This window comes from Pseudomonas cuatrocienegasensis (assembly GCF_900110925.1).
GTDB classification, from domain to species: Bacteria; Pseudomonadota; Gammaproteobacteria; order Pseudomonadales; family Pseudomonadaceae; genus Aquipseudomonas; species Aquipseudomonas cuatrocienegasensis.
In genome coordinates, this window is sequence record NZ_FOFP01000024.1 from 1 (window position 1) to 53,156 (window position 53,156).

At 63.9% G+C, this 53,156-nt stretch carries 57 protein-coding genes and 1 pseudogene; 30 read left to right on the forward strand and 28 right to left on the reverse strand.

The window, feature by feature from the left end:
- A partial coding sequence (locus tag BMW49_RS22270; RefSeq protein ID WP_139205713.1) for an integrase core domain-containing protein occupies nt 1-335 on the forward strand: 335 nt, incomplete at its 5' end.
- A 330-nt stretch (nt 336-665) separates the two neighbouring features.
- On the opposite strand, the gene ppa is transcribed toward BMW49_RS22270, so the two are convergent.
- Together ppa and BMW49_RS22280 are read right to left on the reverse strand one after the other, a co-directional pair.
- Nucleotides 666-1,193, reverse strand: a complete 528-nt coding sequence (ppa, locus tag BMW49_RS22275; protein ID WP_069521219.1) for an inorganic diphosphatase — start codon at nt 1,191-1,193, stop codon at nt 666-668.
- Nucleotides 1,194-1,259: 66 nt separating this feature from the next.
- Nucleotides 1,260-2,099, reverse strand: a complete 840-nt coding sequence (locus BMW49_RS22280) for a M90 family metallopeptidase (RefSeq protein WP_069521217.1) — start codon at nt 2,097-2,099, stop codon at nt 1,260-1,262.
- Nucleotides 2,100-2,219: 120 nt separating this feature from the next.
- Between BMW49_RS22280 and BMW49_RS22285 the strand changes: the two genes are divergently transcribed.
- Nucleotides 2,220-3,803 (forward strand): protein kinase, encoded by a 1,584-nt coding sequence (locus BMW49_RS22285; protein WP_069521216.1) that lies wholly within the window; start codon nt 2,220-2,222, stop codon nt 3,801-3,803.
- A 6-nt stretch (nt 3,804-3,809) separates the two neighbouring features.
- On the opposite strand, the gene BMW49_RS22290 is transcribed toward BMW49_RS22285, so the two are convergent.
- Complete coding sequence (locus tag BMW49_RS22290; RefSeq protein ID WP_069521214.1) at nt 3,810-4,265, reverse strand: GNAT family N-acetyltransferase; 456 nt, start codon at nt 4,263-4,265, stop codon at nt 3,810-3,812.
- Nucleotides 4,266-4,496: 231 nt separating this feature from the next.
- Between BMW49_RS22290 and mpl the strand changes: the two genes are divergently transcribed.
- From mpl to BMW49_RS22310, 4 genes are all read left to right on the forward strand, one after another.
- Nucleotides 4,497-5,852, forward strand: coding sequence for a UDP-N-acetylmuramate:L-alanyl-gamma-D-glutamyl-meso-diaminopimelate ligase (gene mpl / locus BMW49_RS22295; protein ID WP_069521212.1), 1,356 nt, complete (start codon nt 4,497-4,499; stop codon nt 5,850-5,852).
- A 28-nt stretch (nt 5,853-5,880) separates the two neighbouring features.
- Nucleotides 5,881-6,513: a flavin prenyltransferase UbiX gene (gene ubiX / locus BMW49_RS22300; RefSeq protein ID WP_069521210.1), complete on the forward strand. Its 633-nt coding sequence runs from the start codon at nt 5,881-5,883 to the stop codon at nt 6,511-6,513.
- A complete protein-coding gene (locus BMW49_RS22305) occupies nt 6,506-6,799 on the forward strand; it encodes a YceK/YidQ family lipoprotein (protein ID WP_069521225.1) in 294 nt (97 codons plus the stop codon). Before ubiX ends, BMW49_RS22305 begins: the two co-directional genes overlap by 8 nt.
- Before the next feature lie 396 nt (nt 6,800-7,195).
- Complete coding sequence (locus BMW49_RS22310; RefSeq protein ID WP_069521208.1) at nt 7,196-8,155, forward strand: stealth family protein; 960 nt, start codon at nt 7,196-7,198, stop codon at nt 8,153-8,155.
- Between the two features lie 5 nt (nt 8,156-8,160).
- Here BMW49_RS22310 and BMW49_RS22315 read toward each other — a convergent pair whose 3' ends face one another.
- From BMW49_RS22315 to BMW49_RS22330, 4 genes are all read right to left on the reverse strand, one after another.
- Nucleotides 8,161-8,511 (reverse strand): DUF5629 family protein, encoded by a 351-nt coding sequence (locus BMW49_RS22315; protein WP_069521206.1) that lies wholly within the window; start codon nt 8,509-8,511, stop codon nt 8,161-8,163.
- A 26-nt stretch (nt 8,512-8,537) separates the two neighbouring features.
- The gene (locus tag BMW49_RS22320) at nt 8,538-9,179 is read right to left on the reverse strand and encodes an oxidoreductase (RefSeq protein WP_069521205.1); all 642 of its coding nucleotides are present in this window, start codon (nt 9,177-9,179) and stop codon (nt 8,538-8,540) included.
- Nucleotides 9,180-9,211: 32 nt separating this feature from the next.
- The gene (locus tag BMW49_RS22325) at nt 9,212-10,765 is read right to left on the reverse strand and encodes a C13 family peptidase (RefSeq protein ID WP_069521204.1); all 1,554 of its coding nucleotides are present in this window, start codon (nt 10,763-10,765) and stop codon (nt 9,212-9,214) included.
- 105 nt (nt 10,766-10,870) lie between these two features.
- The gene (locus BMW49_RS22330; RefSeq protein WP_069521202.1) at nt 10,871-11,326 is read right to left on the reverse strand and encodes a MaoC family dehydratase; all 456 of its coding nucleotides are present in this window, start codon (nt 11,324-11,326) and stop codon (nt 10,871-10,873) included.
- 246 nt (nt 11,327-11,572) lie between these two features.
- On the opposite strand from BMW49_RS22330, the gene BMW49_RS22335 reads away from it, so the two are divergent.
- The 3 genes from BMW49_RS22335 to BMW49_RS22345 all read left to right on the forward strand — a co-directional run bounded on the left by BMW49_RS22335 (nt 11,573) and on the right by BMW49_RS22345 (nt 13,336).
- The gene (locus BMW49_RS22335; protein ID WP_069521200.1) at nt 11,573-11,935 is read left to right on the forward strand and encodes a CidA/LrgA family protein; all 363 of its coding nucleotides are present in this window, start codon (nt 11,573-11,575) and stop codon (nt 11,933-11,935) included.
- On the forward strand, nt 11,932-12,648 hold the full coding sequence (locus BMW49_RS22340) for an LrgB family protein (protein ID WP_069521198.1): 717 nt from the start codon (nt 11,932-11,934) through the stop codon (nt 12,646-12,648). The genes BMW49_RS22335 and BMW49_RS22340 overlap by 4 nt, the downstream gene beginning before the upstream one ends.
- Before the next feature lie 91 nt (nt 12,649-12,739).
- A complete protein-coding gene (locus tag BMW49_RS22345; protein ID WP_069521196.1) occupies nt 12,740-13,336 on the forward strand; it encodes an LON peptidase substrate-binding domain-containing protein in 597 nt (198 codons plus the stop codon).
- A gap of 137 nt (nt 13,337-13,473) precedes the next feature.
- Here the strand turns inward: BMW49_RS22345 and BMW49_RS22350 are convergent, their stop codons facing one another.
- A complete protein-coding gene (locus BMW49_RS22350; protein ID WP_069521194.1) occupies nt 13,474-14,790 on the reverse strand; it encodes a bifunctional DedA family/phosphatase PAP2 family protein in 1,317 nt (438 codons plus the stop codon).
- Nucleotides 14,787-15,494: a DNA-3-methyladenine glycosylase gene (locus BMW49_RS22355; protein ID WP_069521192.1), complete on the reverse strand. Its 708-nt coding sequence runs from the start codon at nt 15,492-15,494 to the stop codon at nt 14,787-14,789. Before BMW49_RS22355 ends, BMW49_RS22350 begins: the two co-directional genes overlap by 4 nt.
- Nucleotides 15,495-15,663: 169 nt before the next feature.
- Between BMW49_RS22355 and BMW49_RS22360 the strand changes: the two genes are divergently transcribed.
- The 11 genes from BMW49_RS22360 (at nt 15,664) to lipB (ending at nt 25,780) form a co-directional block, all read left to right on the forward strand.
- Nucleotides 15,664-16,929, forward strand: coding sequence for a glutamate-5-semialdehyde dehydrogenase (locus tag BMW49_RS22360; RefSeq protein ID WP_069521190.1), 1,266 nt, complete (start codon nt 15,664-15,666; stop codon nt 16,927-16,929).
- Nucleotides 16,929-17,573: a nicotinate-nucleotide adenylyltransferase gene (gene nadD / locus BMW49_RS22365; RefSeq protein WP_069521188.1), complete on the forward strand. Its 645-nt coding sequence runs from the start codon at nt 16,929-16,931 to the stop codon at nt 17,571-17,573. Before BMW49_RS22360 ends, nadD begins: the two co-directional genes overlap by 1 nt.
- 37 nt (nt 17,574-17,610) lie before the next feature.
- Entirely contained in the window at nt 17,611-17,982 is a 372-nt protein-coding gene (rsfS, locus tag BMW49_RS22370; protein ID WP_069521223.1) for a ribosome silencing factor, read from the forward strand.
- A 12-nt stretch (nt 17,983-17,994) separates the two neighbouring features.
- Entirely contained in the window at nt 17,995-18,462 is a 468-nt protein-coding gene (rlmH, locus tag BMW49_RS22375) for a 23S rRNA (pseudouridine(1915)-N(3))-methyltransferase RlmH (RefSeq protein WP_069521186.1), read from the forward strand.
- Between the two features lie 12 nt (nt 18,463-18,474).
- Nucleotides 18,475-20,370, forward strand: a complete 1,896-nt coding sequence (gene mrdA / locus BMW49_RS22380) for a penicillin-binding protein 2 (RefSeq protein WP_069521184.1) — start codon at nt 18,475-18,477, stop codon at nt 20,368-20,370.
- A gap of 31 nt (nt 20,371-20,401) precedes the next feature.
- Nucleotides 20,402-21,505, forward strand: a complete 1,104-nt coding sequence (rodA, locus tag BMW49_RS22385) for a rod shape-determining protein RodA (RefSeq protein ID WP_170829067.1) — start codon at nt 20,402-20,404, stop codon at nt 21,503-21,505.
- A gap of 18 nt (nt 21,506-21,523) precedes the next feature.
- The gene (gene mltB / locus BMW49_RS22390; protein WP_069521180.1) at nt 21,524-22,534 is read left to right on the forward strand and encodes a lytic murein transglycosylase B; all 1,011 of its coding nucleotides are present in this window, start codon (nt 21,524-21,526) and stop codon (nt 22,532-22,534) included.
- Nucleotides 22,534-23,541, forward strand: coding sequence for a septal ring lytic transglycosylase RlpA family protein (locus BMW49_RS22395; protein ID WP_069521177.1), 1,008 nt, complete (start codon nt 22,534-22,536; stop codon nt 23,539-23,541). The genes mltB and BMW49_RS22395 overlap by 1 nt, the downstream gene beginning before the upstream one ends.
- Nucleotides 23,542-23,662: 121 nt before the next feature.
- Entirely contained in the window at nt 23,663-24,823 is a 1,161-nt protein-coding gene (locus tag BMW49_RS22400; protein WP_069521175.1) for a D-alanyl-D-alanine carboxypeptidase family protein, read from the forward strand.
- Between the two features lie 61 nt (nt 24,824-24,884).
- Entirely contained in the window at nt 24,885-25,163 is a 279-nt protein-coding gene (locus tag BMW49_RS22405; RefSeq protein WP_069521173.1) for a DUF493 domain-containing protein, read from the forward strand.
- Complete coding sequence (gene lipB, locus BMW49_RS22410; RefSeq protein ID WP_069521171.1) at nt 25,163-25,780, forward strand: lipoyl(octanoyl) transferase LipB; 618 nt, start codon at nt 25,163-25,165, stop codon at nt 25,778-25,780. The genes BMW49_RS22405 and lipB overlap by 1 nt, the downstream gene beginning before the upstream one ends.
- A gap of 243 nt (nt 25,781-26,023) precedes the next feature.
- Here lipB and lipA read toward each other — a convergent pair whose 3' ends face one another.
- The 6 genes from lipA to leuS all read right to left on the reverse strand — a co-directional run bounded on the left by lipA (nt 26,024) and on the right by leuS (nt 33,205).
- Complete coding sequence (gene lipA / locus BMW49_RS22415; protein WP_069521169.1) at nt 26,024-27,076, reverse strand: lipoyl synthase; 1,053 nt, start codon at nt 27,074-27,076, stop codon at nt 26,024-26,026.
- A gap of 170 nt (nt 27,077-27,246) precedes the next feature.
- On the reverse strand, nt 27,247-28,551 hold the full coding sequence (locus BMW49_RS22420) for a lytic murein transglycosylase (RefSeq protein WP_069521167.1): 1,305 nt from the start codon (nt 28,549-28,551) through the stop codon (nt 27,247-27,249).
- A gap of 72 nt (nt 28,552-28,623) precedes the next feature.
- Nucleotides 28,624-28,779 carry an alternative ribosome rescue factor ArfA gene (gene arfA / locus BMW49_RS22425; RefSeq protein ID WP_069521165.1) on the reverse strand — a complete coding sequence of 52 codons (156 nt, stop codon included), beginning with the start codon at nt 28,777-28,779 and terminating at the stop codon, nt 28,624-28,626.
- Nucleotides 28,780-28,844: 65 nt separating this feature from the next.
- Entirely contained in the window at nt 28,845-29,891 is a 1,047-nt protein-coding gene (holA, locus tag BMW49_RS22430) for a DNA polymerase III subunit delta (RefSeq protein WP_069521163.1), read from the reverse strand.
- 43 nt (nt 29,892-29,934) lie between these two features.
- The gene (locus BMW49_RS22435) at nt 29,935-30,540 is read right to left on the reverse strand and encodes an LPS-assembly lipoprotein LptE (RefSeq protein WP_069521161.1); all 606 of its coding nucleotides are present in this window, start codon (nt 30,538-30,540) and stop codon (nt 29,935-29,937) included.
- A 58-nt stretch (nt 30,541-30,598) separates the two neighbouring features.
- Nucleotides 30,599-33,205: a leucine--tRNA ligase gene (gene leuS, locus BMW49_RS22440; protein ID WP_069521159.1), complete on the reverse strand. Its 2,607-nt coding sequence runs from the start codon at nt 33,203-33,205 to the stop codon at nt 30,599-30,601.
- Between the two features lie 326 nt (nt 33,206-33,531).
- On the opposite strand from leuS, the gene BMW49_RS22445 reads away from it, so the two are divergent.
- A complete protein-coding gene (locus tag BMW49_RS22445; RefSeq protein WP_069521157.1) occupies nt 33,532-33,939 on the forward strand; it encodes a hypothetical protein in 408 nt (135 codons plus the stop codon).
- 38 nt (nt 33,940-33,977) lie between these two features.
- The gene (locus BMW49_RS22450; RefSeq protein ID WP_069521155.1) at nt 33,978-34,745 is read left to right on the forward strand and encodes a YdcF family protein; all 768 of its coding nucleotides are present in this window, start codon (nt 33,978-33,980) and stop codon (nt 34,743-34,745) included.
- Nucleotides 34,746-34,801: 56 nt separating this feature from the next.
- On the opposite strand, the gene lnt is transcribed toward BMW49_RS22450, so the two are convergent.
- The 5 genes from lnt to miaB form a co-directional block, all read right to left on the reverse strand.
- Nucleotides 34,802-36,322: an apolipoprotein N-acyltransferase gene (lnt, locus tag BMW49_RS22455; protein ID WP_069521153.1), complete on the reverse strand. Its 1,521-nt coding sequence runs from the start codon at nt 36,320-36,322 to the stop codon at nt 34,802-34,804.
- A 77-nt stretch (nt 36,323-36,399) separates the two neighbouring features.
- Nucleotides 36,400-37,239 carry an HlyC/CorC family transporter gene (locus BMW49_RS22460; protein WP_069521152.1) on the reverse strand — a complete coding sequence of 280 codons (840 nt, stop codon included), beginning with the start codon at nt 37,237-37,239 and terminating at the stop codon, nt 36,400-36,402.
- 33 nt (nt 37,240-37,272) lie between these two features.
- Complete coding sequence (gene ybeY, locus BMW49_RS22465) at nt 37,273-37,722, reverse strand: rRNA maturation RNase YbeY (RefSeq protein ID WP_069521150.1); 450 nt, start codon at nt 37,720-37,722, stop codon at nt 37,273-37,275.
- Nucleotides 37,715-38,737, reverse strand: a complete 1,023-nt coding sequence (locus BMW49_RS22470; RefSeq protein ID WP_069521148.1) for a PhoH family protein — start codon at nt 38,735-38,737, stop codon at nt 37,715-37,717. The genes ybeY and BMW49_RS22470 overlap by 8 nt, the downstream gene beginning before the upstream one ends.
- 87 nt (nt 38,738-38,824) lie before the next feature.
- On the reverse strand, nt 38,825-40,168 hold the full coding sequence (miaB, locus tag BMW49_RS22475) for a tRNA (N6-isopentenyl adenosine(37)-C2)-methylthiotransferase MiaB (RefSeq protein WP_069521146.1): 1,344 nt from the start codon (nt 40,166-40,168) through the stop codon (nt 38,825-38,827).
- Nucleotides 40,169-40,303: 135 nt separating this feature from the next.
- Here miaB and BMW49_RS22480 point away from each other — a divergent pair, with 135 nt between their 5' ends.
- The gene (locus BMW49_RS22480) at nt 40,304-40,627 is read left to right on the forward strand and encodes a DUF1820 family protein (protein WP_069521143.1); all 324 of its coding nucleotides are present in this window, start codon (nt 40,304-40,306) and stop codon (nt 40,625-40,627) included.
- 30 nt (nt 40,628-40,657) lie between these two features.
- Here the strand turns inward: BMW49_RS22480 and BMW49_RS22485 are convergent, their stop codons facing one another.
- From BMW49_RS22485 to BMW49_RS22505, 5 genes are all read right to left on the reverse strand, one after another.
- Nucleotides 40,658-41,206, reverse strand: a complete 549-nt coding sequence (locus tag BMW49_RS22485) for a tetratricopeptide repeat protein (RefSeq protein ID WP_069521141.1) — start codon at nt 41,204-41,206, stop codon at nt 40,658-40,660.
- Nucleotides 41,207-41,297: 91 nt separating this feature from the next.
- Entirely contained in the window at nt 41,298-41,939 is a 642-nt protein-coding gene (locus BMW49_RS22490) for a hypothetical protein (protein WP_069521139.1), read from the reverse strand.
- On the reverse strand, nt 41,939-43,228 hold the full coding sequence (gene hemL, locus BMW49_RS22495; protein WP_069521137.1) for a glutamate-1-semialdehyde 2,1-aminomutase: 1,290 nt from the start codon (nt 43,226-43,228) through the stop codon (nt 41,939-41,941). The genes BMW49_RS22490 and hemL overlap by 1 nt, the downstream gene beginning before the upstream one ends.
- A gap of 55 nt (nt 43,229-43,283) precedes the next feature.
- Nucleotides 43,284-43,907 (reverse strand): thiamine phosphate synthase, encoded by a 624-nt coding sequence (thiE, locus tag BMW49_RS22500; RefSeq protein ID WP_069521135.1) that lies wholly within the window; start codon nt 43,905-43,907, stop codon nt 43,284-43,286.
- Nucleotides 43,908-43,935: 28 nt separating this feature from the next.
- Complete coding sequence (locus BMW49_RS22505) at nt 43,936-44,730, reverse strand: hydroxymethylpyrimidine/phosphomethylpyrimidine kinase (RefSeq protein WP_069521133.1); 795 nt, start codon at nt 44,728-44,730, stop codon at nt 43,936-43,938.
- Between the two features lie 354 nt (nt 44,731-45,084).
- On the opposite strand from BMW49_RS22505, the gene BMW49_RS22510 reads away from it, so the two are divergent.
- From BMW49_RS22510 to BMW49_RS22530, 5 genes are all read left to right on the forward strand, one after another.
- Nucleotides 45,085-47,472 (forward strand): hybrid sensor histidine kinase/response regulator, encoded by a 2,388-nt coding sequence (locus BMW49_RS22510; protein WP_069521131.1) that lies wholly within the window; start codon nt 45,085-45,087, stop codon nt 47,470-47,472.
- A gap of 86 nt (nt 47,473-47,558) precedes the next feature.
- Nucleotides 47,559-48,197 (forward strand): TetR/AcrR family transcriptional regulator, encoded by a 639-nt coding sequence (locus BMW49_RS22515; protein WP_069521129.1) that lies wholly within the window; start codon nt 47,559-47,561, stop codon nt 48,195-48,197.
- Nucleotides 48,197-49,846 (forward strand): acyl-CoA dehydrogenase family protein, encoded by a 1,650-nt coding sequence (locus BMW49_RS22520; RefSeq protein WP_069521127.1) that lies wholly within the window; start codon nt 48,197-48,199, stop codon nt 49,844-49,846. The genes BMW49_RS22515 and BMW49_RS22520 overlap by 1 nt, the downstream gene beginning before the upstream one ends.
- A gap of 607 nt (nt 49,847-50,453) precedes the next feature.
- Nucleotides 50,454-50,705, forward strand: a complete 252-nt coding sequence (locus tag BMW49_RS22525; protein WP_069521125.1) for a type II toxin-antitoxin system Phd/YefM family antitoxin — start codon at nt 50,454-50,456, stop codon at nt 50,703-50,705.
- Nucleotides 50,705-51,130 (forward strand): type II toxin-antitoxin system VapC family toxin, encoded by a 426-nt coding sequence (locus BMW49_RS22530; RefSeq protein WP_170829066.1) that lies wholly within the window; start codon nt 50,705-50,707, stop codon nt 51,128-51,130. The genes BMW49_RS22525 and BMW49_RS22530 overlap by 1 nt, the downstream gene beginning before the upstream one ends.
- Nucleotides 51,131-51,161: 31 nt before the next feature.
- On the opposite strand, the gene BMW49_RS22535 is transcribed toward BMW49_RS22530, so the two are convergent.
- Both BMW49_RS22535 and BMW49_RS22540 read right to left on the reverse strand, forming a co-directional pair.
- Nucleotides 51,162-51,494 (reverse strand): type II toxin-antitoxin system HicB family antitoxin, encoded by a 333-nt coding sequence (locus BMW49_RS22535; RefSeq protein WP_069521121.1) that lies wholly within the window; start codon nt 51,492-51,494, stop codon nt 51,162-51,164.
- Nucleotides 51,491-51,745, reverse strand: coding sequence for a type II toxin-antitoxin system HicA family toxin (locus BMW49_RS22540; RefSeq protein ID WP_069521221.1), 255 nt, complete (start codon nt 51,743-51,745; stop codon nt 51,491-51,493). Before BMW49_RS22540 ends, BMW49_RS22535 begins: the two co-directional genes overlap by 4 nt.
- Nucleotides 51,746-51,999: 254 nt before the next feature.
- Here BMW49_RS22540 and BMW49_RS25235 point away from each other — a divergent pair, with 254 nt between their 5' ends.
- Complete coding sequence (locus BMW49_RS25235) at nt 52,000-52,161, forward strand: hypothetical protein (protein ID WP_244168397.1); 162 nt, start codon at nt 52,000-52,002, stop codon at nt 52,159-52,161.
- A gap of 122 nt (nt 52,162-52,283) precedes the next feature.
- Here BMW49_RS25235 and BMW49_RS22550 read toward each other — a convergent pair whose 3' ends face one another.
- Nucleotides 52,284-52,574, reverse strand: coding sequence for a CopG family ribbon-helix-helix protein (locus BMW49_RS22550; protein WP_069521119.1), 291 nt, complete (start codon nt 52,572-52,574; stop codon nt 52,284-52,286).
- 291 nt (nt 52,575-52,865) lie between these two features.
- Here BMW49_RS22550 and BMW49_RS22555 point away from each other — a divergent pair.
- Nucleotides 52,866-53,156 (forward strand): annotated as a pseudogene (locus BMW49_RS22555) (transposase); the annotation flags it as partial.

Here is a 53,156-nt window from a genome sequence, read left to right on the forward strand (position 1 = left end):
CGGGTCTGATCGCTCACTCGGATCGCGGCAGCCAATACGCCAGCGCGAGCTATAGAGCACTGTTGGCCAGAAACGATATGCAGCAGAGCATGAGTCGTAAAGGTAACTGCTGGGATAACTCAGTGATGGAGCGCTTCTTCCTGAGCTTGAAAATGGAGCGGGTATGGCGGCGCGATTATGCCAACCATGCCGAAGCGACACGCGACATCACTGAATATATCGTTGGGTTTTACAATAACGAGCGACTGCATTCGAAACTGGGATATCTGCCACCGACCGTTTACGAACAAACGATGGCGTCGGAACGACCTATCGAGGTGTCCGGGATTAGTTGACCACTACACTGATCAAAACTGTCCATTTTCCTTAATCCATTCCTAAAGTTGGTGGAGCGGCTCGCAGCGCGGTCAGATAACTGGCTAGTTGGCGTTCCGAAAAGAGTGAGTGTGCCGCGTATGGCTTACACCTGCACTCCTCACTACATCACTTTTCCGCTTATCCCCCCCACTTTATCTTCGGATGAGGTTGGGTTGGAACGCATCGGCTAGGGAGTTAGCTGAAGCCCTTGATTTGCCTAGGCTAGCAAGAGGAAGCGCGGATTGGATAGGATTATTTCAGGCATAAAAAAACCGGCTTGTGGCCGGTTTTTAGGGGGATGCCTCAGCTTATTTTTGGTAAGCCGCGGCTGCCTTATTAATCAGGTTGCGGGCCTCATCGGCGCCGGCCCAACCTTCAACTTTGACCCACTTACCCTTTTCGAGGTCTTTGTAGTTCTCGAAGAAGTGCTTGATCTGCTCGATCAGCAGCGGCGGCAGGTCGGTGTATTCCTGTACGTCTTTGTACAGCACGCTCAGTTTGTCGTGCGGTACAGCAACCAGCTTGGCGTCGCCGCCGGCTTCGTCGCTCATCAGCAGTACACCGACCGGGCGGGCACGGATGACCGAGCCAGGGGCGACCGGGTAGGGGGTCACGACCAGCACGTCGAGGGGGTCGCCGTCGTCCGCCAGGGTGTGCGGGATAAAGCCGTAGTTGGCCGGGTAGAACATGGGGGTGGCCATAAACCGGTCGACCATCAGGCAATCGGTGTCGTGATCGATCTCGTATTTGATCGGCGCGTGGTTGGCCGGGATTTCGATGGCGACGTAGATGTCGTTCGGCAGATCTTTGCCGGCTGGAATCTTGCTGTAGCTCATGGGGCGACTCCCTGGTGGGCCAAAAAAGTGGCGCGATTATAGGCACATTCCCCAGGCTTTACCATGCTAGCCATTGGTCGCGGATTGCCCGTCATTCGGTGGTGTGCGGTAGTCAGGGTGGGCCGCGAGCAGGCCTTGCAGTCGCGTGTGCGGGTCCTGGCGGTAGAACAGCGCGAGCTGCGCGTACACCGCGGGGAAGGCTTCGGCCAGCAGGTCCGGGGCGCTGAAGAAGTATTCGCTGGTCACGGCAAAGAACTCGGCCGGGTTTTCTGCGGCATAAGGGTCGATGGCGGTTTCGGCGTCGGGGTTGGCATCCAGGGTGGCGTTGAGCTGATCAAAGGCGCTCTGCATGGCTTGCGCCCAGTCGCCGACGCGCATGTTGTTGTGCAGCGGCGGCAGGCCGTTGGCGTCGCCATTGAGCATATCGAGCTTGTGCGCCAGTTCATGGATCACCAGGTTGTAACCGTCCCAGCCGCCACTGGCACGTACGCCTGGCCAGGCGAGAATCACCGGGCCTTGCTGCCAGGCCTCGCCGCTGTGTTCGCCGTCCCATTCGTGTTCCACGCCGCTGGCGTCGCGGTGGCGCTGTGGGCTGATGAAGTCATCGGGGTAGAGGATGAGTTCATGAAAGCCCTGGTACCAGTTGAGTTCGTCGAGTTGCAGCAGTGGCAGTTCGGCCTGGACCGCGAGGATCAAACGCTCGCTGAAGTCGAGTTCGACACCGGGCAGGGCGCTGATGTGCTTGGCGTGCACAAACAGTTGGGCGCGCTCGCGCAGGCGCTGCAGATCCGCTTCGGCAAGACCGTCAAGAATCGGCAGGGCCTGGCGGACCGCCTGCCAGGTGGCGGCGTCGACAGGATGGCGAGCGAGGATGCGCTGGCGGCGCCAGGCATGAAACGACCACATGGGGCAGGGACTCGGGCGGTTGGGCAGGCCACCATAAGGGCAGCTGTCGGGCCGGGCAAGATCAGGAGTAGGCATAAAGGCTGCAACGAGGCAGGTATCTGCTTTTACGAGGGGCTGCTTATGTCGACCGACCGCCTATCCCGGTTGTCCGCCTGTCTGGCCCACGGACAGGGCCTCGACCTGCCCGGCCAGGCTGCACGGGTGCGGGTGCAGTGGCTGCCTGGGCGCGAGGGACGCGGCCCGTTGTTGCTGGTTGCGCTCTTGTGGGCCCGGGAATGCGCTGATGTGGTGCGGGTTGTCGAGCGGCACCTGGATGCACTGTTTGCCGATTTCGCCTGCACCCCCTCGAACTGGAGCGAGGCGCAGGCCGCCCGTCAGGTGCTGGCCGCGCTCAACCAGCAGCTCCATGCCCAGGGTGAAGCGGGACGTGGATCACCGTTGGTGGGCGCCGGGCTGCTGCTGGTGCAGGAGGGCGAAGCGCAGTTTCTCCAGGCTGGCGCGATTGGCCTGTTGCGCTATCACGGCGGCAGCTTGCAGAGCCTTGCCGGGCGCGAAGACCTGGCCCTCGGGCAGCAGGCCGAACTGGCGCTGGTGCAGCACAGCCTGCCGCTGAGTGCCGGGCAGGTGCTGGTGATGGCGCCACAGCCGTTGTTTGGCGTGGTCGACCTGACACAGTTGGGCAGTGCCTGTCAGGTGGTAACCGAAGAGGGGCTGGATGCGCTGCTCGCCCCCTTGCTGCGCGCGCCCGGTGCGGTGGCAGCGTTGCTGCTGCAGATGGAGGCGCAGGCATTACCCTTGTCGCCACTCACCTGGCCGCCTGTAGAGGCGCCGATAGTAGGACAAGTGCTCGATGGCTGGACCCTGACCGCCGCGTGCGGCTTCGGCCCTCCGGGGCGGGTATTTCGTGCGCAGGATGCTGGGGGCCGTGAGGCCTTGTTGTGGCTGAGCGAAAAACCGGCGGATGACGCCTTCTGGCAACACGAGTGGGCGATGCGTCGCAGCCGTGCACGCGCCCTTGCGCCAGTGCTCTCCAGCAGCCAGCCGCGCTGCCATGCCATGCACCTGTTCCAGGCGCCGCCAGCGGGCGTGCGTAGCCTGGCGAGCTGGCGCGCCGCCCGTGAGACAGTGGATGCCGCGCGGGTGCTGGCGCTGCTGGATCAGGCCATCGAGGCCGTGCGTGCGCTGCAACGACGTGGCATGCAAGGCTTGCTGCTGGCGCCGCGCAGCCTGTTGGTCAGCGAGACCGGGCAGCTGTGGCTGTTCCCTGAGCAGGCGCTGCTGTTGCCTGGCGTGCCGCCGCAAACGGCAGTGGCCGAGCTATTGCCACTGGCGCCTGAGGCGCGCGAGGGACGCCTGGTGGATGGCCGCGCCGACCAGTTCGCCCTGGCTGCGCTGGTGTACTGGCTGCTGTGTGGGCAATGGCCGGAAATCGCCCGGCCCGAGGGCGGGCGTGCCAGTCGCTATGTGCCGCTGAGCAACTTTACCCGGCGCCTGCCGCCGGGCTGGGATGGCGTATTGGCGCGGGCCCTGGCGCCGCAGCCAGAGGCACGCTTTGCCGCACTCTCGGAGTTTCGCCTGGCTTTGCAGAGCCCGGCACCGCGCACCCTGCAGCCGAGCGTGCGACGCGAACCCTGGCGGCTGGCACTGCTCGGTGTGCTGATGGTGCAGTTGGGGGTTGGGTTGCTCCTTAGTTTGGGGAGCTGAACCGGCTTAATCGCTATTGATTGGCAGCACGTAGTTCTTGAACTGGTCGTCTTCGACGAAGCCGATCGACTCATAGACCTTCTGCGCCACCTCGTTGTCGCGGCTGGTGGCCACGCGCATGCGCACGGCATTGGTCTCCTTGGCCATCTTCTTCGCGGTCTGCAGCAGGCGGTCGGCGACCAACTGGCGGCGGGCATCCTCGGCCACGTAGATGTCATTGAGGATCCACACGCGCTTGAGCGACAGCGACGAGTAGCTGGGGTAGAGCTGGCAGAAGCCCATCAGCTTGTCCTCGTCGTCGGCCAGGGCCAGATAGATCACTGACTCCTTGCGGCGCAGGCGCTTTTCCAGAAACTTGCGCGACGACTCGGGGAAGGGCAGCTCGCCGTAGAATTCGCGGTATTTAACGAACAGCGGGGTCAACAGGTCCAGGTGTTCCAGGGTGGCTGGGACGATACGCATGGCGAGCCTCGACGTCGAAGGATGGCGGCAATGGCAATGCAGGTGCTATGCCAGTGGTAGGCCGATGCTGCCTCAAAGCGATTGGAAAGTGCAATCTAGGCGCGCGTTTGATAATGCCTTCTACGGCTGGCCGCGTGCCACGGCAGCGCCGCCGCGGGGCGCTGTGGTAATCTGCGGCGAGTTTCAGCGGCCTTGTCACACGGCCCCTCCAGCCTGTTTGCGGAATTGTTCATGCACATTCATATCCTCGGCATTTGCGGCACCTTTATGGGCTCGCTGGCGGTTCTCGCCAAGGCCCTCGGTCACCGGGTCACCGGCTCCGATGCCAACGTCTACCCCCCCATGAGCACCCAGCTCGAAGCCCAGGGCATCGAGTTGCTGCAAGGCTATGAGCCGGCGCACCTGCAGCCGGCGCCCGACCTTGTGGTGGTCGGCAATGCCATGAGCCGCGGCAACCCGGCTGTGGAGTACGTGCTCAACCAGGGGTTGCCCTATGTCAGCGGGCCGCAGTGGCTGGCCGACCATGTGCTGCAGGGCCGTTGGGTGTTGGCCGTGGCCGGCACCCATGGCAAGACCAGCAGCTCGAGCATGCTCGCCTGGGTGCTGGAGCACGCGGGCATGAGCCCGGGGTTTCTGATCGGTGGTGTGCCGCAGAATTTCGGTATTTCCGCGCGTCTGGGTGAGACGCCGTTTTTCGTGGTCGAGGCGGATGAGTACGACAGCGCGTTTTTCGACAAGCGCAGCAAGTTCGTCCACTACCGCCCGCGCACCGCGATTTTGAATAACCTGGAGTTCGATCACGCGGATATTTTCCCGGATCTGGCGGCCATTGAGCGACAGTTCCACCATCTGGTGCGAACCGTGCCAGGTGACGGCCTGATTATCCATCCGGCACGCGAAGCCGCGCTGGTGCGGGTGATCGAGATGGGCTGCTGGACGCCGGTGCAGACCACCGGTGCCGACGGCCAGTGGCAGGCGCGCCTGCTCAGCGCCGATGGCTCGCGCTTCGAGGTGAGCTTTGCCGGCAAGGTCGAGGGCGTGGTGGCCTGGGAGCTGACCGGCCAGCACAACGTCGCCAATGCCCTGGCCGTGCTGGCCGCGGCGCGGCACGTTGGGGTGGTGCCGGCGCTGGGCATCGAAGCGCTGGGCCGCTTTATCAATGCCAAACGTCGAATGGAGAAGGTCGCCGAGGTGCGTGGAGTGACGCTGTATGACGACTTCGCCCACCACCCGACCGCCATCGCCACCACACTCGACGGCCTGCGCCAGCGCATCGGTGCGCATACCCGGCTGATTGCCATCGTCGAGCCGCGCTCCAACTCCATGAAGCTCGGTGCACACCGCGATGGCCTGGCCGAGTCGGTGCGCCAGGCTGATTCGGTGTACTGGTACGCGCCGCCGAACCTGGGCTGGGATCTGGCGGCCTGCGTCGCAGCCTCGCCGGTGCAGACCCAGGTCTGTGACTCCCTGGAGGCAATCATCGCCGGCGTCACCGCCGAGGCACAGCCCGGTACCCAGGTGGTGGTGATGAGCAACGGCGGCTTTGGCGGCTTGCACGGCAAGCTCGCGGCCGCACTGAACAACTGAGCCTAATCAGCGGCTGCAAGGAGTAGCAATGAACGGTCCCGAACGCATTACCCTGGCCATGACCGGTGCCTCTGGCGCGCAATACGGCCTGCGCCTGCTCGATTGCCTGGTGCGCGAGGACCGCGAGGTGCATTTTCTGATCTCCAAGGCCGCGCAGCTGGTGCTGGCCACCGAGACAGACGTGACCCTGCCGGCCAAGCCGCAGGCCATGCAGGCGTTTCTCAGCGAGTACACCGGCGCCGCGCCGGGGCAGATACGTGTGTACGGCAAGGAGGACTGGATGTCGCCGGTGGCCTCCGGCTCCGGCGCGCCCAGCGCCATGGTGGTGGTGCCGTGCAGCACCGGCAGCCTGTCGGCGATTGCCAGCGGTGCCTGCAACAACCTGATCGAGCGCGCCGCTGACGTCACGCTCAAGGAGCGCCGGCAGTTGATTCTGGTGCCGCGCGAGGCGCCGTTCTCCAGCATTCACCTGGAGAACATGCTCAAGCTGTCAAACATGGGCGCGATCATCCTGCCGGCGGCGCCGGGCTTTTACCATCAGCCGCAAACCATCGATGACCTGATCGACTTCGTCGTCGCGCGCATCCTCAATTGCCTGGGCGTGCCCCAGGACATGCTGCCGCGCTGGGGCGAGCATCACCGGGTCAGTGGCGATGAATAAGCCGCTGTGCTGGCTGGCCGTGCTGGCGCCGCTGCTGCTGGTCGGCTGCGCCAGCGTGCGCACCCTGGATGCCGCCAAACCCGGCGCCCCGGTGATCTACGCCGGCACCCGGCTGGACTGGTACAGCCTGCAGGGCGGCTGTTGCCCGCTGGAGCGCTTCGGCGCCGAGGCCCCGGCGTATCCCGCGCTGGACCTGCCGGCCAGTGCCCTGCTCGATACCCTGCTGTTGCCCTTCGCTCTGGCGGTCGAGCTGGGCGTGAGCCTGGGTGTCAGCGGCGGTCTTTAAGGCTATGTCCCCGTTCTGTGTGTTTCTCTTAGGCGCCACGCCTCGCGGCGAATAGCAGCCATTCAGCGGTCTATCTGATAGCCCCAAAAGCTTCGCGCCGGGGCGGCGCTCCTACCTGAGTCGCGTTTATAGCCGTCTTTAAATGCTGATTGGTGCGGGTAAAGCCACTGCCATGCTGCTATGCTGCGCGCCGCATTTTTCCCTCCCTCCGCATGCCCGGCGCCTCCAGCCGGGTGTGCTCGGGCATGAGCCGCGGCCCTGGGGCGCGGTCCCGCAGGCTGGCGTGGTCAAGGCGACACCCTTATCGGTCCTGCACACATCCGGCGGTTTGTCGGGTCGTTGGCCAGCGTTCTGGAGCAGACGCGACCGTTCTTCTCTGCACACGAGTACGGTCACATGGCTGCATACCTGAACGCCACGGCTGCGTCTTTCGACGTGGTCATCACCTGGGTCGATGGCGCCGACCCGCTCTGGCGCGCCCGCCGCGCTGCGCACTGTGGCGAGATCGCCGCAGGTGTCACCCTGGCCACGGCCAATGTCGAAGGGCGCTTTCGCGATAACGGCGAACTGCACTACCTGCTGTGTTCGTTGCGGCGCTTCTGCCGCGATCTGCGCCGGGTGTTTCTGGTGACTGACGGCCAACGGCCCAGTTGGCTGGGGGACTTTCCCGAGGTAAGCGTGGTCGATCACAGCGATTTTATTCCGGCCGAGCTGCTGCCGACGTTTTCTTCGCGCGCAATCGAGGCCTCCCTGCACCTTATTCCGGGCCTGAGCGAGCACTTTGTCGCGTTCAACGACGATGTGTTTCTGATGCGCGAGGCCGGTTTTGCCGACTTCTTTGGCGTGCGCGGTTGCGTGGTCCACCTCACCGATGAGCCGCTGCCGCTGCAGGGCGATGTGCAGAGCCTGTCCGGGCATAACGATGCCTTCAACGCCCGGCAGTGGATGCGCCGCCACTACGGTCGTTCGACGGTCGAACGGGTGCTCGCCCACGCTCCGCGCGGGGTGCGGCGCAGTTGGATGAATGAGCTGGAGGCGGCGCATCCGGCGATCTTTCGCGAGGTGCGTGAAGAGAAGTTCCGCCGGGTGAGCGGCCAGAGCATTCTGGCCAACCTGTACGGCGACTGGTGCCTGACCCTGGGTCGTGGCGAGGTGCGCGCTGACGAGTGCGCCTACCTGATGACCGATGATTTCGACACCGATGCCGAGCAGGTCGGCGCCTTTATCGAGCAGCAGGTACTGGGGCGCAAGCTCAGCCTGTGCATCAATGACCAGGGTGACGACCGTGAGATCAGTGCCACCCAGCGCATCATGCAGCGGGTCATGGACCAGGTGTTTGTGCGCCGCGTGGCCTAAGCCTCTTACTCGGTGATAGGCGCTTCGCCGTCGTCTTCGTTGTCGCCGCTAATGGCATCGAAGCAGCGTAGCTGGTGCCCCTCTTCGCCGGCCTTGAGCTGCCAGCAGGCATCTTCACTCTGGTACTGCGCCGCGCGCACTTCGCCGAGGCTGAAGCGCCAGCTGCGGTGTGTGCGGCCGTCGATGCACTCGATTCCCAGCAAGGGCCGCGCTGTGCTGTCCGCATCGGCCGAGCCCGAGGCGACCTGGGCGAGCAGTTCCTTGTCGAGGCTGAACTGCCAGGCATGCAGGCCGTCGATTTCCAGCATGTCGGCGGCTTCCAGCGCCTCGATCAGGCTGTTGTGGGATGAGGTCATGGGCATTCTCTTGTCGGTGGATGGGCTCAGCGGCCCAGGCGGCGTAAGTGGTCGGACTCTATCACGCGCACGCCCTGGTCTTCCTCCAGGGCCAGGCGCCACAGGGCGCGGGCCAGCACGGCGACCTCGATGCCGCGGTAGCGACCGGGCAGCCAGCGCATCAAGGGGGCGGCCAGGCGTTCGCCGAGGCGGAAGTCGTTGCGTGGGCCGAGCAGCAGCGAGGGCCTGGCCAGGGTCAATTGCGGCCAGTTCTGGGCGATCAGCGCCTGTTCGGTCTCACCTTTGACCCGGTTGTAGAACACCGAGGAGGCCGGGTCGGCGCCCAGCGCGCTGATTACCAGCAGGTGGCGGGCACCGAGCGCTCGGGCGCGTTCGGCAAAGGCCACCACCAGGTCATGGTCGACGGCGCGAAACGCGGCCTGGGAGCCAGCCTGTTTGAGGGTCGTGCCCAGGCAGCAGAAGGCGGTGTCCACCGGCCCTTGCAACTGCGGCAGCAGGTCGCTCAGTTCACCGATCGGGTTGTCCAGGTGCTGGTGTTCGGCCAGTGGCCGGCGGCTGGGGGCCAGCACGCGGCTGACGGTTGGCTCGCTGAGCAGGCGGTCGAGCAGGTGCTCGCCGGTGAGACCGGTCGCGCCGGCGAGAAGAATATGCTGCGGGGTCAAATACATAAGGCTGGTGGTCTCCGCTCGTGGCCCTGCAATTAGTCGTGTGGCGCCGACTGGGCATCACGTACCCGGCGCCATTGGTTGAGAACCGCAGGCGGTGCCCAGAGTTGCGGTTGTGAGGCTTCGAAGCCGTCGGCCTGCTCGCGTTCGGCAACATGCGCGGCGGCCAGGTCGAAGGCCTTTTGCAGGTCATCGGTCTGGCTCAGGGCGTCGGCGAACAGGGCGCGGCCGAAGTAGGTGAAGTCGGCCTCTTCCGAGCAACCGAAGGACACCCGGTCGGCGCGGGCGGCGGTCATGATCAGGGTCTTGTCGTCCTTGAGTGGCGGGATGAAACCGCCGGAGTAGCAGGCCGAAATCACCACCACCTTGTGCCGGTCCGCCAGGGGCTGCAGCAGGGTCGCCAGGTCGCGCGCGGCGAGGTCGGCCAGTTGCAGGCGCGGCTGGTCGAGATTCAGGGCGTGGCTCGCCGAGCCGTGGCTGGTCAGGTAAAGGAACACGACATCTTCCGGGCCGCTGCGCTCGGCCAGAGTCTGTACCGCCCGCGTGAGGTTCTCGCGGGTAGCCAGCGGGCGGTCGGCGAGGTGGTCGCGGTGGTTGACCAGGGTGACGCTGCCGTGGGCGGCGAAGCGCTCGGTTAGCAGGTTGGTGACATAGTCGGCTTCGCGCAGGAATACGCTCTGCTTGCCATCGCCGGCCAGGGTCAGTGTATAGAGTTCCGGCGCGGGGCTTGAGGCCGGCACGGCGGCCAGTGCCTCATCCAGCAGGCGGCCTTGATCGAGCAGGGCGATCTCCAGCGGGTCAGGCAGCAGGCGCTCGGCGTCATCGCGTATGCGGCGCCCGGCCGCCCAGGTACCGGCCTCGACCTGGCCGTCGGCGTGGGTCAGCACGCCTTGTCCATGGAGCTCATCGCGTACGAACTGGCCGATATAGATACTGCCGTCGGCTTGGCTCAGTTGCCCCTTGCCGTGGTATCGCCAGTCGCGGAACTGACCCTGGTAACTGCTGCCATCCGTGCCGAGGTACTGGCCTTCGCCCGTCAGGCTGCCATTGTTGAATTGGCCGCTCCAGACCGCGCCGTCAGTGCCCTGGTAACGGCCTTGGCCATGAAACTGGTCAGCCTCGAAACCGCCGCTGTACAGGTCGCCCTCGGCGCCTCGGTAACTGCCGGGGCCTTGCAGTACGCCGGCGACAAACAGTCCACTGAACTGATTGCCCTGGGCGTCGGTGCGCATACCCTGGCCGCTCGCCTGGCCGGCGCTGAACTGTCCCTGGTATTGGCTGCCGTCGGCATACAGATAAAGCCCCAGGCCGTCGAACAAACCGTCCTTGAACTGGCCCTGATAAATCTCGCCCTGACGCTCCAGACGGCCTTCGCCAGCGAAACGTCCTGCCACGAAGCTGCCGCGATAGGTGCTGCCGTCCGGGTAATCCAGGCGACCTTCACCCTGCAGGCGGCCGTCCACCAGGCTGCCGTAATAGCGCGTACCGTCGGGCAGCACGGCATCGGCCGGGAGTAGAGATTCGCCCTCGCCGCAGGCGGCAAGCAGCAGGCTGAGGCTCAAGGGGGCCAGGGCTGTTAAGCGGGGCATGGCGACGTTCCGGGGTGGGTATGACGCGAGTATGCCGCAAAGTGTGGGGAGGCGGGCAGCGGTGCCGGTGCGGCAGGGCATGCCGCGCACCGGTGCTGTCGGGTGTCAGACGAAGCAGAGGGTCAGCGGTTCGGCGATATAGGCCGGCTTTTCCTGGCCCTCGATTTCCAGCACAGCACGCGCCTTGAGCAGCCATTGGCTGGGGTTCTTCTCGTTGGCATCGGTCAGGGTCACGACCAGGCGTACGCGCGAATCGACTTTCACCGGCTGGATAAAGCGCACGCTATCGAGCCCGTAGTTGACGGCCATTTTCAGGCCTTCGGGCATAAGCATGATGTCTTCCATCAACATCGGAATCAGCGACAACGAGAGGAAACCGTGGGCAATGGTGCCGCCGAACGGCGTGCGTTTGGCTTTCTCCGGGTCGACATGGATGAACTGGTGATCGCCTGTGCAGTCGGCGAACTGGTTGATCCGCGCCTGGTCGATGGTCAGCCAGTCGGAGCGGCCGAGTTCTTTGCCCACGTAGTCTTGCAGTTGTGCAACAGGTACTGACGGCATATTTCCTCCTGGAGAAGACGGGTGTTGTTTTATTCCTTGAACCCTTAGGGGCTGTTGCCGTTTCGTTCGCGACGAAACGGCAGCAGACCCTAGATCAGCATGCTCGCTGCCGGCGGTCAACCCTGGCGACGCATGCTGAATGGCGGGTTATAGACCAGCCACGTTGCTGCCTATAATGGCCACTTATTGCCCGCTGGTTGCATCCTCGCGCTGCCAGTGCCGGGCTGATCGATACGGAGACTTTCCATGCTGTTACGCGGCCTATCCTGGCTGGTGCTGTGCCAATTGCTGGGCACGGCCCTGAACGTGTTGCTGATGCCGATGCTGCCGGGGCCGATCATCGGCATGCTGCTGTTGTTCATCTTTCTGCTGCTGCGCGGCGAGGTCAGTGAGCCGTTGCAGCAGGCGGCCGGCAGCCTGCTGCGCTACTTGCCGCTGTTGCTGGTGCCGCCGGCAGTGGGGGTGATGGCCTATGCCGCCGACATCGTGGCGGACTTCTGGGCCGTGGTTGGTGCGCTGGTGCTGTCGCTGGTGTTCTCGCTGGTGTTTGCCGGTTGGCTGATGCAGAAACTCATCGAACGCCAGCAGCGTCGTCGGGGTCAGGTATGAGTCTGGATTGGTATGGCGCCTGGCAGGCGGTCACCCACCACCCACTGTTTGGCGCCGGGGTGACCCTGGGCGCCTATCAGGTGGCGATTGCCGCATACGAGCGCACCCGTTGGGTGTTTTTGCAGCCGGTGCTGGTGTCGATGCTGATCGTGATCGGCGTGCTACTGGTGTGCGGCCTGAGCTTTGCCGAGTACCGCGTCAGTGCCGAGGCCCTGACGCTGTTTCTGGGGCCGACCACCGTTGCGTTGGCGGTGCCGCTGTTTCTCAATCTGCGGCGTATTCGCCAGCTGTTTTGGCCGACGCTACTGACCCTGTTTATCGGTGGCGGCGTCGCCACCGTGCTGGGCGTGGCCTTTGCCTGGTTGCTGGGCGCCGAGCACCTGATGCTGATGAGCATGGCGCCCAAGTCGGTGACCTCGCCTATCGCCATGCTGGTGGCGGAGCAGATTGGTGGGATCGCAGCGCTGGCGGCGGTCTTCGTGATGATCACCGGGGTGGTCGGGGCGATTGTCGGCCCCTCGCTGCTGCGTCTGTTTGGCGTCTGTCACCCGGCGGCGATGGGTATGGCCCTGGGTATCACCGCCCACGCAGTCGGCACCGCCAGGGCGATGCAGGAAGGCGAGGAGTGCGGCGCCTTTGCGGCGTTGGCCATGAGCCTGATGGGCATGATCACCGCGGTGTTGCTGCCATTGGCCGTTGTGCTGTTGCGCTGAGGCGAGTGGTTAGCTGGCCCGCGCTTGGCCGCGAATACTTGAGGCGCCCTGGACGGGCGTTGGATATTTCACCGTTTTCGAGGATATGGCGATGAACCTGCCCCTGTTTCCCCTCAACACTGTGCTGTTTCCCGGTTGTCCGCTGGATTTGCAGATTTTCGAGGCGCGTTACCTGGACATGATCAGCCGCTGCATGAAGCAGGGCGAAGGCTTCGGCGTGGTGGCCATTGTTGAAGGTGATGAGGTGGGTGAAGCCGCTGGGCAGTTTGCCGCGATTGGTTGTGAGGCGCGCATCTGTGATTTTCAGCAGCGGCCCAATGGCCTGCTCGGCATCCGCGTCGAGGGTGCGCGGCGCTTCAAGGTCAACCGCGCTCAGGTATTGCCGGATCAACTGACCCTGGCCGACGTGGATTGGCTGGATGACACCGAAGCCCTACCGCTGCAAGCGGGCGATGCCGATCTGCTGGCCCTGCTCGGCGCCTTGGTCGACCACCCGATGGTCAGCGGCCTGGGTATTGGCAGCGAGGTGGATGACCAGGCCGTGTTGGCCAATCGCCTGGCCTACCTGCTGCCCCTGCCTCCCGAGCAGAAGGTGCAATTGCTGACCCTGGATGACCCGCAGGAACGCCTTGGCCGTCTGCAAGTGCTGCTCGAAGCGCTGCAGCGCGAGATGAATGGCGAAGGGTAGGAGCGAAGGGTGGGCGCCTAGCCTTTATTCGCGATTGATCGTGGAGAGGCTTTAGCCGCGATGCTTTCAGCGCTTTCAAGGATTATCGCGAATAAATTCGCTCCTACGGATAGCGACCAATTATGTGTGTCGCGACATTAGTAGCGGTACAGCAGCACCCCTTCTCCCAGGCGCCACAGCGCCATACTGCCGAGCAGTCCCAGGCATGCCGGTAGCACCAGCCACCAGATCCGCGCCGATAAGGCATGCAGCGGCGTGCGCCACTGGCACAGGTACAGGCTGATGGCGCACAGGCTGCTGGCCAACAAGGCGCCGGCGATCACGTCGCTGGGCCAATGCACGCCCAGATAGACCCGCGAGCCGGCGATGGCGGCAGCCGGCAGGCAGGCCAGGACCAGCCAGGTCAGACGCATACGCACCGGCTGGTCGCGGCCCGCCAACACCCCCAACACCAGAAAAAAGGCGAACGCTGCCGAGCTGTGGCCGCTGGGGAAGCTGTAGCTGCTTAACGGCTCCAGCAATACGTCAGGGCGCTGTCGGGCGAACAGTGCTTTGAGTGCACCATTGGCCAGCGCCGTGCCTAGCAGTGTGGCGACGCTGAAAATCAGCGCGCGCCACTGCCGCGTGGCCAGCAACAGCAGGCAGAGCAGCACGGCGGCGAGCAGTTGTACGCTGAAGTCGCCCAGGTGGGTGATGAAAATCACCAGTGGGTCGAGCAGGGCGCTGCGTTGCTCCTGTACCAGCGCCAGCAGCCCCTGGTCGAGTTGTATCAGCTGGGGCCAACCGATAAATAGCCCGAGCAGAACCAGCAGGCTCAGTCCGGCAGTGATAGCGCTGGCATGACGTTGGCCATGGGCGCTGCTATGAACGCTGATCAGCACCAGCAGCGCCAGGCCCGCGGCTACTACCGCTGCTTGCGGCCAGAAACCAGGCGGCAGCGGCAGGCGCAAGGCTGCGCCTGTGGCCCAGCCCGGCAGCAGGTAGGCCACCGCCCAGCCGGCTGCCGCCAGCAGACTCACCGCCACAAAGCGGCCAAACGGCATATTGCACATGCCGGCGACCATCGGCAGCATCGGGCGCAACGGGCCGATATAGCGGCCGACCAGCAAGCTGGCGACGCCGTAGCGTTGGAAATACTGCTCGGCCCCGGCCAGCCATTGCGGGTGATGCCGCAGGCCCGGCAAGCGCCGGATGTCCTGATGAAAGTAACGGCCCAGGCCATAGGACAATGCATCGCCAAGCAGGCCGCCGGTGTAGGCCAGCAGCAGGGTTTCGCCCAGTGACAGGCTGCCGCTGCCAGCCAGCACGGCCACGGCGAACAGCAATACGGTGCCAGGGACGACGATGCCGGCAATCGCCAGGCACTCGATGCAGGCAATCACGAAGATTGCCAGGCCCAGCCATTGCGGGTGGGCGCCTAGCCAGGCGGTCAGACTGGCGAGCCATTCGCTCATTTGCTGCTCTCCGAAGGTGTAATCCAGTGATAGTCGCGGCCTTCGACCTGGCCACGGCGCAAAGGGTTTCGCGTGCACTGGCGCGCGTAGGCCGGGTCGACGAAGCGATACAGCAGGTGCTCATCGCGGCCCACCGGGATGCCCAGGCGAGTGGTTTGCAGTGCGCGGGGCAGGGTGCTGCCCACATCCTCGACGAACAACCGCTGCGGGTCGAAGGGGCGTGCGTCCCAGTCGGGTACGCGCAGGCCAAGAGCCTTGCACAGCAGGGTCTGGCCGGCGCACAGGCGCTCGCTGGGACGCTGCAGTCCCAGGCGGTCGGGGTTATTGGCCTGCATGCGCGCCAGGCTCTCCGGGCCGGATACGGCGTCCAGCCAGGGCGCCGCAGATTTGATCAGTACCGCGTTGCCAGGGCCTTTGGCGCTGAAATTCAGTGAATCGCCGCCGCGGGCGTAATACATGTAGATGTGCCCGCCATCGAGAAACAGCGCGCGGCGTTTCTCGGTATAGCCAAGAGAGGCATGGCTGCCTTTCTCTTCCAGGTAGTAGGCCTCGGTTTCGATAATGCGCGCCGACAGCCAGAGATCGCCCTGCCGGTGGCGGATCACCTTGCCGAGCAGGTCGCAGGCCAGTGCGCAGGCATCGCGGTTGAAAAAGGCGGCGGGCAGGGGGCGGGCATTGTGCCAGGGCGGCGATACGGGCGGCATGACGGCTCTATGATCGGGCGATGCGGCGAATCATAACAACCGCGCCTTAACCCTGCCTGAATCCCTGCAAACGCGACGGTCGGGCAGCAATGGCCAGGCGGCGCTGGGCGTGGGGCGGCGGGCCAGCTATAATCAGCGACTTTTTCCAACTGCCAGACTTGCGCCGCCCATGACAGAGTCCGTGCTCGACTACATGACCCGCCTCGGCGAAGCCGCCCGCCGCGCTTCGCGTGTGATCGCCCGTGCCAGCACCGCGCAGAAGAACCATGCGCTGCAGGCTGCTGCCGACGCCCTGGATGGCGCCCGCCGTGAGCTGGTCGCCGCCAATGAGCTGGACCTGGCCGCGGCCCGCGCCAATGGCCTGGAACCGGCCATGGTCGACCGCCTGGCGCTGACCCCGGCAGTCATCGACAGCATGATCGAGGGCCTGCGCCAGGTCGCGACCCTGCCTGACCCCATCGGCGAGATTCAGGGCATGCGCTACCTGCCCTCGGGTATTCAGGTCGGCAAGATGCGCGTGCCGCTGGGTGTGATCGGCATCATCTACGAGTCGCGGCCCAATGTGACCATAGATGCCGCCAGCCTGTGCCTGAAATCCGGCAACGCAACTATCCTGCGCGGTGGCTCCGAGGCCATTCATTCCAATCAGGCGATTGCCCAGTGCATCCAGCAGGGCCTGGCCGCCGCTGGCCTGCCGGCTGAGGCGGTGCAGGTGGTGGAAACCACCGACCGCGCTGCGGTCGGCGCGTTGATCACCATGCCCGAGTTTGTCGATGTCATCGTGCCGCGTGGTGGCAAGGGCCTGATCGAGCGCATCAGCCGTGACGCCAAGGTGCCGGTGATCAAGCACCTGGACGGCGTCTGCCATGTCTACATCGACGTAGCGGCCGATATCGACAAGGCCATCCGCGTCGCCGACAACGCCAAGACCCAGCGTTACTCGCCCTGCAATACCATGGAAACCCTGCTGGTGCATGCCGCCATTGCGGCGCGCGTGCTGCCGCCGCTGGCCGCCATCTACCGCGACAAGGGCGTTGAGCTGCGTGGCGACGCCGCGACCCGCGCACTGCTGGGCAGCGATGTGCTGGAAGCGAGCGAGGACGACTGGTTTGCCGAGTACAACGCGCCGATCCTGGCGATTCGCATTGTCGATTCCCTGGATGCGGCCATCGAGCACATCAATCACTACGGCTCGCAGCACACCGATGCGATCATCACCGAGCACTTCAGTGATGCCCGCCGCTTCCTCACCGAAGTGGATTCCGCCTCGGTGATGGTCAATGCCTCGACCCGTTTCGCTGATGGCTTCGAGTATGGCCTGGGCGCCGAAATCGGCATTTCTACCGATAAGCTGCATGCCCGCGGGCCGGTGGGGCTGCTTGGCCTGACCAGCGAGAAGTACGTGGTGTTCGGCGACGGACATATCCGCACCTGATGGCCCGACGCATAGGCCTGCTCGGCGGGACCTTCAACCCGGTGCATATCGCCCATCTGCGCGCGGCACTGGAAGTGGTGGATTTCATGGGGCTGGACGAGTTGCGTCTGGTCCCCAGTGCCCGCCCGCCGCACCGTGAGGCGCCGCAGGTGAGCGCCGAGCAGCGCCTGGCGATGGTCGAACTGGCCGTGGCAGACGAACCGCGCTTGTGCGTCGATGACCGCGAGCTGCGCCGGGACAAACCGTCCTACAGCATCGACACCCTGGAGTCGTTGCGCGGCGAACTGGCCGCCGACGATCAGCTATTTTTGATTCTTGGCTGGGACGCCTTTTGTGGGCTGCCCGGCTGGCACCGCTGGCAGGACCTGTTACTGCATGCGCACATTCTGGTGCTGCAGCGGCCGGATGCTGACAGTGATGCGCCGCAGGCGCTGCGTGACCTGCTGGCGGCGCGCAGCGTGAGTGACCCCCTGACCCTGAAAGGGCCGGGGGGGCAGATTTCCTTCATCTGGCAGGCACCGCTCGCGGTGTCGGCCACCCAGATCCGCACCCTGCTGGGGCGCGGAACGTCGGTACGGTTTCTCGTGCCCGATGCGGTGCTGGCCTATATCCATGCGCACGGACTGTACCGTGCGTCGAACTGAACATGAGGCACACGAGTTAGTCATGACAACCCCGAAAATGCTCAGCGAAGACCTGGTCAAACTGGCCATCGCTGCCCTGGAAGAAATCAAGGCGCAAGACATCGTCACCATCGATGTACGCGAAAAAACCAGCATCACCGACTTCATGCTGATCGCCAGCGGCACCTCCAGCCGCCACGTCAAGTCGCTGGTCGACAACGTGCTGGAGAAGGTCAAGGAGCAGGGCGTGCGCCCGCTCGGCAGTGAAGGTCTGGACACCGGCGAATGGGCACTGCTCGACCTGGGCGATATCGTCGTCCACGTCATGCTGCCGACCGCTCGTCAGTTCTATGACCTCGAACGCCTGTGGCAAGGCGCTGAGCAGAGCCGTGCGCAGTTCAGTGCCGAGCCGGGCGCCGAGCAGGAATAAGGACCGCCCGCCGTGCGCATCAAACTGATCGCCGTGGGCTCGCGCATGCCGCGCTGGGTCGAGGAAGGCTGGCAGGAGTACGCCAAGCGTATGCCGGCCGAGCTGAGCCTGGAACTGGTGGAGATCCCCCTGACCACGCGCGGCAAGAATGCCGACGTGGCGCGGATGATCCGCCAGGAAGGCGAGGCCATGCTGGCCAAGGTGCTGCCCGGCGAGCGCATCGTTACCCTCGAGGTGCAGGGCCGCCCCTGGAGCACCGAGCAGTTGGCTGTGGAACTGGATAAATGGCGCTTGGATGCGCGCACCGTCAACCTTATGGTAGGCGGGCCAGAGGGCCTGGCGCCCGAGGTTCAGGCACGCAGCGAACAACGCTGGTCGCTGTCGCCGCTGACCCTGCCGCACCCGCTGGTACGGATACTCATCGGCGAGCAGATGTACCGGGCCTGGACAGTCTTGTCCGGCCATCCTTACCACAAATAACAGCAGTCGCCGATGCCGCAGCCGATTCGCCTCAAAGACCACGAGAAAGATGCCCGCATGGTGCGCAAGCGCGCCCTGGTGGGCGGTATCGTGTTCCTCTTGCTGACGGCGGTACTGATTGCGCGCATGTACTACCTGCAGGTGGTGCAGTTCGAGTACCACAGTACCTTGGCGGAAAATAACCGTATCCATGTGCAGCCGGTGCCGCCTACCCGTGGGCTGATCTTCGACCGCAATGGGGTGATCGTCGCCGACAACCGGCCGAGCTTCAGCCTGACCCTGACCCGTGAGCGGGCCGGCGACTGGCGCCAGGTGCTGGACGTGATTGTCGAGGTGCTGGGCCTCAGCGAGGAGGATCGGGCGCTGTTCGAGCGGCGTGTACGCCAGGGACGTCGGCCATTCGAGCCGGTGCCCGTGCTGTTCGAGCTGAGCGAAGAGCAGATCGCGCGCATTGCCATCAACCAGTTCCGCCTGCCGGGCGTGGAAGTGGCGGCGCAGCTGGTGCGGCATTATCCGTTGGGTGACCACTTCGCCCACTCGGTCGGCTATGTGGGGCGGATCAACGAGAAGGAACTCAGTGACCTCGATCCGGTGGCCTACAGCGGTACTCATCACATTGGCAAGACCGGCATCGAGCGCTTCTACGAAGCACAGTTGCATGGCGAAGTGGGCTACGAAGAGGTCGAGACCAATGCCCGTGGGCGCGTGCTGCGGGTGCTCAAGCGCACCGACCCGCTGCCGGGCAGGGACATTGTGCTGACCCTCGATTCGCGCCTGCAGGAGGCGGCTGAAGCTGCGCTGGGCGGGCGCCGTGGTGCGGTGGTGGCGCTGCAGCCGCAAACCGGCGAGGTGCTGGCCATGGTCAGTCAGCCAAGCTTCGATCCCAACCCCTTTGTCACCGGCATCGGCTTCAAGGCCTATGCCGATTTGCGCGACTCGATCGACCGGCCACTGTTCAACCGCGTGCTACGCGGGCTCTACCCGCCGGGCTCGACGATCAAGCCGATGGTCGCCGTAGCCGGGCTGGATGCTGGAGTGATCACCCCGCAAACCCGGGTGTTCGACCCCGGCTTCTATCAATTGCCCAACCACAGCCACAAGTACCGCAACTGGAACCGTAACGGCGATGGTTGGGTCGATCTGGAGCTGGCCATCTCGCGCTCCAATGACACCTACTTCTACGACCTGGCACACAAGATGGGCGTGGACCGCATGCACGACTACATGACCCGCTTCGGCCTCGGCCAGCGCGTGTCGCTGGATATGTTCGAGGAAACCGCAGGTCTGATGCCGTCGCGCGACTGGAAGCGGGCTCGTTACCGTCAGCCCTGGTACCCCGGCGAAACCCTGATCCTCGGGATTGGCCAGGGCTACATGCAGACCACGCCGCTGCAGCTGGCTCAGGCCACAGCGCTGATGGCTACCCGCGGCAAGTGGATCCGCCCGCACCTGGCCAAGACCATCGAAGGCCTGCCGGCCGTCGACAGTGACCCGGTGCCGGACATCCAGCTGCGTGATCCCAAGTTCTGGGACTACGGCCGTTTCGGCATGGAGCAAGTGGTGCACGGCCCGCGCGGCACGGCGCGCAAGATCGGTGATGGCTCGCCCTACCGGATCGCCGGCAAGAGTGGTACGGCCCAGGTGGTGGCGATCAAACAGGGCGAGAAATACGACCGCGAGAAGATTCAGGAGCGCCACCGTGACCACGCCCTGTTTGTCGCCTTTGCCCCGGCGGACAACCCGCAGATCGTGGTCTCGGTGATGGTCGAAAACGGCGAGTCCGGTTCCGGCGTCGCCGCACCGGTGGTCAAGCAGGTGATGGATGCCTGGCTGCTCGACGAGAATGGTCAGCTCAAGGCTGAATTTGCTCCACCAGTCAAAGCCGAGGTTGTCCAGCGTGAGCAATAACTTCGACCGTAATCTGTCCAGCGAGGACGTGCTGCGTCGTCGCGCGTCGCTGCTGCAGCGCGTGCACATCGACGGCATCCTGTTGCTGCTGCTGTTGATCCTCGGTGCCGCGAGCCTGTTTATCCTGTACTCGGCCAGCGGCAAGAATATCGACCTGCTGATGAAGCAGGCCAGCTCCTTCGGTCTTGGCCTGATCGGTATGCTGGTCATCGCCCAGTTCGAGCCGCGCTTTATGGCGCGCTGGGTACCCTTGGCCTATGTGGGCGGGGTTGGTTTGCTGGTAGTGGTCGATGTCATGGGCCACAACGCCATGGGCGCGACCCGCTGGATCAATATTCCCGGGGTGATTCGCTTCCAGCCGTCGGAGTTCATGAAGATCATCATGCCGGCGTCGATTGCCTGGTACCTGGCAAAGCGCAGCCTGCCACCGCGTTTCAAGCATATCTGTGTGGCCATGGCGATGATCGCTACGCCCTTCGTGCTGATTCTGCTGCAGCCAGACCTGGGCACCTCGCTGTTGGTGCTGGCCGCCGGTTGTTTCGTGCTGTTTATTGCCGGGCTGCAATGGCGCTGGATTCTCGGTGCCGCAGCGGCGGTGGTGCCGATAGCCGTCGGTATGTGGTTTTTCGTGCTGCGCGAATACCAGAAGCAGCGGGTGCTGACCTTCCTCAACCCGGAGAGTGACCCGCTGGGCTCGGGCTGGAACATCATCCAGTCCAAGGCCGCCATCGGCTCCGGCGGCGTGCTGGGCAAGGGCTGGTTGCTGGGCACCCAATCGCACCTGGATTTTCTGCCCGAGAGCCACACCGACTTCATTATCGCTGTACTTGCCGAAGAGTTCGGCTTGGTGGGCGTGTGCCTGCTTTTGTTGCTTTATATGTTGCTGATAGCCCGCGGGCTGGTGATTACCGTGCAAGCGCAGACGCTGTTCGGTAAGCTTCTCGCCGGTGCACTGACCATGACGTTCTTCGTCTATGTGTTCGTCAATATCGGCATGGTCAGTGGGTTGTTGCCGGTGGTGGGGGTCCCGCTGCCGTTCATCAGTTACGGGGGCACCTCGCTGATCACGCTATTGGCTGGGTTCGGCATCCTGATGTCGATCCACACTCACCGTAAATGGATTACACAAGCTTAAATTGGGGTTATGAATTCAATGCAGATTTTGCGTCGCTGGGCTTCACGGCATGCGCCCTGGGTCGGTTTGGTCGGGGTGTTCGGGTGTGCCCAGCAGGCCATGGCCGCGGATTACGACAATGCACCGCTGGTCAACGAGTTCATTGCTGAAATGACCCGCGACTACGGCTTCGCCAGTGAGCAACTGGTCAGCCTGTTCGGCGAGGTCGAGCGCAAACAGGCGATTCTCGACGCCATTTCGCGGCCCGCCGAGCGGGTCAAACCCTGGAGCGAATACCGCCCGATCTTCATCACCGATTCGCGTATCGCCCGCGGTGTCGACTTCTGGCGTGAGCACGAGGAGGCCCTGCGCAAGGCTGAGCAGGATTACGGCGTACCGGCCGAGATGATCGTCGCGATCATCGGTGTGGAAACTTTCTACGGCGGCAACACCGGTAACTACCGGGTCGTCGATGCGCTGTCGACCCTGGCGTTCGATTATCCGCCGCGTGCGCCCTTCTTTCGTAAAGAGCTGCGCGAGTTCCTCATGCTGACCCGCGAAGAGCAGGTCGACCCGCTCACCCTCAAGGGCTCCTATGCCGGTGCCATGGGCCTGCCGCAGTTCATGCCGAGCAGCTTTCGCGCCTACGCGGTGGACTTCGATGGCGACGGTCACATCAATATCTGGACCAACCCTACCGATGCCATCGGCAGTGTTGCCAGCTACTTCAAACGCCACGGCTGGCAGCCGGGCGAGCAGGTCGCCAGCCGCGCCACGGTCAAGGGTGAGCAGGCCGATCAAGGTCTGACCCAGGGCCTCGACCCGGTCTCGACTGTGGGCCAGTTACGCGCCCTGGGCTGGTCGACAGAGGACGCTCTGAGCGACGAGCTGCCGGTGACTGCATTTCGTCTGGAAGGCGCCGAAGGTGCCGAATACTGGATGGGCCTGCCGAACTTCTTCGTCATCACCCGCTACAATCGCAGTGTGATGTATGCCATGGCGGTCAATCAGTTGGCTGAGTATCTGGTCACTGCGCGGGGGGCGCGTTAATGCTTCGTCTGCCGTTCAAGCTCGCGGCCTGCGCCAGTCTGGCATTGGCCCTGGCCAGTTGCTCGTCGAACCGTGCTCCACAGCCGGGTGTTGCCGTGCCGCAGGCCTCGGGCGGGATTTCTGGCCCGACCAACTACAGCCAGCCGCACAAGGACGGCGCGCCCTGGTGGGACGTGGACGTTTCGAAGATTCCCGACGCCGTGCCCATGCCGCACTACGGCGCGGTCAAGGCCAGCCCCTACAGCGTGTTCGGCAAGCAGTACTACCCGATTCCCGATGCACGGCGTTACACCGCGGTAGGTCCGGCGAGCTGGTACGGCACCAAGTTTCATGGCCAGGCCACGGCCAACGGCGAAACCTACGACCTCTATGGCATGACAGCCGCGCACAAGACCTTGCCGCTGCCCAGCTATGTACGGGTGACCAACCTGGAGAATGGCAAGTCGGCGATCCTGCGGGTCAATGACCGTGGGCCGTTCTACTCTGACCGCATCATCGACCTGTCTTTCGCCGCGGCGAAGAAACTCGGCTATGCCGAAAGTGGTACGGCGCGGGTCAAGGTTGAGGGCATCGACCCCCATGAGTGGTGGGCACAGCAGGGTAAAACGGTGCCGATGATGATGGCCGGCACCCCCAAATCTGCCGTGGCCCAGCCGGTCGCGCAGTCGATCAGCCAGCCGCTGGAAACCTATTCGCCACCGCCCCAGCAACATGCCGCGGCCGTGGTGCCAGTGCAGATCGACGCAAAAAAAAACGCTTCACTCGCAGCCTCTGGCCTGTATCTCCAGGTGGGCGCCTTCGCCAACCCGGACGCTGCGGAGCTGCTCAAGGCCAAGCTGAGCGATACGGTGAGTGCCCCGGTGTTCATCAGCTCAGTGGTGCGCAACCAGCAGATTCTGCACCGCGTGCGCCTCGGGCCGATTCCCAGCCAGGGCGAGGCTGAGCAACTGCAGAGCAGCGTACGCCTGGCCAATCTGGGCCAGCCCACGCTGGTAAAGGGCGACTGACGGGCAACTAATCGCCCGCCAGCCTGCCTAAGCAGCGAGCTGCGCCGCTTCAGAGCGCGCGCAGCACCGTATAACTTGCCCTTTCGGGTCCGTTCGACCATCAGCAACCTCAGAGAGACGGATGAATATCACCAGCTTTACGCAGCGCATTTTCCTCACATTTCTCCTGCTCGCCGCCCCGGCTGCCTGGGCCAACCAGACGGTGGTCCCCGCACCGCCGCAACTGGCGGCCAAGTCCTATGTCCTGATGGACGCTGCCAGTGGCAAGGTGCTGGTCGAGAACAACGGTGACCAGCGTCTGCCGCCTGCCAGCCTGACCAAGTTGATGACTGCCTATATCGCTACCCTGGAGATCCGCAAGGGCCAGATCGGCGAGCAGGACATGGTCACCGTCAGCGAGAAAGCCTGGCGCACCGGCGGCTCGCGCATGTTTATCCAGGTCAATACCCAGGTAAGCGTGAGTGACCTGCTGCACGGCATCATCATTCAGTCGGGGAACGATGCCAGCGTGGCTATCGCCGAGCACATCGCCGGTAGCGAAGAAGCCTTTGCCGACATGATGAATGCCGCGGCGCAGCGTCTGGGCATGGTCAATACGCACTTCGTCAATGCCACCGGTTTGCCGGACCCGGAGCACTACTCCAGTGCCCACGACATGGCCATCCTGGCGCGCGCCATCATCAATGAAGACCCCGAGCACTACGCGATCTACTCGCAGAAGGAGTTCTTCTGGAACAACATCAAGCAGCCCAACCGCAACCTGCTGCTGTGGCGTGACAAGACCGTCGATGGCCTGAAAACCGGCCATACCGAAGAAGCCGGTTTCTGCCTGGTGTCCTCGGCTGTGCGCGATGGCGCGCGGATGATTACCTCGGTATTCGGTACCGTGAGCGAACAGGCTCGTGCTGCTGAAACCCAGAAGCTGCTGACCTACGGTTTCCGCTTCTTCGAAAGCCGCACCTTCTACCAGAAGGGCACCGAGCTGGCTCAGGCCCAGGTGTGGAAAGGCACGACCAACCAGGTCAAGGCCGGTCTGGCCAATGACCTGACCCTGACGCTGCCCAAGGGCCAGATGGAAAAACTGCAAGCCAGCATGACCCTCAACCCGCAGTTGGTTGCGCCCATTGCGCAAGGCGATGTGATCGGCAAGGTGGAAGTGAAACTGGCTGATGAAGTGGTGCACAGCGCTGACCTGGTCGCCCTGGAAACCGTCGAAGAAGGCGGCTTCTTCCGTCGCCTGTGGGACGGCGTGCGCTTGTTCTTCTTCGGCCTGTTCAATTGATCTGAAGACCGCGCCCCGTCTGGGGCGCATGTGAAGGACAGGCCACGTGCCTGCATGAGCCATGACTGAGACCGATACCCAAGCGCCGAAAATCGAGTTCCCCTGCGAGCGTTACCCGATCAAGGTGATCGGTGAGGCGGGCGAGGGCTTCCATGAACTGGTGATCGAAGTGATCCAGCGCCATGCGCCGGATTTCGACGCCACCTCTCTGGTTGCCCGCGACAGCCGCACGGGTCGCTTTCTGTCGGTGCAGGTGCTGATCACCGCTACCGGCATCGAGCAGCTGCAAGCGATCAATGCTGACCTGCGCGCCACCGGCCGCGTACACATGGTGCTCTAGTGCCGGACTGCGTGGTACGCCATCTTGGTTTGGCGGATTACCTGCCGACCCTGGAAGCGATGCGTCGCCTGACCGCCGAGCGCGATGAGCACACGCCCGATGAAATCTGGCTGCTGCAACACCCGCACGTGTTCACCCAGGGGCAGGCCGGCAAGGCCGAGCACCTGCTGGCGCCCGGCGATATTCCCGTGATTCAGGTTGAGCGCGGCGGTCAGGTGACCTACCACGGCCCAGGCCAGTTGGTGGCCTATCTTATGCTCGATCTGCGCCGTCTGGGCCTGGGCGTGCGTGAGCTGGTGTCGGCCATGGAGCTAAGTCTGGTCGACCTGTTGGCCAGCTATGGCGTCGAGGCTGCGCCGAAAGCCGATGCTCCGGGAGTCTATGTCAATGGCGAGAAGATCGCGTCGCTGGGCTTGCGGGTGCGCCGCGGCTGCTCGTTCCATGGCCTGGCGCTCAATGTGGACATGGACATGTCGCCGTTCGCGCGTATCAACCCGTGCGGTTACAGTGGGCTGAAGATGGTCCAACTCAAGGACCTTCTGGAAACACCCGCCCCGCTAGATGAGGTGGCGCAGCGTCTGGAATTGGCTCTACGCAAACAGTTGGGCTACCCGTAGGGTGCGCCGTGCGCACCAACGCTGGTTGCAGGGCGCACCCTACGACCGTGGGATAGCGCCGCAACGAGAAAGGGACGCCGAGACGTCCCTTTTTTACGTATGCGTTGCAGGCCTGTAGGAGCGAATTTATTCGCGATAATGTCGTGAGCTTCGCGAATAAAGGCTAGGCGCCCCCTTCGCTCCTACAACCAGCGGTTTGGACCGCTGTAGCCTGGGTTAGCCGAAGGCGTAACCCGGGAGTCGTCAGTTCAGGTTAAGCGCCGGAATCAGGTTGTTATCCTGCGACTGACCCGGAACCGCTACAGGGGCAGCGAGGCCCAGGTTGTTCTTTTCGAACACCCGGTCGGCGCGGTAGCTGGAGCGTACCAGCGGGCCGGCGGCGACTTCCATAAAGCCTTTTTCCAGGCCGATCTCGCGAAAGCGGTTGAATTCTTCCGGGCTGACCCAGCGCTGCACTTTCAGGTGATTGCGCGTGGGTTGCAGGTACTGGCCTAGGGTGAGGATGTCCACGCCGATGGCACGCAGATCATCCATGGTCTCGAGCACTTCCTCGTCGGTCTCGCCCAGGCCAAGCATCAGGCTGGTCTTGGTCAGCATGGCCGGACGGTGGCGCTTGGCGTGGGCCAGCACATTCAGGGTCTTTTCGTAGCCGGCACGCGGGTCACGCACGACGTGGGTCAGGCGCTTGACCGTCTCGACGTTCTGCGCGAACACCTCAAGGCCGGAATCGACCACACGCTCAATGGCTTGCAGATCGCCGTCGAAGTCCGGGGTCAGGGCTTCGACCACCACCTGCGGGGTGTTCTCCTTGATCGCGCGGACGCAGGCGGCGTAGTGCGCAGCACCGCCATCGTCCAGGTCGTCGCGGTCCACCGAGGTCAGCACGATATAGCGCAGCGCCATCAGCTCAACCGATTTGGCGGTGTTCTGTGGTTCTTCCAGGTCCAGCCAACCGTTCGGGTTACCGGTATCTACCGCGCAGAAGCGGCAGGCGCGGGTGCAGACCGAGCCCATCAGCATGATGGTTGCCGTGCCATTGGACCAGCATTCACCCATGTTCGGGCAATGGGATTCCTGGCAGACCGTGCTCAGACGGTGCTCGCTGACATTGCGCTTGACCGCCTCGAAACGACTCCCGCCCGGCGCCTTGACGCGCAGCCACTTGGGCTTGGGCTCGAAGACCTGGGGCTCGGCCGATGCGCGACGCTTCTGGCCATCCTTGATCGCAGTAATACCCTGGGCAGTGCGGAACTTTGCGCCGCTGGCAACTGGGTTGGACGAGGGTGTGTCTGACATCGGAAAGGGCTCCGGTAGAGGCTCCGTTGGCGAGGGGCTTTTGGCCGCCGCGCAGTCTACCACAGAAGGTATTCGCACCAACTGTGGCCTGGGTTTAGCCCAGGCCAGGCCTAGGGTCTGTTGACGTTTCGTTCGCGGCAACGCGGCTCGCGACGAAACGTCAACAGACCCTAGCGCGTGCGCAGTTGCTGCAGCAGGTTCTCGTCAGGATAGCCATCGGCAGGCCAGTTCAGTTGCAGCTGCAAGGTACGAATGGCCTTGCGCGTGTTGGCGCCGATGATGCCGTCTGCTGGGCCTGGGTCGAAGCCTTTGGCGGCGAGGCGCTCTTGCAGTTCGATGCGCTCACTACGGCCGAGCTGGCGATCATCGCGCGGCCAGGCGGCCTGAACGCTGTCGCCACCGCGCAGGGCATCGGACAGCAGACCAATAGCCAGGGCATAGGAGGTGGAGTTGTTGTAACGCAGGATGCTGCGGAAGTTGCTCTGCAGCAGGAACGCCGGCCCGCGATGGCCGGCCGGCAGCATCAGCGTGGCCAGGGTGTCGTCGGCCGCCTGCGGGTGGTTCTGGCTATAGGGTGTGACTCCCAGGGCTCGCCACTCGGCGACGCTACGGCGCACCTCCGGGTCGGCCAAGGCGTAATCGAAGCCTTGCGGCAGGCGCACTTCATAACCCCAGGATTGCCCACTCTGCCAGCCGGAGCTTTGCAGGTAGTGGGCTGCAGAAGCCAGGGCGTCGCTTGCGGAGTTCCACAGGTCGCGCTTGCCGTCACCGTCAAAGTCTACGGCATGTTCGTTGTAGGTGGTGGGCATGAACTGGGTCTGGCCCATGGCGCCGGCCCAGGAACCGACCAGGCGTTCCGGGCTGATGTCGCCATGCTGGAGGATCTGTAGCACCGCCAGTAGCTGGCTGCGCCAGAAGGCCTGGCGGCGGCCTTCGTAGGCCAGGGTAGCCAGGGAGCGCACCACGTTATGGGTGCCGATATTGCCGCCGAAGTTACTCTCCAGGCCCCAGATCGCCACCAGTATTTCACTGGCCACGCCGTAGCGTTGTTCGATACGGCTCAGGTCGCCACGCTGTTGCACCAGCAGCACGCGGCCACGGTTGATGCGTGTCTGCGAAACCGCGCCATCCAGGTACTCCCAGACGGGGCGGGTGAACTCCGGCTGGCTGCTGTCGGCCTTGAGCACATCCGGGTTGGGCACGACGCCGGCGAAGGCGCGGTCGAACAGGGCGGGGTCGATACCGGCAGCGATCGCATCACTGCGCAGCAGCGTGCGCCATTCCTCGAAACTGAGCGCTGGTGTCTCAATCGGGGGTGGGGTCGGGGTGGCTACAGCGGCCGTGGCGGTGGCACCTGGCGCCGCTTGCGGCGTTGTAGTCAGCGCCTGGGCGGGTGTGTCGGCACAGGCCGTCAACAGCAGCAGAAGGCTGGCACTGGCCGTGTGGCTCAGGCGGCGGGAGAACAGGTTGGACATGGTGGTCTCAGCACATTTTGCAGGCCGCTACCATAGCACGGATGAGGCGCCATGCGGGCTGTAGCGGGGTTTTCAGGCCGCCATAACGACCGAAGCCTCCCAGTTACGGGAGGCTTCGCGGCGGTAGCTGCCTTTACCTTTGGCGGGTTTTTCCTGTCGCGCGCGAAACAGCGGCTGGGCGATCAGGGATTTGGCCTTGTTCGGCCGGGTGCGCTTGGATGAGGGCATGGTATGACTCCTGGGGTGGTGCGTTCAGGGTTGTGCATGGTCAGACCGGAGAAACCGCGGACGGTTCAGGCGTCGCGTTCGCCGGCAATCGCCAGGCGTTGCCCGGTGATGCTCAGGGTCAGCAGCGCCAGTGCATTCCAGGGGTCGCCGACGGCCTGACCCTTGATCTGCGCATCGATGCGCTGGGCATCTTGCAGCAGCAGTGCCCAGCGACTCGCAGTGTGCCGCTGCAGGGCCTTGCTGACCAGAGGGCGCCGTTTGTCCCAGACCGGTGGGCGAGCGCTGCTGAAGGCTTTTTCCAGGGGGATGCCCTGGGCAAATTGCTGGGCGATACCGGCCAGCAGGCGTATTTCGCGGGCCAGGGCCCAGAGGATGACCGGCGGCTCGACCCCTTCACCGCGCAAGCCTTCGAGCATGCGCAGGGCATGGGCAGCCTCGCCGTTGAGGGCGGCATCGATCAGGCCGAAGACGTCGAAGCGCGCACTGTCGGCAACCGAGGCGTGCACGGTGTTGGCGTCGATCTGGTTGCCATCGGCCAGCAGCTTTAGTTTTTCGATTTCCTGGGCAGCGGCCAGCAGGTTGCCCTCTACGCGCACGGCGATCATGTCCACGGCTTCCTGGCTGGCGCTCAGACCGGCCTGGCTCAGGCGTTGGCGGATCCACTGCGGTAGCTGGTGGGCATCCACCGGCCAGATCTGGATAAACTGGCTGTGCGGGCCTTCGATCAGCGCCTTGGCCCACTTGCTCTTCTGGGTGCTGCCATCGAGCTTGGGCAGGCTGATCAGCAGCACCGTGTCTTCGGGCGGGCGGGCCAGGTATTCAAGCAGGGCAGCGGCCCCCTTGTCGCCGGGTTTGCCCGATGGCAGGCGCAGTTCGAGCAGGCGCTTGTCGGCGAACAGCGACATGCTGGCGCCGGCCTGCAGCAGGTTGCCCCAGTCGAAGTTGGCTTCGGCGTTGAACACCTGGCGTTCGCTGAACTGCTGCTCACGCGTAGCGGCGCGGATGGCGTCACAGACTTCCTGGCACAGCAGGGCTTCGTCACCGCTGACCACGTAGACGCAGGCGAGCGCACCTTGCAGGTGCTTGCCGAGTTGGGCGGGGTTGAGTTTCATCAGGCTTCAGCGCAGCGGGGCCGCATCAGGCGGCCCCGTTGGATCACGGGCGCGGCAGTTCGATAGGCGACTGCTGCGGCTGGGCAGCCTCACGCTGGCGTGCGGCTTCCAGGGCGTCGGCTTCTGCTTGGGCCTTGGCTTCGGCGGTCTGCTGCAGGGTGTCCAGCTGGGCCGGCGTGATCTGCCGCAGGCGTTGGGCCAGTTGCTGTACCAGGTCGCGGCGCATCTCACTGCGTACTTGGTTGGCTTCCTGGTCGGAGCCGATCAGGTTGTTACCGTCCTGGTTATAGATGCCCTGGACTTCGATGCTGTTGCTCATCAGCAGCAGGTTCTTGGCGCCGCGGATCTCGTAGTCGAGTGTGGTGGTCAGCTGGTACTCGGCGCTGCGGGCGGCGCTGGTGTAGCTGGCGGTACGCTGGGTTTCCTGCTCGCGGGCCAGAAACAACTTGTATTCGGCGCCTGGGTAGACGCGTACATCGTTGGCTTCGAGCACCTGGGTGAGCTGGGTGACGGTGTCGCCATAGGCATTGCGGGCGCTGACGTCGAGTTCTTTGAGGGCGAACTCGATGTCACCCGTGCCGCGCAGCTGGAAGCCGCAGGCGCCGAGCAGTGCGGCGAGGCCGATTACCAACAGGTTCCGTTTGATCATTTTTCAGTATCCCCTAGTCGAACTTCCTGGCGCGTCCGGAGGGGCGCGCCGGGCCTAATCAGTTGGCGACGATATTAACCAGCTTGCCGGGCACCACAATCACTTTGCGGATGCTCAGCCCTTCGGTGAAACGCAGCACGTTCTCGTTGACCCGTGCGGCGGCCTCGATTTCTTCGCGGCTGGCGCTGGCCGGCATGTCGATCTGTCCACGCAGCTTGCCATTGACCTGCACCACCAGGGTCAGGTTGTCCTGCACCAGGGCGCTGTCGTCGACTGCCGGCCAGGCGGCGTCGATGATCACGTCCTCATGGCCCAGCTCCTGCCACAGTTCGTGGCTGATATGCGGGGTGATCGGGGCGAGCAGCAGCGCCACGGTTTCCAGCCCTTCCTGGAGCAGGGCGCGATCCTGCGCGCTGTCCTGGGCTGCCTTTTCCAGCACGTTCATCAGGGTCATCACCTGGGCGATGGCGGTGTTGAATTTGTGGTGCTGGCCAATATCCTGGGTCGCTTGGCGAATCGCTTGGTGTATGGCGCGGCGCACGTCTTTCTGTACGTCGCTCAGGCTGGCTGTATCCAGTGCCGCGGGCAGACCTTTGCCGACATGCCCGTGGGCCAGACGCCAGACACGGCGCAGGAAGCGGTTGGCGCCTTCGATGCCGGCGTCGGACCATTCGCAGCTCATGTCAGGCGGCGAGGCGAACATCATGAACAGGCGGCAGGTGTCGGCGCCGTAGGCATCAATCATCGCCTGCGGGTCGACGCCGTTGTTCTTCGACTTGGACATCTTTTCGGTGCCACCGATTTCCACCGGCAGGCCGTCGCTCGCCAGTTTGGCGGCGATGACCTTGCCCTTGGCGTCGCGCTCGATCTCGACGTCGGCCGGGTTGAACCAGTCCTTGCCGCCGTTTTCCAGCACGCGGTAGTAAGTCTCGGCGACGACCATGCCCTGGGTCAGCAGGTTCTTGAACGGCTCATCGGACGACAGCAAGCCTTCATCGCGCATCAGCTTGTGGAAGAAGCGCGCGTAGAGCAGGTGCAGGATGGCGTGTTCGATGCCGCCGATGTACTGATCCACCGGCAACCAGTGGTTGGCGGCGGCCGGGTCGACCATGCCGCCGGTGTAGTGCGGCGAGGCGTAGCGGGCGAAGTACCAGGACGATTCCACGAAGGTGTCCATGGTGTCGGTTTCGCGCTTGGCCGGGGCGCCGCATTGCGGGCAGCTGCATTCGTAGAATTCGGGCATGCGCGCCAAAGGCGAGCCGGCGCCGTCGGGCACCACGTCTTCGGGCAGTACGACCGGCAACTGGTCTTCCGGCACCGGCACGTCACCGCAGCTCTCGCAGTGCACGATCGGGATCGGGCAGCCCCAGTAGCGCTGGCGGCTGATGCCCCAGTCGCGCAGGCGGAACTGGGTGCGCGATTTGCCGAGGTGTTTTTTCAGCAGGGCGACTTCAATGGCGTCGAAGGCGCCGACGAAGTCCAGGCCGTCGAATTCGCCGGAATTGATCAGCGTGCCGTGCTCGCCATAGGCGGCCTGCCACTCGCTGCCGACTTCATCGCCGGCGCTGGTGCGTACCACGGCCTTGATCGGCAACTGGTACTTGCTGGCGAACTCGAAGTCGCGTTCGTCGTGGGCCGGGACTGCCATTACCGCGCCGTCGCCGTAGTGCATCAACACGTAGTTGGCGACCCACACCGGCAGCTTGTCGCCAGTCAGTGGGTGTTCGACGAACAGCGGCGTCGGCATGCCGCGTTTTTCCTGGGTGGCGACGTCGGCTTCGGCCACGCTGCCACTCTTGCATTCGTCGATAAAGGCTTGCAGCTCAGGGTTGCCTTGCGCCGCCAGGGTGGCCAGCGGATGCTCGGCGGCCACTGCGACATAGGTCGCGCCCATCAGGGTGTCGGGGCGGGTGGTGAAGACATTGAGCTTGCCGGCGCTGCCGATGCTGGCGACGTCGTAGGGGAAGCTGACTTCCATGCCGCGGGATTTGCCGATCCAGTTGCGCTGCATGGTCTTGACCTGTTCCGGCCAGCCATCGAGATCGTCCAGGCTACTCAGCAGCTCTTCCGCGTAGGCGGTGATCTTGAAGTAGTACATGGGGATTTCGCGCTTCTCGATCACCGCGCCACTGCGCCAGCCGCGCCCGTCGATGACCTGCTCGTTGGCCAGCACGGTCTGGTCGACCGGGTCCCAGTTGACGGTGCCGTTCTTGCGGTAGATCACGCCTTTTTCGAACAGGCGGGTGAACAGCCATTGTTCCCAGCGGTAGTAATCCGGCTTGCAGGTGGTGACTTCGCGCGTCCAGTCGATGGCCAGGCCCAGCGACTTGAGCTGGGTCTTCATGTAGGCGATGTTTTCGTAGGTCCACTTGGCCGGGGCGACGTTGTTCTTCATCGCGGCGTTTTCTGCCGGCATGCCGAACGCATCCCAGCCCATCGGCTGCAGCACGTTCTTGCCGAGCATGCGCTGGTAACGGGAAATCACGTCACCGATGGTGTAGTTGCGCACGTGGCCCATGTGCAGCTTGCCGCTCGGGTAGGGGAACATCGACAGGCAATAGAACGTCTCCTTGCCGGGCTGCTCGCTCACTACAAAGGATTTCTGCGCGTCCCAGTGGGACTGCGCGGCGGCTTCGATTTCGCGTGGCTGATACTGTTCGTGCATGGCTACTTGCGCTAGGTGTGAGGGGCTTACACAGGGCGTGTCGGGCTGTCGACGTTCGAGTAGCGGGCGAGGTGCCGGAGGCATGGATGGCAGCGCCGATCATTGATCGACAGGGCTGCAGGCCGGCTCCCGCCTGTGCTCGTGGCGCGTTCGCACGGCCTGTTCGGGAAACGCCGTAGCATACATGACCCCCCTTGATGGAGGGAAACTCTGATTGTTGCCTGGGCTACATCTGCCGCCGTCTGTCGCAGCAGCCTCCTGCAGTGGAGGCGAGCGCTAAGCTTGTAGTGGGGGCGCATTGCGGTGGCCCCAGGCGAGGTAGAGACATGGCCGATGGTCAGCGAAAAGAGGCAGGCGAGGGCGTTTACGAGCGTCTGCTGCAGCGTCTTGCTCTGGCCCTCGATGAAGCGGACAGTTTGCGTGGCTTGTCCAGTGTGCCGCCTGGCGAGATGGAGCTGCGTGACCTTACCTCGGCAGAGCTGCAGTTGATTCGTGCCTACCTGGACCGCGACCTGAGCTGGTTGCGGGGCTGGCATGCGGCGGCGGAGGAGTTGGCGCAGATCAGTCGTACCGCCGAGCTACCCAGCGTCATTCCGGCCCCCGTCGTCCATGGGCAGCGCCTGGAACTCTGCTGCGCGCTGTGCGAAGCACCTGCCGACTGGCATCCGGGCCTGGGCGTGCTGGCCTGTGGCGCCTGCGGAGCAAAGCTGTTTCGTGCTCGCCCGCCGGGCTAATGAGCGGCTAGGCTATGGCACCTTGCCCGGAGGCGCCCATGCCGATTCGCTACATCCTCAAACAGCTATTTATGCCGCCTGGCGTGCTGCTGCTCCTGTTGTTGCTGGCCTGGTGGCTACGCCGACGGGCACCGCGGCTGGCAGCCTGCTGTTTTGTGGCGGGGTTGGGTGGGTTGTGGCTGCTCAGCTTGCCAGTGACGGTGGAAGCCCTGGCCCGCTATCTGGAGCGCGAACCCGTACTCGCCACCAGCGCCTGGCCACAGCTTGCACAGCAGGCCGAGGTGATCGTGGTGCTAGGTGGCGGACGTGAGCGCGATGATCCGGCCTGGGGTGGCGATCAACCGAGCGCCCTGGCACTCGAGCGGATTCGCTACGCCGCGCGCCTGGCCAAGGCGTCCGGCTTGCCGTTGTTGACCAGCGGCGGTCTGCACTATGGTCAGCCGCCCAGTGAGGCGGACCTGGCCGCCGAGGTCCTGGCCACGGATTTTGGTCTGGCCACACGCTGGCGTGAGTCACACAGCCGCACGACCTGGGAAAACGCGGTAAACAGCGCGGCGCTGCTGCGCGAGGCCGGCATTCAGCGGGTGGTGCTGGTCACCCAGGCCTGGCATATGCCGCGAGCGCGTTGGTGTTTCGAGCAGGCCGGGCTGACGGTCGTCCCGGCACCCATGGGCATGCTCGGTGTGGCCAATGGTCGCCCGGCAGGTGGTTGGCTGCCGGAAGGGCGCGCGCTGTGGCAGAGCACGCTGCTGCTCAATGAACTGGCAGGCGCCGTGCTTTACCCGTGGCTATACAGCACGGACTGAGCCGTACATACAGTCAGTAGGGTGCCCCGTGCGCACCACCTAGGCCATCGCCCTGTTTAAAGCGTCTTGGCCATGCGGCTGGCCAACAGCGCCCAGCCGATCAGCAGGGCGCTGAGCAACCAGAGTGGCCAGCCCTGCCAGCGCAGGTAGGGGGTGAGTTGCTGCATGGGCTGCACTTCGCCGTAGAGCACGCCCTGCTCGAACGAGGGGAGCCGCTCGGTAATCCGGCCGAAGGGGTCGATCAGCACGGTGATGCCGTTGTTGGTTGCACGGATCATCCAGCGACCCGCTTCCAGAGCACGCATCTGCGCCATCTGCAGGTGCTGGATGGGGCCGATGGAGCGACCGAACCAGGCGTCATTGCTCACGGTCAGAAGCAGGTCGCTCTGGGCGGAGAGGCTGGCGGCGAAATCCGGGTAGACCACTTCGTAGCAGATGAAGGCGGCGACCTTGTAGCCCTTGGCTTCCAGCAACACCTGGTCGGCGTTGCCGCGGGCGAAGTCGGACATCGGCAGGTTGAAGAAGGCAATCAGCCCGCGCAGCAGATCCTGCAACGGCACGTATTCACCGAAGGGCACCAGTTTCTGCTTGAGGTAGTCGCCGCTGCCCTGGCCGATCACGCTCAGGGCGTTGTAGTAACGCGGCTCGCCGGCCTCGTTCGGCTGGCGCAGGGGCACGCCGGTGATCAGCGCGGCGCCACGCTCACTGGCAAAGCGGTCCATCACGCTGAGGTAGCCGATGGCCTGGTCCTTGAGCACGGGGACAGCGGTTTCCGGCCAGACGATCAGGTCCGTGCGCTCGGCGCTGAAACTCATATCACGGTACAGCGCCAGTTGCGCGTTGAGCTGGGCGGGGTCCCATTTCAGGTTCTGTTCGACATTGCCCTGCATGGCGGCCACCTTGAGCGGCTCGCCAAAGGGTTTAGTCCAGGCATATCCGCTCAGGGCCAGTCCGGCCAGCCAGGGCGCGATTAGTAACGCGATCCCGGCAGCGAGAAACGCCTTGCGTGCGCGCAAGCGCGGCAGGTTGACCAGCAGTGCGGCGCTCAGGGCCAGGACGAACGACAGCAGCCATACACCGCCCACTGGGGCGAGGCCGGCGAGGGGGCCGTCGAGCTGACTGTAGCCCGCATACAGCCAGGGGAAACCGGTGAGGAACCAGCTACGAAAGTGCTCCTGCAGCAACCACAGTGCGGCGAAAGCCAGGGCGTCGGCCAGTGGCGCCTCGGTACGGCGCAGCCAGCGTGCCCATAGCCAGGCGGCGAGCGCCAGCAACAGGCCGAGGCCGGCGACGAAGCCCAGGGTCAGCAACCCGGCCAGCAATGGCGGCGCCGAGCCGTAATCGTGAATGCTCACATACACCCAACTGGTGCCCGCAGCGAACTGGCCAAAGCCATAGGCCCAGCCGCGCAGCACGGCCTGGCGCGGGCTCAGCTCACGCAAGCCCAGGTAGAACAGGGCGAGCGACACCAGCATCAGCGGCCAGATGTTGTACGGCGCCAGGGCCAGTGGCGTCAGGGCGCCAGCGGCCAGGGCGATAAGCGTGCCGGGCCAGCCGGGGCGGGTAATCCAGTGCATGGGGGCAATCCTGAAAAGGAGGTGTGCGCAACGCTAGTGCTGAACAGCCCGGGCTTTCATGCCCGGGCTTGGCACAGTTAGCGGCTTACCGGGGTCAGGCGCAGCAGGTGCAGACGGCGGCTGTCGGCGTTCAGCACACGGAAGCGGAAACCGCCGATTTCGGTCACTTCATTGCGCTTGGGCAGGTGGCCGAAGGCGCTCATCACCAGGCCGCCGACGGTGTCGAACTCGTCGTCGGAGAACTGACTGCCGAACGACTCGTTGAAGCTGTCGATGGGCGTCAATGCCTTGATCAGGAAGTCACCGCTGGGCAGCGGTTTGATGTAGCTGTCTTCCTCGACATCGTGCTCGTCCTCGATGTCGCCGACGATCTGCTCGAGCACGTCTTCGATGGTCACCAGGCCGGCGACGCCGCCGTATTCATCGATGACCACGGCCATGTGGTTGTGGTTGGCACGAAACTCACGCAGCAGCACATTGAGGCGCTTGGACTCGGGCACGAAGGTGGCCGGGCGCAGCAGGTCCTTGATGTTGAAGTTCGCCTGCTCGCCTTGCAGGATCAGCGGCAGCAGGTCCTTGGCGAGGAGGATGCCGACGACGTCATCCAGGCTTTCGCCGACCACCGGGTAGCGCGAGTGCGCGGCCTCGATGATGGCCGGGAGGAATTCGCGGGGGCTCTGGTTGGCCTTGACGCTCATCATCTGCGAGCGCGGCACCATGATGTCGCGCACCTGCAGGTCGGCGACCTGGATGGCCCCTTCGACGATGGCCAGTGCTTCGCTGTCGAGCAGCTTGTTCTGGTGCGCTTCGCGCAGGACTTCCAGCAGTTCCTGACGGTTCTTCGGCTCGTGAGCAAAAGCCTGGGTCAGTCTGTTAAACCAGGACTTCTGCTCGGTGCTCGATCGGTCTTCGCTCATGGATGGTTACTCAAGGTCCTTGCAGGGTGTGGGTCAGTCATCATAGGGGTCGGGGTGGCCGAGTTCGGCGAGCAGGGCGCGCTCCAGCGCTTCCATTTCTTCGGCCTCGTCATCGTCGATATGGTCGTAGCCAAGCAGGTGCAGGCAGCCGTGGACCACCAGGTGGGCCCAATGGGCGTCCAGGGCCTTGCCCTGTTCGCCGGCTTCGCGCTCGACCACGGGGACGCAGATCACCAGGTCGCCGAGCAGTGGGATGTCGAGCATTTCATCGGGCACATCGGCGGGGAACGACAGCACATTGGTGGCGTAATCACGCTCACGGTAGGTGTGGTTCAGCTCGCGGCCTTCGGCTTCGTCGACCAGGCGAATGGTCAGCTCGGAATCGCCACTGCGCTGGCGCAGCGCCAGCTCGCACCAGTGGCGGAACTGCGCTTCGTCCGGGTGTTTGCCTTCGGTTGCCAGTTGCAGGTCGAGCTCAATCATCGCGGCGCGCGCCTGGGTCGTTGTCGGCTGCCGGGTAGGGGCGGCTCGGCGCTTGGCGCTCTTCAAAACGTTCATAGGCTTCGACGATGCGTTGCACCAGTGGGTGGCGCACCACGTCCTTGGCGAGGAAGTGGGTGAAGCTGATGCCTGGCACGTCCTTGAGCACGTCGATGACGTGGGTCAGGCCGCTCTTGGTGCCGCGCGGCAGGTCGACCTGGGTGATGTCACCGGTGATCACTGCAGTGGAGCCGAAGCCGATGCGGGTGAGGAACATCTTCATCTGTTCCAGAGTGGTGTTCTGGCTTTCGTCGAGGATGATAAAGCTGTTGTTCAAGGTGCGCCCGCGCATATAGGCCAGGGGCGCGACTTCGATCACCTGCTTTTCGATCAGCTTGGCCACCTGCTCGAAGCCGAGCATTTCGTAGAGCGCGTCGTACAACGGGCGCAGATAAGGGTCGATCTTCTGCGACAGGTCGCCGGGCAGAAAACCCAGCTTCTCGCCAGCCTCGACGGCCGGGCGTACCAGCAGGATGCGGCGGATCTGCTCGCGCTCCAGGGCGTCCACGGCGGCGGCGACGGCGAGGTAGGTCTTGCCGGTACCGGCCGGGCCGATGCCGAAGTTGATGTCGTGGTCGAGGATGGCGCGCACATAACGCTGCTGGTTGGCGCCGCGCGGGCGAATCATGCCCTTGCGGGTGCGCAGGGCGATGTTGCTGTGGGCGCTGGGGTTGTTCAGTTCTTCGATGCCGGATTCCTGCAGGAACAGGTGCACCATGTCTGGCGACAGCTCGGTGTTGCCAGCTTCGCGGTACAGGCGGCGCAGCAGGTTCTCGGCGGAGCTGGTCTGCTCAGGTGCGCCCAGCAGCTCGAACTGATTGCCACGGTTGCGGATCTCTATCTCCAGGCGCTGTTCGATCAGGCGCAGGTGCTCGTCGAGCTGCCCGCACAGGTTGGCGAAGCGGCGCGCCTCGAAGGGTTCGAGTATGAAACGATGAGGTTCTATGGGAGCGTTCAAGGTCGTTTGATGGCCGCCAGTCGGCTGGGTTCGTGTCCGGAGAATAACGCCAGCGGGCCGAGCGTGGAAGCTCGGCCGCTGGCTCGTTCACTGTAGAGTCTGTGGCGCGACCAAGGTGCCCCTTAAAGAGTTGGGCATGGCTTCGTCGATATACACGTCGACAAACTGGCCGATCAGGCTCGGATTATCGCTGCGGAAGTTGACCACGCGGTTACTCTCGGTACGGCCCTGGAGCATGCCGGGGTCCTTCTTCGAGTAATCGTTGACCAGGATGCGCTGCACGGTGCCGGCCATCCGTCGGCTGTTCTCGAAACCCTGCTGGGTGATGCGGTGTTGCAGCAGTGCCAGGCGCTGTTTTTTCAGCTCCAGCGGGGTGTCGTCGGGCAGGTCGGCCGCCGGGGTGCCGGGGCGTGCGCTGTAGATGAACGAGTAGCAGAAGTCGAAACCGACATCCTCGACCAGCTTCATGGTCTGCTCGAAGTCCTTCTCGGTTTCACCAGGGAAGCCGATGATGAAGTCCGAGCTGATCAGGATGTCCGGCACGGCGGCGCGCAGCTTGCGGATGCGCGACTTGTATTCCAGGGCTGTGTGGTTGCGCTTCATTGCCGCGAGAATACGGTCCGAGCCCGATTGCACGGGCAGGTGCAGGTATTTCACCAGCTCGGGGATTTCAGCATGGGCCTGGATCAGCGCGTCGGAAAACTCCAGCGGGTGGCTGGTGGTGTAGCGAATACGGTCGATGCCGTCGATGGCCGCGACGGCATACAGCAGCTCGGCAAAGTCGGCGAGCTGGCCGTTGCCGGTGTCGCCGCGATAGCCGTTGACGTTTTGCCCCAGCAGGGTCACTTCACGCACGCCGTGCTCGGCCAGGTGGATGACCTCGGCCAGCACGTCGGCCAGCGGCCGGCTGACTTCCTCACCACGGGTGTAGGGCACCACGCAGAAGGTGCAGTACTTGCTGCAGCCTTCCATCACTGAAACGTAGGCGCTGGGGCCATCGACGCGCGGTTCGGGCAGGCGGTCGAACTTCTCGATCTCGGGGAAGGAAATGTCCACCTGCGGCAGCTTGGTGCTGCGCGCCGCGTCGATCATTTCTGGCAGGCGGTGCAGGGTCTGTGGGCCGAAAACCACGTCGACATAGGGTGCGCGATCACGGATCGCCGCGCCTTCCTGGCTGGCCACGCAACCGCCGACGCCGATCACCAGGTCGGGGTTGGCAATCTTCAGCTTTTGCCAGCGGCCGAGTTGCGAGAAGACCTTGTCCTGAGCCCTTTCGCGGATCGAGCAGGTATTGAGCAGGATGATGTCGGCATCGACCGCGTGCTCGGTGACTTCCAGGGCTTGATGTTCACCCAGCAGATCGACCATGCGCGAGCTGTCGTACTCGTTCATCTGGCAGCCGTGGGTTTCGATATAAAGCTTCTTGGTCATGCGGGCTCAAAAAGGGTGATTCGAAGAACCGCACATTATAGGGGGCTAAGGCGCGGCTTCCTAGCATTGGCTGCTAGGTGGCTATGCTATGATCCGCGCCCTTTCAATCAACCCACCGGTACGAACTGCATAACCATGAGCAAGCGCGAACCCATCTACAAGGTGATTTTCCTCAACCAGGGCCAGGTGTACGAGATGTACGCCAAACAGATTTTTCAAAGCGATCTGTGGGGCTTTCTGGAAGTGGAGGAGTTCGTCTTCGGCGAGCGCACCCAGGTGGTCGTCGACCCCAGCGAGGAAAAGCTCAAGGCGCAGTTCGACGGTGTGGTGCGCAGCTTTATCCCCATGCACGCGATCATCCGCATCGACGAAGTCGAACGCCTGGGCACGCCAAAGATCAGTGAGGCCAAGGGCGGCGGCAATATCATGCCATTCCCCATGCCGATGCCGGATAAGTAAGACTCGTAGGGTGCGCCATGCGCACCACGCTCAAGGCAACGGCGAGAAGGGTGACAGGCCGTCGCTGGCCTGCAGCTCCTGCAGGTAATTGCGGAAGATCTGCCCGAGCACCTGGCTGGCGATTTCCAGCTCTTCACGCGGCATCTGCGCCGACACCAGATCGGCACTGTCCATGGCCTCGTCGGAGCCATTGACCGCGGCCATCTTCAGCACGATATACGCCTGCACATTGCTGGCTGGCACGCCTTCACCGTTGAAGAACATCATGCCCAGGCGGTACTGCGCCGGTGCGTGGCCCTGCAGCGAGGCGCGTTCGAACCAGGTCAGCGCACGCTCCAGGTCGCGTGGCGCGCGTTTGCCGTCGTAGTAAAACTCCCCGAGTTCGTATTCGGCTTGCAGGTCGCCGTTCTGCGCGGCCTGCTCACAGGCGGTGAGGGCGTCGGCAAGGCCTTGCTCGTCGGTGTTCAGCGAGCAGCTGCCGGTTGACGGGATCAGCAGGGAGTTGCCGCCCGCGAACGCGAGCAGCGGCAGAAGGAGCAACAGGCAGCCCAGTGAGAGGGTGCGGCCGGTGCAATTCATGAAAATCCATTTACCTCGACAAGCAGAACGGGCCATGGCCCGGCCGACGAGACGCGTCGACTGCGCCATTATGAAATAAGCAGCGCCGTTCTTACAAAGTCTTTACCGGGTTTTCTGTTCGACGGTTGCCCGGCAGGCTCAGCAGCAGCCAGGCCAGTAGTGGATAAGCGGGGATCAACAGGCCGTGTAGCAGGTCGATACGCCGGATCGAGCCGATCAAACCGTCACCATTTGCGGCATAGGCAGCCAACAGGAACAGCCCGACCGCGCCGCCGGCCAGGGCCAGCGGCAGGCGCTGGGGCCACTGCAGGGCGCCGGCATACAACACCAGCAGCAGGCTGGCCAAACTCAGCAGCAGACGGTAGTCGTCGAGCTGGTTGAGCTGGCGGAACAGCTCGAAGAACGCGCACAGGCCGAGAATCACCCGGCCCCAGTTCGGTCGGCTCCAGGTCCAGCGGCGACCCAGGGTCAGCGCCACAACGCCGAGCAGCGGCAGGGCGAGAAACGTCGTGGCCTGCTCCAGCCAGAGCGTGGCGGCGCGCCAGTCCGGGTCGTTGCCGGGTTGCATGGCGGCCACGGCAGCCGCAGCCGCAGGCGCGGCAAACCCCAGCAGCGCGCAGAACAGTGCCGGTTGATCGCCCTCGGCGTAGCGCGGGCGGGCGCGACCGATGGCGATTGCACAGCCCACGCAGGCCAGGGCCAGCAGCAGGTTGACCAGCATGCCGCCGGGCATCAGGCGTGTTTCAGGGCAGCGAACGCGCGCTCGGCGGCGTCCAGGGTCAGCGCCAGCTCGGTCTCGCCGTGGGCGATGGAGGTGAAACCGGCCTCGAAAGCGCTCGGCGCCAGGTACACGCCGCCGGCGAGCATCAGGTGGAAGAAGCGCTTGAAACGCTCGGCATCGCTGGCCATCACGTCATCGAAGGTGACGATGTCGTCGGCGCCGCTGAAGTACAGGCCAAACATGCCGCCCGCCTGGGTGGTGACGAACGGGATGCCGGCTGCATCGGCACGTTCCTGCAGGCCTTGGAGCATGCGGCTGGTGTAAGCGGTCAGCTCGGCATGAAAGCCCGGGCGGTCGATCAGGCGCAAAGTGGTCAGGCCGGCGGCCATGGCCAGCGGGTTACCGGAAAGCGTACCGGCCTGGTAGACCGGGCCGAGCGGGGCGATGCAATGCATGATCTCGCGTTTGCCGCCGAAGCAGCCGACCGGCATGCCGCCGCCGATGATCTTGCCGAAGGTGGTCAGGTCCGGGGTGACGCCATACAGCGCCTGGGCGCCGCCCAGGGCCACGCGAAAGCCGGTCATGACTTCATCGAAAATCAGCACGATGCCGTGCTGGTCGCACTGCGCCCGCAACCCTTCGAGGAAGCCCGGCGCTGGGGGCACGCAGTTCATATTGCCGGCCACCGGCTCGACGATGATGCAGGCTACGCTGTTGCCGACTTCGCTGAGCATCTGCTCGACGGCCGCAAGGTCATTGAACGGCAGGGTCAGGGTGTGTTTGGCGAAATCCGCCGGCACCCCGGCAGAACTCGGTACGCCCTGGGTCAGGGCGCCGGAGCCGGCCTTGACCAGCAGGCTGTCGGAGTGACCGTGGTAGCAGCCCTCGAACTTGATGATGTTGTCGCGCCCGGTAAAACCGCGGGCCAGGCGAATGGCGCTCATGGTCGCCTCGGTGCCGGAGCTGACCATGCGCACCATCTCCATCGATGGCACCAGGCGGCAGACCAGCTCGGCCATCTCGGTTTCCATGGCGGTCGGGGCGCCGTAGGACAGGCCGTGCTGCAACTGGTTGCGCACTGCATCAAGCACCGCCGGGTGGCTGTGGCCGAGGATCATCGGGCCCCAGGAGCCGACGTAATCGACATAACGCTTGTCGTCCTCATCGGTGACATAAGCGCCTTCGGCATGCTTGAAGAACAGCGGGGTGCCGCCGACGCTCTTGAACGCGCGCACCGGCGAGTTGACGCCGCCGGGGATGTGCTTCTGGGCATTGGCGAAAAGGGTTTCAGAACGGGACATGAAGGGCCTCGCGGAATCGGGTGGTGGGGCGGTATAGGCCCCAGTGACAGAAGACTCAGGCAAACAGGTCGCTGAAGGCGCGGGCACGCTGCTCGACTTCGGCGGCCGAGGCGGCGCCGAACAGGCCGTGGACCACGGCGACCATGCTGGCGCCACGGGCGATCAGGGCCGGGGCGTTTTCCAGGGTGATGCCGCCAATGGCCACGATCGGCAGGTTCAGGCTGCTGCGGGCGCTGTCCAGCAACTCGGCCGTGGCCAATGTCGCGCCTGGCTTGGTGTTGGAATCGAAGAAGCGGCCGAAGGCCACGTAACTGGCGCCTTCGCGCACGGCCTGCTCAGCCAGCGGCAGCTGGGCGTGGCAGGTCGCGCCGATGATTGCCTGGCGCCCCAGTAAGGCACGGGCCACGGCCAGCGAGCCGTCGCCCTGGCCGAGGTGCAGGCCAACGCCCAGGCGGGCTGCGAGTTCGGCATCATCGTTGATGATCAAGGCCGCGCCATAGCGGTTGCACAGCTCGCGCAAGGCTTCGGCCTCGCGCAAGCGGCGCGCTTCGTCAGCGGACTTGTCACGGTATTGCAGCAGCCGCACGCCGCCTTTGAGCGCCGCTTCGACATAGGGCAGCAAGCGCCCGTTGGCCAGCAGCTGGCGGTCGGTGATGGCATAAAGCCCGCGCAGTTTCATCGAGCTGGCTCCAGAGGATGGTTGTGCATCAGCAGAAATCCAGGGGCAGGCGGCGCGGCACGAACTGGCCGTGGCCCGGCTGTTCGGCATCGCGCAGGGTGCGCCAGGTGTAGTCCAGGGCGGTTTTCACCGCGCTGACCAGCTCTTCGCCAATCGCCAGGCGCCCGGCCAGGGTGCTGGCCAGGGTACAGCCGGAGCCGTGGTAGCTGCCCGGCAGACGCTGGCAGGTAAAGGTATGGCGGCTGCCGTCGCGGCTGTACAGGCGGTTGTGTACTTCGTGTTCGTCGCCGTGGCCACCGGTGATCAGCAGGTGCTGGATATGCGGCAGCAGTTTTTCGGCGCACTGGTCGGGCGTGCCCTCGGGCAGTTCGGCGAGGATGCGCGCTTCGGGCAGGTTGGGTGTGGCGATGGTCGATACGGCGAACAGCTGCTCGCGCATGGCATAGCCCACTTCATCCTTCCCTAAGGCGCCGCCGCCGCCAGCCCGCAGCACCGGGTCGCAGACCAGGGGCACGCCTGGCAGGCGCTGCATGATCAGCAGCACGGTCTCGACCATTTCCACCGAGCCGAGCATGCCCAGTTTGACGGCGGCGACCGGCAGATCGTCGATGATGGCGTTGGCCTGGGCCAGCACCCATTCACGATCGAGGACGCGAAAGTCGTGCACGTTGACGGTGTCCTGCACGGTCAGGGCAGTCACGGCCGGGGCGGCGTGGCAGCTCTGGGCGAGCAGGGCTTCGATGTCGGCTTGCAGCCCGGCACCCCCACTGGGGTCATGACCAGACAGACAGAGCACTACGGGGCGGGAGGTGGGCGTTTTCATGGGGCGCGAGCTTAGGGTCTGTTGCGGTTTCAGTGCAAGCCGCGTTGTCATGCTCAGCGCTTGGCGTGTGTGCTGGCATTGTCACGGAATGTGCCGCAATACAGGCGCGGCCCGCGTGCGACTAATGTCCCTGGCGGATGCGCGTATGACCATGCCGATATGTGACGAAAAGGCGCACTGCGGTGCGCTGTTCACGGACTGAGTCGTTACTGGCAAGGTGCCTGCACGCCACGTTTTCAGGGGCCGGCTGTGCTAGAGTCAGCGCCATTCAAAACAACCAGGCGAGCGAGGCTGCGTCAGCATGTGAGAGGTGGGGCTCTCCGGCGCAGTTCGACGTCGTCTCTGTGGGGCTGCATGCGCTTCGTCCTGACTTTTTTGCTGGCCGTTTGGCCAGTATTCGCCACGGCCGTGGCGTTCGATGAAACCACTCGATCATTGCCCTTGGGGCAGGCCATGTATGTCTTTGAGGACGTGCGCGGCGATGCGAGCATCGAAGACATCACCTCCACAGCCTTGCAGGCGAGCTTCCGCCAACACGACACGTCCGTGCTCAACGCCGGGTATTCCCGTTCGGTGTTCTGGCTGCGCCTGGACCTCGAATACCGGCCGGGTTCCTCGGCAGGGCCGCGGCCCTGGTTGCTGGAACTGGCTTATCCGCCGCTCGATCACCTGGAGCTCTATGTCGCCGATGGTCGGGGCGGCTTCGAGCTCGCCCAGCGCACCGGCGATGCCCTGCCTTTTGCCAGCCGGCAGATCCGCCAGAACAACTATCTGTTCGAGCTCGACCTGCCGCCCGGGCAGGCGCAGCGTGTCTACCTGCGCCTGCAGAGCCAGGGCTCGATCCAGGCACCGCTGACCCTGTGGGCGCCGAATGCCTATCTTGAGGATCAGCCCGCGCGTATCTATGTGCTGGGTATCATCTACGGCGTGCTGTTGGTGATGCTGATCTACAACCTGTTCATTTACCTGAGCGTGCGCGACACCAGCTACCTGTATTACATCCTCTATATCGCCTCGTTCGGGCTCTACCAGGTCTCGGTCAATGGTGCGGGCATCGAGTACTTCTGGCCGAACAGCCCCTGGTGGGCCAATGCCGCCACGCCATTTTTGATCGGTTCGGCCGCGCTGTTCGGCTGTCAGTTCGCCCGCAGTTTTCTGCATACCGCCGAGCACAGCCCCTGGGTCGACCGCACCTTGCTGGTGATGATGGCCTGCGGTGCTGGGGTCATGTTGCTGGCATTGACCGCCAGTTATGCCGTGGCGTTGCGCCTGGCCACCTACCTGGCGCTGCTGTTCACCGTGGTGGTCTTCGTGGCCGGCATGCTGGCCTGGCTGCGCGGCATGCGCGTGGCGCGCTACTTCATCATCGCCTGGAGCACCTTTTTAGTCGGTGGGGCGATCAACACCCTGATGGTGCTGGGTTACCTGCCCAATGTGTTTTTGACCATGTACGCCAGCCAGATCGGCTCGGCGCTCGAGGTTGGCCTGTTGTCGCTGGCTTTGGCGGACCGTATCAACGCGATGAAGGAAGAGCGTGCACGGATTCTCGAGGAGGCCGGGCGCAAGCTTGAGGCGCTGAACCAGGAGCTGGCCGACAGCAACCGCCTCAAGGACGAGTTTCTCGCCACCGTCACCCATGAATTGCGCACGCCCATGAACGGCGTGATCGGCTCTTTGGAGTTGATGCAGACCGTCGATCTTGATGCCGAACTGGCGCAGTACCAGCGAACCGCGGCCGGGTCGGCCCGCGACATGATGCGCATGGTCAACGACATCCTCACGCTCACGGAGCTGCAGGCCGGCAAGCTCTACCCGCGGCGCGAGCCGTTCAGCCTGCGTGGCCTGCTCGACAGCCTGCGCGGGCAGTACGCGCCGCGCGCCGAGGCCAAGGGCCTGCAGTTTGTCGTGGAGCTGGACGAGCAATTGCCTGACACCCTCGAAGGCGATGCCGGCAAGCTGGGGCAGGCGCTGGGCTGCCTGCTCGACAACGCCATCAAGTTTACCGCCACGGGGCACGTCGGGATTCGAGTGATACGGGTTGGCGCGGCGGCCGACAGCCTGCCGCTGAGCCTGCAGGTGTTCGACAGCGGGATTGGCTTCGAGGCGCCACCCACTGGCGAGCTGTACCAGCGTTTCCGCCAGCTCGACGGCTCCATGACCCGTGAATACGGTGGCCTCGGCATTGGCCTGGCCATCTGTCGGCGCCTGGTCGACCTGCTGGGTGGTGACCTTGAGCATGAGTCGCAGCCCGGGCGCGGCAGTCGTTTCGATATTCAGGTGCCGCTGGCCCTGCCGGCGCATGTATCACGCCAGGCGGTGCCCGTTACGCGCGCGGCAGGGCCGGTCTACCGTCAGCCCGAGCAGTGCACGGTGCTGGTCGTCGAAGACAACGCCATCAATCAGTTGGTGATCCGCGGCATGCTGCTCAAGCTCGGTTATCGCGTGCGCACGGCGGATAATGGCGCGCAGGCGCTCGAGCTGTTGCGCAGGGAGCTGGTCGATGCGGTGCTGCTGGATTGCCAGATGCCGATCATGGATGGCTTTGCCACCTGCCGTGCCTTACGCCACTTGCCGGGTTGCGAGACCTTGCCGGTGCTGGCGATTACCGCCCACAGCCACAGTGGCGATCGCGAGCGCTGCCTGGCCGCAGGGATGAGCGACTACCTGGCCAAGCCGGTCAAATTCGAGACCCTGCGATTGCTTCTGCACGAATGGGTGCTGTGCCGCGAGCCTGGCCAATAAACCGGGCTGATTTGGCGCAAATACCCCTGTTGGTAAGTGCTGAATCCTGATTCACTGCTTGCATGCAATGAACCGGGATTCAGACTATGGCTTACCGCTCAACTCCCTTGCGGATCGACCGCGACCATGCCCTGCGTGAGCGCATCCTCGAGTGTGCGCTTTCGCGTGTCGCAGACGGCGGCTTCGCCGCCCTGACCATGCAGGCATTGGCCGAGGATGTTGGCATCGCTACCGGTAGCCTGTACCGGCACTTTCGCAGCAAGGGTGAGCTGGCCGCCGATGTCTTCGCCAGCGCCAGCCAGCGCGAAGTCGATGCACTGGGCGCCGCGCTGCGTGGCCCCGGCGACCCGGCACAACGCCTGGCGGCGGGTGTTCATCAGTTCGCCGCCAGGGCCTGGCACAGCCGGCGTCTGGCATTTGCCCTGATCGCCGAACCGGTCGACCCGGAGGTCGATGAGCAGCGCCTGCTGTACCGCGAGGCCTATGCCGAGCTGTTTAGCGAACTGCTCGAAGAGGGCCGCAAGGCAGGCGTCTTCCAGCTCCACTCGCCCAGCCTGATCGCCGCCTGCCTGGTGGGCGCGATTGCCGAAGCCCTGGTCGGCCCGCTGTCGCCGCCAGCCCGCGCCGCCCGTGAAGCCGGTTATCCCGCCCCAGCCCTGGACGATGTCAGTCAGGGCCTGGTGCTGTTCTGCCTGCGCGCCGTTGGCGTCAAGGAGCTCGTGTGATGAGCCTGAGCCTGCATGCCGAAACCCACGAGGTGTTCAACCAGGTACCGCCACTGGATGGCGCTAACCTGTACCGCATTGACCTGCCCTTGCAGGAGTGGACCCAGCGCTTCGGCGGTGGCTGGGCACAGGCGCGCATCGATGCCTATGGCGCTCTGGCCGGCGGCGAATTGATGGCTGCGGGCTTTCTGGCCAATGAGCACAAGCCGGTGTTCCACAGCCATGACCGCTATGGGCGGCGCATCGACCTGGTCGAGTTTCACCCGGCCTATCACCAGTTGATGAGTACGGCGATCAAGCATGGCTTGCCATCGCTGCCCTGGACCGACCCGCGTGCCGGCGCCCAGGTGGCCCGCGCGGCCATGAGCTACCTGCACAGCCAGGCCGACGCCGGTAGCGGCTGCCCGTTGACCATGACCTATGCCAGCGTGCCGGCGCTCAAACTGCAGGGGGACGTGGCCGAGAAGTGGCTGCCGAAAATCCTTTCGACCCAGTACGACCCGCGCAACCTGCCGATCGAGCAGAAGACCGGCGCGACCATCGGCATGGCCATGACCGAAAAGCAGGGCGGCACCGATGTACGCGCCAACACCACACACGCCTACCCGCTCGGCCTCGGCGGCGCCGGGCAGGCCTATGAGCTGGTAGGGCACAAATGGTTCTGCTCGGCGCCCATGTGCGACGCCTTTCTCACCCTGGCCTACACGAAAAAGGGCCTGAGCTGCTTCCTGCTGCCGCGCCACCGTCCGGACGGCACGCGCAATGCGTTCTATATTCAGCGACTGAAGAACAAACTGGGCAATCAGTCCAACGCCTCCAGCGAAGTCGAATACCGCGGCGCCCTGGCCTGGATGGTCGGCGAGGAGGGGCGAGGTGTGCCGACCATTATCGAAATGGTCGCCTTGACCCGCTTTGATTGCATGGTTGGTTCCAGCGCCCTGATGCGCCAGGCCCTGACCCAGGCCGCGCACCACTGCGCGCACCGCCAGGTGGGCGGCCGCGTGCTCAGCGAACAGCCGCTGATGCAGAACGTGCTGGCCGACCTGGCTCTGGAAAGCGAGGCGGCGCTAGCCTTGACCTTGCGTATGGGGCAGGCCCTGGATAATCCGCATGACGAGCAGCAGGCCAAGTTCGCCCGCCTGATCACCGCCGTCGGCAAATACTGGATCTGCAAACGCGCCCCCGCGATGATCAACGAAGCCGCCGAATGCATGGGCGGCGCCGGCTATGTTGAAGACAGTATCCTGCCACGGCTGTACCGCGAGGCGCCGGTCAACTCGACCTGGGAAGGCTCGGGCAACGTGCAATGCCTCGATGTGCTGCGCGCCCTGTCGAAGGAACCGGGTGTGCTTGATGCGCTGTTTAGCGAGCTCGGCGATGGCCACGGTGACCGCCACCTGGCAGCGCATATCCAGCGCCTGCAGGCGGGCTTTCGCGACACCGCCGACATCCAGTATCGCGCCCGCCAACTGACCGAAGACATCGCCCTGGCCCTGAAGGCCAAGCTGCTGCTTGAGGCCGGCAACGCCACTGTCTCCGATGCCTTTATCACCAGCCGGTTGGGCAACGGCGGCCGCGTCTACGGCACCCTGCCTAGAGGCGTGGATGTCGAAGCGCTGATCGCCAGGAGTACGCCGCATTTGCTTTGAGGTGGGCATACAGTCAGGCCGATCGGCGCAGTAGCCGATGCGCCTCTCGACGCCATTGCCGCTTCGCGCAGGCCGCAAAAATGGATTATCCGGGCCGGTTTTGCTCGTGCAGGTTATACAGTTGCTCGGCAGCTCAATCGCCTTTTCCCCGGCTCGCGCTATCCGATCTTTAACAAGGAAAACTTGGTAGATTTTTAACGCCCGCTTTTTTTCTTTTGGGAACAGTCGGTTACGCTAAGTGTGTTCCCCGCGCCAGCGGGATAGCCGTAGGGTGCGCCGTGCGCACCAGGGCAGGCGCAGCCTACTCATGCCGCTCGCCCCAGGCCCCCATGCAACATTTAATTGGGGCACAGCCTTTCTGTTTGCTGTTTATGGTATCGAAAGTTAATACCATGAAGAGTGCTCCACAGGCATTTGTCTGGAGGCGGCTTGAGAATATCGGGGGACTTCCCCTATCGACGGTATTTCAGCCCGGCTGCTGACGGTGTGGCAGTGGCAATAAATGGGAGCGTGACGGTCCGTGTTGTACCAGCAGGGAGTGAATAAGGGGTTGCCCAAATAGTTGTCAGGGATATTATGTAGGTACGTGGCTACATGTGGAGGCCCTATGCAAACCATACTCACCAGCCGTGAATTCAATCAGGATGCCAGCGGCGCCAAACGCGCCGCCAATGAAGGGCCGGTATTCATTACCGATCGCGGCCGGCCGGCCCATGTGTTGCTCAGTATTGAGGAATATCAGCGCCTGACTGCCGGCCCCGGCAGTATCATCGACCTGCTGGCCATGCCGATTGTCGAGGACATCGAGTTCGAGGCGCCGCGTGCGCAGGGGCTGTCACGTCCGGTGGATCTGGCCTGATGTTCGTGCTCGACACCAATGTGGTGTCCGAACTGCGCAAAGCGAAAAGCGCTAAGGCCGATCCACATCTGGTGGCCTGGGCGCAGCGTCTGCTGCCCGGCCAGCTGTTCATTTCCGCGATTACCGTGCTGGAGCTGGAAACCGGCGTGCTGCTGGTGGAGCGCCGCGACCCGCAGCAAGGTGCCATGCTGCGGGCCTGGCTTGATGGTCATGTGCTACCGGGTTTTGCCGGCCGGATTCTACCCGTGGACACTGCCGTGGCGCAGTGCTGCGCCCGTATGCATGTACCCGACCCGCGCGCCGAACGCGACGCGCTGATCGCGGCGACGGCACTGGTACACGGCATGACCGTCGCCACCCGCAATACCGCCGATTTCGCCTCGACTGGCGTGGCGCTGCTCAATCCATGGGCGTTTGGCGGTTGAGTGGCAGGAGGGCGCACGCTCTGTCCAGCAGTCAGGCATGTGCCTCGCGATCCAGCACGTCCGCCACCCATTGATTGATACTTTTGTTTGCCAGCTCAGCTTTCACTGCGACCGACGCATGAAGCGCGGGCTCCAGGCGCAGGCTGAGTTTTCCAGAGTAGGGTTTCTGTGGCGGACGCCCTAGTTTGGCGCAGGTTTCGAGGTAGTCGTCGACAGCTTCTTCAAAGGCCATACGAAGTTCTTTTACCGACTCACCGTGGAAACCCACTACATCGCGAATACCTGCGATATGGCCAATGAAGAGACCATCTTCATCGCTGTATTCGATACGAGCGGCATAACCTTTGTAATTCATTGCGTTCATGGGGTGACTCCTGCTTGCTCAAGGAAGGCCCGGGCATCACGAACCTGGTAGGGCTTGGCCTCCTTGTCGGGGTGGGGGCGGTGAAAGGCGCCGATCACGCCGTTTAGCTCAAAGCGCACTCGGGAGCCATTACCCTCGATAGTTCTGGCGCCAGCCGCTAGAAAAAGAGACTCAATGCGAGCCCACTCCAGCGAACTGGGTGCTGGCTTGGCAAAGATGGCTTGCAGAGTGTTTTTCTGTTTGCTGTTCATGGTATCGAAATTTAATACCATGGTGAGTGCGCTACAAGCATTTGCTTGGGGGCGGGCTTGAGAAGCCGGGATGACTTCCCTCTATCCGCACCCGCGGGGTAAACCACCGCACCGATTTCCCTGCGCAGCGACGCACTCTCAACTCTGTGATTGCCAGTCTCTTATTGTGATGGCACTTTGGTTTGACTTGCTCTGTCACTTGATTCGCACCGTGGGTCGCCTGCCTGGTTGGGCTGCATGACTTCGGCAAGGCCATTCCCGGCTTTCAGGACAAGTGGCACGAAGGGCGGCAGGCCGATGAGGCGCTGGGACTGACCTTTCCCGCTCGCGCCATGGGCGTAACCGATCATGCCTGCGCCAGTGCACTGCTGCTCTGGGAGCTCCTACCAGGTAAGGGCATCGGCCATCTGCTGTGAATCCGCCAAGTCTTGCAGGCCATCAGCGCCCACCATGGCTACAACTTCAATCAAAGCGAATTCAATCGTGCCAAACCGGCGTTCGAGCCACCGGTCTGGAGCGATGCGCGTCCAGGCCAGCCTCACGACGTGCTGCTGTCCATCTTGCGGCGCATTTCAGCACGCCATGCTTCTGCTTCCGCTTCAACCTCTTCGCTGCCGAGCGGCTCGCCGGCCTTGGCCGAATCCAACCCAATCTGCACCTGGCGGCGCAGCCAGGCATCGTGCTCGGCAGCCTCTTGCTGTTGCCGGACGAAATCACGCATGAAGTCGCGCAGCAACTGGGCGCCGGTGCGGTCACGGGCTTTGGCTGCCTGGACAAATTCGCTTTTCAGTGTGTCGTCTACGCGAAAGGTAAAGGTGGCTTCACTCATGGTTGAGCACCTCGATGTGTTAGAGGGTAAGTGCATCGTAGCGCGGTCATTGAGGGAAGCGTGATCATGGATGGGCGGTATTGACGAGGCAGCTTTACTGACCTGGCTCATTCCATGGTGGCACTTTGTCTGCTTTACTGGCCCCTGCCTGATTATGTTGGGAATGTCCGACGTAAGCGCCATGGATGGAATGTGCCAAATGAACGAACTCGCGGACCCTGACTATTGTAGTGGTCTAATTTCCCCGGACACCTCGATAGGTGGAAAATACATCTATCGAGGAGTTTGCCCATGTCCCAAAAACGCAGAACATTCGATGACAGCTACAAGCTGGAAATCGTGAAGATGATTAAGGATCAAGGCCTTACCGTTGCACAGGTTTGCCGAGATCAGAGTATCGGTGAAACCGCCGTACGGCGCTGGGTACAGCAGTATGAGTCCGAGCAATTAGGGCAGGCCGGAATCGGCAAGCCGCTGACGGCTGAGCAGCAGCGCATTCGGCAGTTAGAACAAGAAAACCGGCAACTCAAGATGGATAACGACATCTTAAAAAAGGCTACCGCCTTCTTTGCCCGCGAACTG

Bases quoted from the DNA above. Each gene is read 5' to 3' on its own strand.
- ppa (WP_069521219.1), bottom strand. From the start codon at position 1,193: ATGAGCTACAGCAAGATTCCAGCCGGCAAAGATCTGCCGAACGACATC.
- BMW49_RS22280 (WP_069521217.1), bottom strand. From the start codon at position 2,099: ATGTGGTCGTTTCATGCCTGGCGCCGCCAGCGCATCCTCGCTCGCCAT.
- BMW49_RS22285 (WP_069521216.1), top strand. From the start codon at position 2,220: ATGTCGACCGACCGCCTATCCCGGTTGTCCGCCTGTCTGGCCCACGGA.
- BMW49_RS22290 (WP_069521214.1), bottom strand. From the start codon at position 4,265: ATGCGTATCGTCCCAGCCACCCTGGAACACCTGGACCTGTTGACCCCG.
- mpl (WP_069521212.1), top strand. From the start codon at position 4,497: ATGCACATTCATATCCTCGGCATTTGCGGCACCTTTATGGGCTCGCTG.
- ubiX (WP_069521210.1), top strand. From the start codon at position 5,881: ATGAACGGTCCCGAACGCATTACCCTGGCCATGACCGGTGCCTCTGGC.
- BMW49_RS22305 (WP_069521225.1), top strand. From the start codon at position 6,506: ATGAATAAGCCGCTGTGCTGGCTGGCCGTGCTGGCGCCGCTGCTGCTG.
- BMW49_RS22310 (WP_069521208.1), top strand. From the start codon at position 7,196: ATGGCTGCATACCTGAACGCCACGGCTGCGTCTTTCGACGTGGTCATC.
- BMW49_RS22315 (WP_069521206.1), bottom strand. From the start codon at position 8,511: ATGACCTCATCCCACAACAGCCTGATCGAGGCGCTGGAAGCCGCCGAC.
- BMW49_RS22320 (WP_069521205.1), bottom strand. From the start codon at position 9,179: ATGTATTTGACCCCGCAGCATATTCTTCTCGCCGGCGCGACCGGTCTC.
- BMW49_RS22325 (WP_069521204.1), bottom strand. From the start codon at position 10,765: ATGCCCCGCTTAACAGCCCTGGCCCCCTTGAGCCTCAGCCTGCTGCTT.
- BMW49_RS22330 (WP_069521202.1), bottom strand. From the start codon at position 11,326: ATGCCGTCAGTACCTGTTGCACAACTGCAAGACTACGTGGGCAAAGAA.
- BMW49_RS22335 (WP_069521200.1), top strand. From the start codon at position 11,573: ATGCTGTTACGCGGCCTATCCTGGCTGGTGCTGTGCCAATTGCTGGGC.
- BMW49_RS22340 (WP_069521198.1), top strand. From the start codon at position 11,932: ATGAGTCTGGATTGGTATGGCGCCTGGCAGGCGGTCACCCACCACCCA.
- BMW49_RS22345 (WP_069521196.1), top strand. From the start codon at position 12,740: ATGAACCTGCCCCTGTTTCCCCTCAACACTGTGCTGTTTCCCGGTTGT.
- BMW49_RS22350 (WP_069521194.1), bottom strand. From the start codon at position 14,790: ATGAGCGAATGGCTCGCCAGTCTGACCGCCTGGCTAGGCGCCCACCCG.
- BMW49_RS22355 (WP_069521192.1), bottom strand. From the start codon at position 15,494: ATGCCGCCCGTATCGCCGCCCTGGCACAATGCCCGCCCCCTGCCCGCC.
- BMW49_RS22360 (WP_069521190.1), top strand. From the start codon at position 15,664: ATGACAGAGTCCGTGCTCGACTACATGACCCGCCTCGGCGAAGCCGCC.
- nadD (WP_069521188.1), top strand. From the start codon at position 16,929: ATGGCCCGACGCATAGGCCTGCTCGGCGGGACCTTCAACCCGGTGCAT.
- rsfS (WP_069521223.1), top strand. From the start codon at position 17,611: ATGCTCAGCGAAGACCTGGTCAAACTGGCCATCGCTGCCCTGGAAGAA.
- mrdA (WP_069521184.1), top strand. From the start codon at position 18,475: ATGCCGCAGCCGATTCGCCTCAAAGACCACGAGAAAGATGCCCGCATG.
- mltB (WP_069521180.1), top strand. From the start codon at position 21,524: ATGCAGATTTTGCGTCGCTGGGCTTCACGGCATGCGCCCTGGGTCGGT.
- BMW49_RS22395 (WP_069521177.1), top strand. From the start codon at position 22,534: ATGCTTCGTCTGCCGTTCAAGCTCGCGGCCTGCGCCAGTCTGGCATTG.
- BMW49_RS22400 (WP_069521175.1), top strand. From the start codon at position 23,663: ATGAATATCACCAGCTTTACGCAGCGCATTTTCCTCACATTTCTCCTG.
- BMW49_RS22405 (WP_069521173.1), top strand. From the start codon at position 24,885: ATGACTGAGACCGATACCCAAGCGCCGAAAATCGAGTTCCCCTGCGAG.
- lipA (WP_069521169.1), bottom strand. From the start codon at position 27,076: ATGTCAGACACACCCTCGTCCAACCCAGTTGCCAGCGGCGCAAAGTTC.
- BMW49_RS22420 (WP_069521167.1), bottom strand. From the start codon at position 28,551: ATGTCCAACCTGTTCTCCCGCCGCCTGAGCCACACGGCCAGTGCCAGC.
- arfA (WP_069521165.1), bottom strand. From the start codon at position 28,779: ATGCCCTCATCCAAGCGCACCCGGCCGAACAAGGCCAAATCCCTGATC.
- holA (WP_069521163.1), bottom strand. From the start codon at position 29,891: ATGAAACTCAACCCCGCCCAACTCGGCAAGCACCTGCAAGGTGCGCTC.
- BMW49_RS22435 (WP_069521161.1), bottom strand. From the start codon at position 30,540: ATGATCAAACGGAACCTGTTGGTAATCGGCCTCGCCGCACTGCTCGGC.
- leuS (WP_069521159.1), bottom strand. From the start codon at position 33,205: ATGCACGAACAGTATCAGCCACGCGAAATCGAAGCCGCCGCGCAGTCC.
- BMW49_RS22445 (WP_069521157.1), top strand. From the start codon at position 33,532: ATGGCCGATGGTCAGCGAAAAGAGGCAGGCGAGGGCGTTTACGAGCGT.
- BMW49_RS22450 (WP_069521155.1), top strand. From the start codon at position 33,978: ATGCCGATTCGCTACATCCTCAAACAGCTATTTATGCCGCCTGGCGTG.
- lnt (WP_069521153.1), bottom strand. From the start codon at position 36,322: ATGCACTGGATTACCCGCCCCGGCTGGCCCGGCACGCTTATCGCCCTG.
- BMW49_RS22460 (WP_069521152.1), bottom strand. From the start codon at position 37,239: ATGAGCGAAGACCGATCGAGCACCGAGCAGAAGTCCTGGTTTAACAGA.
- ybeY (WP_069521150.1), bottom strand. From the start codon at position 37,722: ATGATTGAGCTCGACCTGCAACTGGCAACCGAAGGCAAACACCCGGAC.
- miaB (WP_069521146.1), bottom strand. From the start codon at position 40,168: ATGACCAAGAAGCTTTATATCGAAACCCACGGCTGCCAGATGAACGAG.
- BMW49_RS22480 (WP_069521143.1), top strand. From the start codon at position 40,304: ATGAGCAAGCGCGAACCCATCTACAAGGTGATTTTCCTCAACCAGGGC.
- BMW49_RS22485 (WP_069521141.1), bottom strand. From the start codon at position 41,206: ATGAATTGCACCGGCCGCACCCTCTCACTGGGCTGCCTGTTGCTCCTT.
- BMW49_RS22490 (WP_069521139.1), bottom strand. From the start codon at position 41,939: ATGCCCGGCGGCATGCTGGTCAACCTGCTGCTGGCCCTGGCCTGCGTG.
- hemL (WP_069521137.1), bottom strand. From the start codon at position 43,228: ATGTCCCGTTCTGAAACCCTTTTCGCCAATGCCCAGAAGCACATCCCC.
- thiE (WP_069521135.1), bottom strand. From the start codon at position 43,907: ATGAAACTGCGCGGGCTTTATGCCATCACCGACCGCCAGCTGCTGGCC.
- BMW49_RS22505 (WP_069521133.1), bottom strand. From the start codon at position 44,730: ATGAAAACGCCCACCTCCCGCCCCGTAGTGCTCTGTCTGTCTGGTCAT.
- BMW49_RS22510 (WP_069521131.1), top strand. From the start codon at position 45,085: ATGCGCTTCGTCCTGACTTTTTTGCTGGCCGTTTGGCCAGTATTCGCC.
- BMW49_RS22515 (WP_069521129.1), top strand. From the start codon at position 47,559: ATGGCTTACCGCTCAACTCCCTTGCGGATCGACCGCGACCATGCCCTG.
- BMW49_RS22520 (WP_069521127.1), top strand. From the start codon at position 48,197: ATGAGCCTGAGCCTGCATGCCGAAACCCACGAGGTGTTCAACCAGGTA.
- BMW49_RS22525 (WP_069521125.1), top strand. From the start codon at position 50,454: ATGCAAACCATACTCACCAGCCGTGAATTCAATCAGGATGCCAGCGGC.
- BMW49_RS22530 (WP_170829066.1), top strand. From the start codon at position 50,705: ATGTTCGTGCTCGACACCAATGTGGTGTCCGAACTGCGCAAAGCGAAA.
- BMW49_RS22535 (WP_069521121.1), bottom strand. From the start codon at position 51,494: ATGAACGCAATGAATTACAAAGGTTATGCCGCTCGTATCGAATACAGC.
- BMW49_RS22540 (WP_069521221.1), bottom strand. From the start codon at position 51,745: ATGAACAGCAAACAGAAAAACACTCTGCAAGCCATCTTTGCCAAGCCA.
- BMW49_RS22550 (WP_069521119.1), bottom strand. From the start codon at position 52,574: ATGAGTGAAGCCACCTTTACCTTTCGCGTAGACGACACACTGAAAAGC.